At 70.0% G+C, this 46273-nt stretch carries 36 protein-coding genes and 3 pseudogenes; 8 read left to right on the top strand and 31 right to left on the bottom strand.

All coding sequences use genetic code 11. The features are described 5' to 3' along the window. Positions 1–259 precede the first annotated feature (259 nt). Together ACZ4MF_RS41790 and ACZ4MF_RS41795 are read right to left on the bottom strand one after the other, a co-directional pair. The gene (locus ACZ4MF_RS41790) at positions 260–1057 is read right to left on the bottom strand and encodes an SMI1/KNR4 family protein (protein WP_467498648.1); all 798 of its coding nucleotides are present in this window, start codon (positions 1055–1057) and stop codon (positions 260–262) included. A gap of 536 nt (positions 1058–1593) precedes the next feature. Further along, positions 1594–1908, bottom strand: coding sequence for a hypothetical protein (locus ACZ4MF_RS41795; RefSeq protein WP_467498649.1), 315 nt, complete (start codon positions 1906–1908; stop codon positions 1594–1596). 10 nt (positions 1909–1918) lie between these two features. On the opposite strand from ACZ4MF_RS41795, the pseudogene ACZ4MF_RS41800 reads away from it, so the two are divergent. Beyond that, a pseudogene (locus ACZ4MF_RS41800) lies at positions 1919–2194 on the top strand (transposase); the annotation flags it as partial. Positions 2195–2359: 165 nt separating this feature from the next. Further along, entirely contained in the window at positions 2360–3571 is a 1212-nt protein-coding gene (locus ACZ4MF_RS41805; protein ID WP_467498650.1) for a GNAT family N-acetyltransferase, read from the top strand. 64 nt (positions 3572–3635) lie between these two features. Here the strand turns inward: ACZ4MF_RS41805 and ACZ4MF_RS41810 are convergent, their stop codons facing one another. The 16 genes from ACZ4MF_RS41810 to ACZ4MF_RS41885 all read right to left on the bottom strand — a co-directional run bounded on the left by ACZ4MF_RS41810 (position 3636) and on the right by ACZ4MF_RS41885 (position 27062). After that, positions 3636–4874, bottom strand: a complete 1239-nt coding sequence (locus ACZ4MF_RS41810) for an aspartate kinase (RefSeq protein ID WP_467498652.1) — start codon at positions 4872–4874, stop codon at positions 3636–3638. Between the two features lie 4 nt (positions 4875–4878). Beyond that, the gene (locus tag ACZ4MF_RS41815) at positions 4879–6288 is read right to left on the bottom strand and encodes an aspartate aminotransferase family protein (protein ID WP_467498654.1); all 1410 of its coding nucleotides are present in this window, start codon (positions 6286–6288) and stop codon (positions 4879–4881) included. A gap of 70 nt (positions 6289–6358) precedes the next feature. Continuing rightward, positions 6359–10384, bottom strand: a complete 4026-nt coding sequence (locus tag ACZ4MF_RS41820) for a Pls/PosA family non-ribosomal peptide synthetase (protein WP_467498655.1) — start codon at positions 10382–10384, stop codon at positions 6359–6361. A 584-nt stretch (positions 10385–10968) separates the two neighbouring features. Then, positions 10969–11157 carry a hypothetical protein gene (locus ACZ4MF_RS41825; protein WP_467498657.1) on the bottom strand — a complete coding sequence of 63 codons (189 nt, stop codon included), beginning with the start codon at positions 11155–11157 and terminating at the stop codon, positions 10969–10971. Between the two features lie 20 nt (positions 11158–11177). Next, complete coding sequence (locus tag ACZ4MF_RS41830) at positions 11178–11957, bottom strand: phosphate ABC transporter ATP-binding protein (protein ID WP_467498707.1); 780 nt, start codon at positions 11955–11957, stop codon at positions 11178–11180. Between the two features lie 127 nt (positions 11958–12084). Further along, positions 12085–13044 carry a sortase domain-containing protein gene (locus tag ACZ4MF_RS41835; protein WP_467498659.1) on the bottom strand — a complete coding sequence of 320 codons (960 nt, stop codon included), beginning with the start codon at positions 13042–13044 and terminating at the stop codon, positions 12085–12087. Next, positions 13041–14339 (bottom strand): Ig-like domain-containing protein, encoded by a 1299-nt coding sequence (locus tag ACZ4MF_RS41840; protein WP_467498661.1) that lies wholly within the window; start codon positions 14337–14339, stop codon positions 13041–13043. The genes ACZ4MF_RS41835 and ACZ4MF_RS41840 overlap by 4 nt, the downstream gene beginning before the upstream one ends. A 22-nt stretch (positions 14340–14361) precedes the next feature. Continuing rightward, the gene (locus ACZ4MF_RS41845) at positions 14362–15276 is read right to left on the bottom strand and encodes a hypothetical protein (RefSeq protein ID WP_467498663.1); all 915 of its coding nucleotides are present in this window, start codon (positions 15274–15276) and stop codon (positions 14362–14364) included. Between the two features lie 45 nt (positions 15277–15321). Beyond that, a complete protein-coding gene (locus tag ACZ4MF_RS41850; RefSeq protein ID WP_467498665.1) occupies positions 15322–17184 on the bottom strand; it encodes a hypothetical protein in 1863 nt (620 codons plus the stop codon). 130 nt (positions 17185–17314) lie between these two features. Then, on the bottom strand, positions 17315–18889 hold the full coding sequence (locus tag ACZ4MF_RS41855) for an Ig-like domain repeat protein (protein ID WP_467498667.1): 1575 nt from the start codon (positions 18887–18889) through the stop codon (positions 17315–17317). A 55-nt stretch (positions 18890–18944) separates the two neighbouring features. Further along, a complete protein-coding gene (locus ACZ4MF_RS41860; RefSeq protein WP_467498669.1) occupies positions 18945–19943 on the bottom strand; it encodes a hypothetical protein in 999 nt (332 codons plus the stop codon). A gap of 101 nt (positions 19944–20044) precedes the next feature. Continuing rightward, the gene (locus ACZ4MF_RS41865) at positions 20045–22606 is read right to left on the bottom strand and encodes a hypothetical protein (RefSeq protein ID WP_467498671.1); all 2562 of its coding nucleotides are present in this window, start codon (positions 22604–22606) and stop codon (positions 20045–20047) included. Further along, positions 22603–24282, bottom strand: a complete 1680-nt coding sequence (pstS, locus tag ACZ4MF_RS41870) for a phosphate ABC transporter substrate-binding protein PstS (RefSeq protein ID WP_467498673.1) — start codon at positions 24280–24282, stop codon at positions 22603–22605. The genes ACZ4MF_RS41865 and pstS overlap by 4 nt, the downstream gene beginning before the upstream one ends. 16 nt (positions 24283–24298) lie before the next feature. Next, a complete protein-coding gene (gene pstA, locus ACZ4MF_RS41875) occupies positions 24299–25555 on the bottom strand; it encodes a phosphate ABC transporter permease PstA (RefSeq protein ID WP_467498675.1) in 1257 nt (418 codons plus the stop codon). Between the two features lie 2 nt (positions 25556–25557). Next, positions 25558–26586, bottom strand: a complete 1029-nt coding sequence (gene pstC, locus ACZ4MF_RS41880) for a phosphate ABC transporter permease subunit PstC (RefSeq protein WP_467498677.1) — start codon at positions 26584–26586, stop codon at positions 25558–25560. An 8-nt stretch (positions 26587–26594) separates the two neighbouring features. Further along, positions 26595–27062 carry a hypothetical protein gene (locus ACZ4MF_RS41885; RefSeq protein WP_467498679.1) on the bottom strand — a complete coding sequence of 156 codons (468 nt, stop codon included), beginning with the start codon at positions 27060–27062 and terminating at the stop codon, positions 26595–26597. A gap of 865 nt (positions 27063–27927) precedes the next feature. On the opposite strand from ACZ4MF_RS41885, the gene ACZ4MF_RS41890 reads away from it, so the two are divergent. Next, entirely contained in the window at positions 27928–29574 is a 1647-nt protein-coding gene (locus ACZ4MF_RS41890) for a lytic transglycosylase domain-containing protein (protein WP_467498681.1), read from the top strand. Between the two features lie 861 nt (positions 29575–30435). Here the strand turns inward: ACZ4MF_RS41890 and ACZ4MF_RS41895 are convergent. Continuing rightward, positions 30436–30996, bottom strand: a complete 561-nt coding sequence (locus ACZ4MF_RS41895) for a hypothetical protein (protein WP_467498715.1) — start codon at positions 30994–30996, stop codon at positions 30436–30438. Between ACZ4MF_RS41895 and ACZ4MF_RS41900 the strand changes: the two genes are divergently transcribed. Both ACZ4MF_RS41900 and ACZ4MF_RS41905 read left to right on the top strand, forming a co-directional pair. After that, the gene (locus tag ACZ4MF_RS41900) at positions 30877–31752 is read left to right on the top strand and encodes an alpha/beta fold hydrolase (protein ID WP_467498709.1); all 876 of its coding nucleotides are present in this window, start codon (positions 30877–30879) and stop codon (positions 31750–31752) included. The genes ACZ4MF_RS41895 and ACZ4MF_RS41900 overlap by 120 nt on opposite strands. Positions 31753–32012: 260 nt before the next feature. After that, positions 32013–33119, top strand: coding sequence for a mechanosensitive ion channel family protein (locus ACZ4MF_RS41905; RefSeq protein ID WP_467498683.1), 1107 nt, complete (start codon positions 32013–32015; stop codon positions 33117–33119). Between the two features lie 246 nt (positions 33120–33365). Here the strand turns inward: ACZ4MF_RS41905 and ACZ4MF_RS41910 are convergent. The 3 genes and pseudogenes from ACZ4MF_RS41910 to ACZ4MF_RS41920 all read right to left on the bottom strand — a co-directional run bounded on the left by ACZ4MF_RS41910 (position 33366) and on the right by ACZ4MF_RS41920 (position 36011). Further along, positions 33366–34536, bottom strand: a pseudogene (locus tag ACZ4MF_RS41910) (IS3 family transposase). 64 nt (positions 34537–34600) lie between these two features. Further along, a pseudogene (locus ACZ4MF_RS41915) lies at positions 34601–34857 on the bottom strand (ISL3 family transposase); the annotation flags it as partial. Between the two features lie 281 nt (positions 34858–35138). Continuing rightward, positions 35139–36011 (bottom strand): aldo/keto reductase family oxidoreductase, encoded by an 873-nt coding sequence (locus ACZ4MF_RS41920; protein WP_467498685.1) that lies wholly within the window; start codon positions 36009–36011, stop codon positions 35139–35141. A gap of 142 nt (positions 36012–36153) precedes the next feature. On the opposite strand from ACZ4MF_RS41920, the gene ACZ4MF_RS41925 reads away from it, so the two are divergent. Then, positions 36154–36591 (top strand): winged helix-turn-helix transcriptional regulator, encoded by a 438-nt coding sequence (locus ACZ4MF_RS41925; protein WP_467498711.1) that lies wholly within the window; start codon positions 36154–36156, stop codon positions 36589–36591. Positions 36592–36818: 227 nt separating this feature from the next. Here the strand turns inward: ACZ4MF_RS41925 and ACZ4MF_RS41930 are convergent, their stop codons facing one another. The 5 genes from ACZ4MF_RS41930 to ACZ4MF_RS41950 form a co-directional block, all read right to left on the bottom strand. Continuing rightward, entirely contained in the window at positions 36819–38099 is a 1281-nt protein-coding gene (locus tag ACZ4MF_RS41930) for a threonine/serine exporter family protein (RefSeq protein ID WP_467498687.1), read from the bottom strand. Between the two features lie 51 nt (positions 38100–38150). Further along, the gene (locus ACZ4MF_RS41935; RefSeq protein WP_467498689.1) at positions 38151–38477 is read right to left on the bottom strand and encodes a hypothetical protein; all 327 of its coding nucleotides are present in this window, start codon (positions 38475–38477) and stop codon (positions 38151–38153) included. Between the two features lie 160 nt (positions 38478–38637). Then, the gene (locus ACZ4MF_RS41940; protein ID WP_467498691.1) at positions 38638–39210 is read right to left on the bottom strand and encodes an NADPH-dependent FMN reductase; all 573 of its coding nucleotides are present in this window, start codon (positions 39208–39210) and stop codon (positions 38638–38640) included. Between the two features lie 247 nt (positions 39211–39457). Next, positions 39458–40789, bottom strand: a complete 1332-nt coding sequence (locus tag ACZ4MF_RS41945) for an amidohydrolase (protein ID WP_467498693.1) — start codon at positions 40787–40789, stop codon at positions 39458–39460. Positions 40790–40837: 48 nt separating this feature from the next. After that, positions 40838–41479, bottom strand: coding sequence for a trimeric intracellular cation channel family protein (locus ACZ4MF_RS41950; RefSeq protein WP_467498695.1), 642 nt, complete (start codon positions 41477–41479; stop codon positions 40838–40840). A gap of 1411 nt (positions 41480–42890) precedes the next feature. On the opposite strand from ACZ4MF_RS41950, the gene ACZ4MF_RS41955 reads away from it, so the two are divergent. After that, a complete protein-coding gene (locus ACZ4MF_RS41955) occupies positions 42891–43580 on the top strand; it encodes an RICIN domain-containing protein (RefSeq protein WP_467498697.1) in 690 nt (229 codons plus the stop codon). An 80-nt stretch (positions 43581–43660) separates the two neighbouring features. Here ACZ4MF_RS41955 and ACZ4MF_RS41960 read toward each other — a convergent pair whose 3' ends face one another. Then, entirely contained in the window at positions 43661–43813 is a 153-nt protein-coding gene (locus ACZ4MF_RS41960; RefSeq protein WP_467498699.1) for a hypothetical protein, read from the bottom strand. Positions 43814–44545: 732 nt separating this feature from the next. Further along, positions 44546–44761: a hypothetical protein gene (locus tag ACZ4MF_RS41965; RefSeq protein ID WP_467498701.1), complete on the bottom strand. Its 216-nt coding sequence runs from the start codon at positions 44759–44761 to the stop codon at positions 44546–44548. A 95-nt stretch (positions 44762–44856) separates the two neighbouring features. Here ACZ4MF_RS41965 and ku point away from each other — a divergent pair, with 95 nt between their 5' ends. Next, entirely contained in the window at positions 44857–45783 is a 927-nt protein-coding gene (gene ku / locus ACZ4MF_RS41970) for a non-homologous end joining protein Ku (protein ID WP_467498703.1), read from the top strand. Here ku and ACZ4MF_RS41975 read toward each other — a convergent pair. Both ACZ4MF_RS41975 and ACZ4MF_RS41980 read right to left on the bottom strand, forming a co-directional pair. Next, on the bottom strand, positions 45780–45959 hold the full coding sequence (locus tag ACZ4MF_RS41975; RefSeq protein WP_467498713.1) for a DUF6233 domain-containing protein: 180 nt from the start codon (positions 45957–45959) through the stop codon (positions 45780–45782). The genes ku and ACZ4MF_RS41975 overlap by 4 nt on opposite strands. After that, positions 45960–46115, bottom strand: coding sequence for a hypothetical protein (locus ACZ4MF_RS41980; protein ID WP_467498705.1), 156 nt, complete (start codon positions 46113–46115; stop codon positions 45960–45962). Positions 46116–46273: the final 158 nt, after the last annotated feature.

Raw genomic sequence — 46273 nt, forward strand, 5'->3', positions numbered from 1 at the left:
CGCCAAGGTCCGCAGCGAACGCCAGCAACGCTGGGGCCGCCCACGCCCCAAAGCCGCCTGATCAACCCCGGCAACGTTCGTGGTCAACGCACTAGCTGTGAGCAATCTGGACCCCACGGACTGCGAGGGTGGTTACTTTCCGTGGTGCCGCCGGCCGCGCCGAAGAGGTCATTTCATCTGGAGGGTCCGCTGTGGCCGACGAGGTTTCTGCTCTCCTCCCTGAAGACGCTGCCACCCAAGTGTCGGATGCCGGCGGGGTTCAGCCGCTTTCCCGGTGGTTCATGAACCAGTGGGTGTCGAAATAGTGGGCCATTGTGTGGGGGTGGTGCGGGTCGACGAGGATACGGCAGACGAACTCGGAGGCCTTGCAGTCGAAGAGGAGGTCCTCGCCGTCGAAGGACCGGACCACGACGGGCCAACGGTCGGGGTCGTCACCGTCGGCCCTCCAGCAGTACCGGTCCTCGTGCTCCGTGCCAGCCCAGATGAACAGCCCGTCCTCCCTGAGACCCGTCCACGGCTCCTGGTACAAGTCCAGGAAACCGTCGAAGGCGCCCTTGCCGAACGTCTCGACCATGCGCTTGTAGTCGCTCGGCACCGCGGTACCCAGGCGCGACTCCACCTCCACCCAGTCCACGTCCGGCCGCTGGGCGGGCTGCGTCCAGCCGGTGATCCGTATCAGCCGCTGCATCCAGTCGACATCCTCGTTCGGAGCAACCGCGAAGGGTTCGGGCACCTCCCTGTGAGCGACCACCAGCACCGGCCGCTCAACCCCCTCGGCGTCCCGCACCGTACCCGCGCCGACCCACTGATCCCCGTACGCCCACGCCCGTATCGTCACGCCCCGGTCCTCGAAGGGGACGAGGAGAACCGCGCCCCCGGAGTCGTCGACCGCCGGGTCGGTAAAGCCGTCGAGGACGAGGGTGCGCGGGGCGCCGTACCTGCTGGCGAGCAGGTCGGTCAGGTCCTGCGGATCCAGGTCGCTGGGCAGGTACACGTAGCCGTCCCCCGGGCCGAGTTGGGTCAGCAGATCGTTGACGGTCGCTTGCGTGAGCTCCATGGCGGACAGTGAAGCGCACCGCACTGACAATGGACGTGCTCACAGACGTATCTGACGTCAAACCGGAGGTTTGGAACCCACCCGAGGAGACCGCTACTGGACGTAGCCATTGTCAACTGGAACGCGGATTTGCTCATCCACTGCTAATGAGCCGCCTTCACTGCTAACGAAGTCGCGGATCCTAGAGCGGTGCCCAGCGCAGCGACTTCCTCGCGGCAGAGCTTGCACAGGCCGTCCTCGAGGGCGCGGCCGACCACGACGATCCGGGCGCCGCAGTCCCCGCAGGAACCGCGCGGCGGACTCTCCGGCTCGCTGGCTGCCTCACCCCGCCATCGGGAGCGATGGTTGCCCACCGGTCGCGCAGCGAGGCGCTGGCGGCCGGGAGCTCCCAGGCCCGCTCGGTGATCAGCGCGCCCGGCGCACGTACGGACGGGCCGCGGTTTCGCCTTCTGCCCGCCGCCGTTCTGGCAGGCCTTCGCCATCGCGGCCCGCAGCGCGGCCCGGGCCAGGTCCCACGCCGGACGTCTCCCCGCTGCTCATGCCTGCCCCCACGGGATGTAGCCGAGGTTCAGGTGCCCGAGGCCGGACATCTGCCGCACCTGTTCCACCAGCCGCCCGGTGAACAGCCTCCTGGCCGACGTCTCGCCGTACCGGTCGATATGGTCGAACACCAGCTGCGGGTCCTTCATCGCGCGCACCGCCACGAGCAGCCGCTCGCGCATCGTCTCCGTCAGCTGGAGCGGGTTGCCCAGCTCCAGCGGAACGACCGGACCGGCCTGCGCCGGAACCGACCGCAGCCGACGGCGCGGCGTGCCGCCGCCGGGGTACGTGAGCGCGGCCGGCGCCGCCACGGCGCTTTAGGCCTACGCGTCCCGCAAGAACCGCGCCTACCTGCGACGCCGCGGTATCCGCTGCACTATCCCGGACAAGGCCGACCAGGCTCGCAACCGCAAGAAGCTCGGCTCTCTCGGCGGCCGGCCGCCCAAGTTCGACGCTGAGGACTACAAGGCTCGGCACGCGGTCGAGTGCGGCATCAATCGCCTCAAAAGGCACCGTGCGGTGGCAACTCGCTACGACAAACTCGCGGTCCGCTACGCGGCGACCGTCCTCGTCGCAGCCATCAACGAGTGGCTGTGACCAGCACATCCGATACACGCCCTAGGACCCAGACGGCCCGGCACCCGCGCGACGCGATACGTTCCCCCGCGCCGGGCCGTCTCCTTGGCAGGGCCGGGAAACCGGGACAGTATCCGAACCGTGAACTCACCGCCTGCTCAAGGCCACGGCCCGACCGGAGCGTCCATGCGTTTCCAGGAGCTCTCCCGCAGTCACGTCGACCGGGCCCTCGACCACGCGTCCCTCGTCTTCCACGAGACCTACGAGGAGGAACTGCGGGAGCGTCATCGCCGCATCCTGCTGCGCTGCGACCGCTTCGGCGGGTACGAGGGCGACCGCCTCGTGGGCCTGCTCGCCGCCCACCGGCTCCTCCTCTCCGTGCCGGGAGGCCAACTTCCCTGCGCCGGGCTGACGTTCGTCTCCGTGGCACCGACCCATCGGCGCCGAGGTGTGCTCTCCGGCCTGATGGAGCGGCTGTGGGAGCAGTGCGCCGCGACCGGCCGTCCGCTCGCCGCCCTGTGGGCGTCCGAGAGCGCCATCTACGGCCGTTACGGGTTCGGTGCCGCGACGGCCCTGTCCTGTGTGGAGATCGACTCGCGGCGGCCGCTCGCCCTTCGTGTCGCCCCGGACCCCGGTCCGCTGCGCCTCGTCGACCCGGCCGAGGCGCCCGCGCTGCTGGCTCCCCTCCACGAGGGCGTCCGCACGCGCAGGGCCGGGGCCCTCGCCCGTGACCGGCACTGGTGGCGCGAGCAGATCCTGCCCGAGGAGGACGAGGACGACGACGAGTTGGGCCCGCCGCGCGTCGTCGTCCTGGGCGGCGGCACCCCGGCCGGCTACGCGATCTACCGGACCCGAGGGGGCGACGACGACAGATCCGGGCTCGTCCAGGTCGACGAGCTGGAGGCCCGCACCGCTCCCGCCGCCGCGGCGCTGTGGAGCTATCTCGCCTCCATCGACCTCACCGGCACGGTGCGGGGCTCGGGCCGGCCCGCGGACGACCCTTTGCTGCTGATGGCGGCGGACCGTGATCAGGTGCGCGTCACCGCGCAGTCCCCCGCTCTCTGGCTGCGCCTGATCGACGTACGGGCCGCGCTGGCCGCTCGTGCGTGGGCCGCCCCCGCCGACCTCGTTCTCGATGTGCGCGATACGCGGATCGCCGCGAACCACGGGCGTTTCCGTCTGACCGTGAGCACGGATCACTGCGGGTACGAGCCGACCACCGATCCCGCCGACCTGACGCTCGACGTCCGTGACCTGGCCGCCTGCTATCTGGGCGGCACCCCCGTCACGCACATGGTGCGCGCCGGACTCGCCACCGAACACACGCCGGACGCCGCGTCCGCGCTGGATGCCGCGCTGCGCACCGAGTATCTGCCGTTCACCAACGACGAGTTCTGAACCGGCCCGAAGCCGGCGGGAATCGATGGGGGCGGGCACGCCGCCCCCATCGGTCCCGTCTACGTCATCGCCGGAGCGCGGCTCCCGCCATCGCGCGGGTGCCGAGCCCGAGTGCGGCGTGTACGGTGCGCACCGCGTCGTCGAGCCGGTCCTGGCCGCAGAGGATCCGCACACCGTGCCGGAGCCGGGTCGCCGTCTCGATGGCGATGCCGTTCTCCATCAGGGCGGCACAGCAACGGCTCACCGACGCGGGGCCGATGACCGACACGCGGCCGAGGTCTTCGTCGTGCTGGATGACGCCCCGCGTCCCCGGGCCGATCTCCTCGACGGCGGCGGTGAGGGCGGCCGCCTGGTCGGCGTGGACCACGAACGACAGCTGTCCGGTGCCCGAGTCCGGCCGGCACAGGGCCACGTCGATCTCACGGTCCTCTCCCTCGACGGCGCGTAGGACGCGCTCTGCCACGAGGAGCCGGTCGGCGAGCGCGTCGGGGGCCGCGACCCCGACGCGGACGGCGCGGTGGTGGGCGACGCCGATAACCGTCCCGCTCCCCTCACCGGGTTCGGCCGGGTCGTCGCGGAGCAGGGTGCCCTCGCTCGTGCCGTGCGAGGAGCGCACCCGCACGGGCACCCGGTGACACTGGGCGTAGCCGACGGACGCGGTCGCCAGGACGCGGGCACCGCCGGCGGCGAGTTGGCGCATGGCCTCGTAGCCGATGCGGTCGAGCAGGCGGGCCTCGGGGACGATGCGCGGGTCGGCGGTGTAGACGCCGTCGACATCGGTGCAGATCTCGCACAGGTCGGCGTTCAGGGCCGCGGCGAGGGCGACGGCCGTGGTGTCGGAGCCGCCCCGGCCGAGGGTGGTGACTTCCAGGGTGTCGGCGGCGCGGCCCTGGAAACCGGCCACCACGGGTACGTATCCGGCGTCCAGGGTCTCCTGGATCAGGTCGGGCGTGACGTCGGCGATGCTCGCGCGGCCGTGGTCGGCGGTGGTGACGATGCCGGCCTGTTCCCCGGTGAGCGCGCGGGCCGGGACGTCCAGCGCCTCCAGTGCCATGGCGAGGAGGGCGCTGGAGATCCGTTCGCCCGCGCTGAGGAGCAGGTCGGTCTCTCGGGGCGGGAACGGCTGGACGGCCACCCGGTCGGCGAGGGCGAGGAGTTCGTCGGTGGAGGCGCCCATCGCGGACACCACTACGACGACGTCCTGACCGTTATTGCGGGTGGTGGCGACGCGTTCGGCGACGCTTCTGATCCGGTCGGGGTCGGCCACCGAACTCCCGCCGTACTTCTGGACGATGAGGGTCACGGCGTCACATCTCCCGGGTGCTGCCGGTCGGCCGGCCCGTGTCCGCGCTGCCGGTGAGGGGCGCGATGGACTTGCCGATGGCGTCGATGAGGATCGTGCAGGCGGTGTCCGCCACCTCGCGTGAGATGTTGAGCGGTGGCAGCATGCGCACGACGCAGTCGCCGCGGCCGCCGAGTTCGACGATGAGGCCGTTCTCCAGGGCGTGCCGCTGTACGGCGGTGGCGAGGTCGGTGGCCGGAGCGCCGCTCTGCGGGTCGGCGAGTTCCACGCCCCACATGAGGCCGAGGCCGCGGACCTCGCGCACCCAGGCGTTGTCGCGGAGTTCGGCGAGCCGGCGTTCGATCTGCGCGCCCCGGGCCCGGACGTTGGCGAGGACGTCCTCGTCGCGGACGATGCGTACCGCTTCGGTGCCGGCGGCGAAGGCGAGCTGGTTGCCGCGGAATGTGCCGGTGTGGGCGCCGGGGGCCCAGACGTCGAGCCGGCGGTCGTAGAAGATCACGGCGACGGGGGTGCCGATGCCGCTGAGCGCCTTGGAGGCGATGATGACGTCGGGTTCGATGTCGTACTGCTCGAAGGCGAACCAGGTGCCGGTGCGGCCGCAGCCGGTCTGTACTTCGTCCACCACCAGCGGGATGTCCATTTCGCGGGTCAGCTCCCGTACCCGGGTGACGAACTCGCGCTGTGCCGGGATGACGCCGCCCTCGCCCTGGACCAGTTCCATGACGACGGCCGCCGGGGCGGGCACGCCCCCGTTGGCGTCGCGTAAGGAACGCTCCAGCAGCGCCACGCAGTTGGTCGCGCAGCTGTGCGGGGACAGCGCGAGCGGGCAGCGCGTGCAGTAGGAGTAGGGGAAGAAGTGGGCGCCGGGCATGCCGTTGGCGACCGGCTGCTTCTGCCTGACCAGGCCGGTGAGGGCCATGGCCGCGTGACCGCTGCCGTGGAAGCCTCCCTGGAAGGAGACGATGTCGCCGCGGCCGGTGGCGGTCTTGCACAGCTTCACCGCGGCGTCGACGGCGTTGGCTCCGGTGGGCCCGCACAGGTGGACCTTCGTCCGGTCGCGCATCGCCGGGGGCAGCATCGAGATCTGGGCCTCGACGAAGGCGTCCTTGGCCGGGGTCGGGAAGTCCAGGCCGTGGGTGAGCCGGGTGACCTGTTCAGTCACCGTCCGGACGAGTTCGGGGTGGTTGTGGCCGAGGGAGAGCACCCCGGCACCGGCCAGGAAGTCGATGAAGACGTTGCCGTCGACGTCCTGGACCCAGGGACCGGATCCCTGCGCCAGCGCGATGGGCAGTCGCCGCGGGTAGGTGCGGGCGTTGGACTCGCGGTGCTGCTGGCGTGCGAGCAGGTCGGCGGAGCGGGGGCCGGGGAGTTCGCCGTGCACGTGCGGACCGTGCCAGGTGGCGGGATCCGTCATGGGGACTGTCATGTCAACTCCGGTGTATGGCGTGCGGATGCAGAGCGCGGGTGGCGTGGAGCGGTGTGGTTCAGCAGGGGCGGGCGGGGATACCCCGCCAGTCGCTGCCGGCCGGGAGCGACTCACCCTTCATGACCAGGGAGAGCGCGTCCAGAGTGGTGCCGGCGGCGACGGTGGCGTCGTAGAGCACGACACAGCGCGTGCCGATGGACGCGCCGTCGTCGACGCGGACCCGGGACATCTTCATCACCCGGTCCTCGAACAGATGGGTCTGGAGGGAGGTGGCCTCGCCGACGGCGGCGTCGTCACCGACCTCGACCAGGTCGAACTCGGTCATGAAGGTGGTGTTCAGCCAGGTCCGGCGGCCGACCTTGGCGCCGAACAGGCGCATCACGGTAGCCATCCAGGGGCTGCCGGTGAGGAAGGTGACCAGGGTGGGCACGACCAGGTTCTCGAAGAGCCCCGTGATCAGTTCGGTGCGCCGTACCCAGATGCCCCACAGCGGCTCCGTGCGGGGCCGGTAGGCGCCGATGACCAGCCACTTGAGGACGACCACGGCGAGCGTGGCGGCCACGGCCGCCCCCAGCAGCAGTGCGGGGCCGAGGGCGAGGACGGCGAGCGGTGCGGCGATCTCCGTGAGGCGCATCAGGGTGTAGCACATGCCGAGGAACGCGAGGCCGCCGATGGTGGCGGGCAGGGTGATGCGGAGGTACTCGACAGCCAGCCGGGCGGCGATGAGTCCCGGGGTGGGTGCGAAGGTGTACTTCGCGGGGAACCTCTGGCTCTCCTCGCGGCGCGGCAGGAAGAGCGCGGGCGAGCCCAGCCATGTCGTCTCCGGCTCGGTGGCGCCCTCGGGGGCCACCGAGTGCACCCCCAGCAGGCTGTTGTCCCCGATGCGTGAGGAGCCCGGCACCAGCGCGCCGTTGCCCACGAAGGCGCGGTGGCCGACGACGGCCGGGGTGAGTGCGAAGCGTCCCCGGTGGAAGACGGCCGGGCCGACGACCGAGATGTCGGCGACGAAGCTGCGCTCCCCGATCTCCAGCAGGTCGGGGTCGACGAAGCTGACGGTCGCCACCTCCGCCCAGCGGCCGGTGCGGGCGCCGAGCGCCCGCAGGAAGGGCACCAGGTAGAGGGTGGAGTAGAGGGCGTGGGTGGTGGTGAGGCTCAGGGTCATCATGGCGTCGCCGGCCCACTTGGCCACCCCGCGCAGGCTGCGCTCGCGGTGGATGCCCGGCCTGCCCCTCGGGAGCAGGACGCGCTTGACGAAAAGCACGAGCAGGCAGGTGACGACGGGCACGAGTGGTCCGGTGAGGGCGAGGGAGGCGAGCGCGGCCCAGGGGCCGGTGGTGATGACGAGGTAGCCGGTGAGGAGCGCGCCGGGGAGGAACACCGCCAGCGGAGCGAGGGTGAGCAGCAGTGCTCCGAGGGCGTAGCAGGCGAGGACGTGGGGCGGCCAGCCACGCCGGTCGGCGCCGCGTTCGAGTTCGGTGAGCAGGGCCGGCTTGCCGTCCTTCGGGGCGGCCGGGGAACCGGCCCAGAACGCTCCGTCGGGAACGGTGTGGTCGGCGGGGAGCAGGGTCTGGTCACCGAGGGCGGCGCCGTCGCCGAGTCGGGAGCCCGGCAGGAGCAGGCTGTTGGTGCCGACGTGGCTGGCGGTGCCCAGGGAGACGGGGGCGAGCCGCAGCCAGCCGTCGGCGACGGAGAAGGGCTGGATTCGGGCGCCGTAGCCGATGCTCGACTCGGCGCCGATGCTCACCAGGGACGGCAGCGCGGGCGCGGTGGCGATGTGGCAGTGCCGTCCCACCTTGGCGCCCAGCAGACGCAGATAGGGCGGCAGCAGCGGGGAGCCGGAGAGCACGGCCAGCGGCGAGGTCGCCAGCACCTTGCCGTAGAGCCAGAACCGCAGATAGGTGACGCCCCACAGCGGATACCGGCCTGGTGTGACCCCGGCCATCAGCAGCCTGCCCGCCAGGAGCGGCAGCACCAGCATCTCGGCGAACAGCCAGCCCGCGTCGACGGCGAGGAAGGCGGCGTAGTCCAGATGAGCCAGGGTGGCCAGGGGCTGGACGGTGTGGAGGCCGGGGACGGGCGCGCCGATGCTGACGGACAGCCGGTAGCCGAGCACCACCAACGGCAGGCTCATCACCAGCATCCACCCGTAGAGTCCGGCGAGTTGGGCCAGGCCGCAGGCCCACACCCGCGGCGAGGAGTGGCGCCGGGGTTCCGGGGCACCGGGGGCGGCCGACGGCTGCGGCACCGTGTCGGCGGTGCGGCTCTCCAGGCAGCCGGCCAGGGAGCGGACGGTGGGGTGGGCGTAGAGGTCGCCCATCGCCACGTCCCGCAGTTCGGGTTCGCGGCGCAGCCGGGAGATCAGCCTGGCCGCGGTCATGGAGTGGCCGCCGAGGTCGCAGAAGAAGTCGTCCTCGACGGAGATGTCCGCCGGGGAGACCCCGAGCACCTCGCTCCAGAGCGCGGCGAGTCTCCGCTCCAGGTCGGTGCCGGGAGCCGTGTGCGCGCCGGAGCCGCGGCCGAACGGCGCTGAGACAGGAGCGGGCAGCCGTCTGCGGTCGACCTTGTCGGCGGCGAGCATGGGCAGGGTGTCGAGGATCTCGACGAAGGCGGGGATCATGTAGGCGGGCAGGCGTCTTCGGAGCGAGTCGTGCAGCCGGTGGCGCAGTTCGTCCTCGTTCCGGTGGGCGCGGGGCGTACTCAGCGTGAGGTAGCCGATGAGATCCTGTGTGGTGCCGTCGACCTCCCGGGGGACAACCACCGCGTTCTCGACGGCTTCGTCGGCACGCAGGATCTCCTCGATCTCGGCGCATTCGATGCGGTAGCCGCGGATCTTGACCTGGGTGTCGACCCGGCCGAGGTACTCGATCTCCCCGGTGGGCGTGATGCGTGCCAGGTCTCCGGTGCGGTACAGGCGCGGGGCCCTGGCGCGGTCGTCCCCGACGGGGTTGGCGATGAACTTCTCGGCCGTCAGCTCGGGCCGGTTCACATAGCCGATGGCGACGCCGGGGCCGCCGACGCAGAGTTCGCCCTCGGCGCCGTCGGGCACCGGGCGCAGCCGCTCGTCGAGGACGTAGACCCGGTACGTGGGAAGCGGCCGGCCGATGGTGACCGGCTGGTCCGGCCGCAGTTCGCCACAGGTCGCCGTGACCGTCGACTCGGTGGGCCCGTACGCGTTGAGGACGCGACGCCCCTCGCGCGCCCAGCGGCGCACCAGATCCCGGGGGCATGCCTCGCCGCTCACCAACAGGATGCGCAGCTCCGGGAGTTCGTCGTCGATGGTGGTGAGCAGGGTCGGTACGCAGCACAGCACGGTGATGGCGCGTTCGGCCAGGAACGTGCTCAGCCCCTGGCCGACCCGGCGCTCGCCGCTCGGCCCCGCGTGGAGCGCGGCACCGGCGACCCAGGCCGGCCAGATCTCCTCGACCGAGAAGTCGAAGGCGAGCGAGAGTCCCTGATAGACGCGGTCGTCTTCGCGGACGCCGTAGATGGGGGTGGCCACCCGCAGGAAGTTGACGATGTTGGCGTGGCTGACCGCTACGCCCTTGGGTCTTCCCGTGGTGCCCGAGGTGTAGATCACGTAGCACAGCGCCGCGGGGTCGCGCAGGACCCCGGGGCCGGGGCGATCGTCGGGTGCGCGGTCCAGTTCGTCCCGGACCGCGTCGATGTCGAGCACGCGGCAGCTCGCGTCCGCTGTACGGTCGCGCAGGTCGGCGGTGCTGACCAGAAGGCTCAGCCCGGCGTCCTGGGCGATGAAGGCGACCCGGTCCGCGGGGAAGGAGGGGTCGAGCGGGACGTAGGCGGCGCCGGCCTTGAGCACGCCGAGCAGGGTGACATAGGTGTGCGGGGAGCGGTCGAGGAGGATCCCGACCGTGCTCCCCTCCCCCACGCCCCGCTCGCCGAGGAGGTGGGCCAGCTGGTTGGCGCGGCGGTCGAGCTGGGCGTAGGTGAGCGCGACGTCCCCGCAGACGACGGCGACCGCTTCCGGGCTGCGGTCACAGGTGCGTTCGAAGAATTCCGGAAGAAACCGGATGGTGTCGCATGAGGCTGCCGAGGAAGGCGAAGCGACAAGACTCGTATGGGTCACTGAAGTCCCCTGAATGAATTAACACCGACATTTCTTCAGAGAGGGGCGGGCCGGATTCACACACAGGTGTGACACCGATCCGGAAGACGACTTCCGGTGTCTTTGCACAAGGACCCGTACCTCGCTGAGGCGCCTGCAACTTAGGCGCCCACGGGGGCGGGGAGAAGGAGAGTTTCGGCCGTTGCGATACTTGGTACGTACCAAGCTGGCACGTCTCTCTGATCGCCACTCAAACGCAGGTCGGAGGCATCGAACGCGGAGGTCAGGTCACTGCACACCCTCCGAGAACTGCCGAACCGGCCAGGCCGTCCGAGCTCCGCCTGGCGATTATCTGCCGCTCGCCACGCCGGTCGGGCAAAAACTCTGCCCAGTTCCTGTGAATGCCTTAAACGTCGACCAAAGGAGAACCGAAGACAATCCCATGCAACCTCAAGTGCCTTCGCACGCCTGCGCAGCTGCCCCTGAGACACCAATCATCTAGGTGACTGCAGGAGTCTGACCGAATGCGACCGTGACGAAGGCAGCCCGCGGCGTTGCAGCCGGAATCCAGGCGTTCATCGAAGTGCTACTGCCGCTGTGCCCTCTCAGCCGTTCTGGCGCTTCATCCACGGCTGTCGGGCAACGTTGTGCGCCTTCATCTGCGCCACCACCTTGTCATGCAGTTCACGCAACGGCTCCAGCTCGGCCGGCAGCGTCAGCGTCACCGCGGTGCAGCCCTTGCGGCGGGTGGGAGCGGCAGCCAGTTCACCGCTGCGTTTCTCCCAAATCCGCACGCACAGAGGGCCGAGGCCGGTCAGCCGAAGCGGCCCTCCACATAGTCGGCGGTCCGGGGGTCCGACGGGGTGGAGAACATCGCCGGGGTTGGGCCGTACTCGACGATGGCGCCAGGGGTATTCTGTTCGGCCAGGAAAAAGGCGCACTGGTCGGAGACACGGGCGGCCTGCTGCATGTTGTGGGTCACGATCACGATGGTGACCTCGTGGGCCAGTTCGCGGATGGTGTCCTCGATGCGGCGGGTGGAGGTGGGGTCCAGGGCCGAGCAGGGTTCGTCCATCAGCAGGACCTCGGGGCGTACGGCGAGGGAGCGGGCGATGCACAGCCGCTGCTGCTGGCCGCCGGAGAGTGCGCCGCCGGGCTGGCGGAGCCGGTCCCTGACCTCTCGCCACAGACCCGCTTTGGCCAGGCACTCCTCCACCAGGTCGTCCTTGGCCCCGCCGTTCATCCGGATGCCGGTCAGTTTCAGGCCGGACGTGACGTTGTCGTAGATCGACATCGCGGGGAACGGGTTCGGTTTCTGGAAGACCATGCCGACCTTTCGCCGTGCCTCAGTCAGCCGCTGCCCGGGGGCGTAGATGTCCTGGCCGTCGACCAGGACCTCGCCGGCCAGCGAGGCGGACGGGACGAGTTCGTGCATGCGGTTGAGAATGCGCAGGAACGTCGACTTGCCGCAGCCGGAGGGGCCGATGAGGGCCGTGACCAGGCCCGCCGGCATGGTCAGTGACACGCGGTCGAGGACTTTGCGGTCGCCGAACCAGGCCGAGATCCGGCGGGCTTCGAGAGACGCACCGGTCACCGCGGTCGCCACGACCGGGGGGAGGGGCAGCGTGGTCTCGGTCTGGGTTGTCTGGTCGCTCACGGCTTGTCCTTCATCAGCATCAGCGGTGGGGAACGCGGTCACGGCAGGAGGTCATAGCGGGGGGTCACAGCAGGTTCGGCAGGAGCAGCAGCGCCTGGTCGGCGACCGCCAGGCCCAGCGCGCCCAGGAGCGGGACGCCGACCACCCAGGTGTGGCGACGGCCCCAGCGGGCGTGCGCCCAGACGAGTGCCGCGGCGGCCAGGACGAGGCCCTGACCCCACAGCACGAGCGGTAGCCAGGCCGTCTGCTCCGTGGTCATCGGCTTCTCGTCGTCCGGCAGTGCGGCGGGTGCGACGGCGGGCGACGGAGTGGACTGGGCCTGCGAGACCAGGTCCGCGTCCACCCGCAGGATGCCCCGGGGCATGAAGGGGGTGCCGTCGGCCGTGACGAGGGTGAGGCGGCCGCGGCCCGCGGCGAGCGCGGGCGGCTGGGGGTCGCCGGCGTGGCGCGGCCCGAGCACTCGGTACGTGTGCCTGCCCTGCCCCGTCGTCACGGTGAACGTGTCGCCCGTACCGAGCTCGCCCAGCCTCCGGAAGGGGCCGCCGTACGTCGCCTGCCGGCCCATGAGGACGCTGACCCCGGACTGGCCCGGCAGGGGCGTGTCGCGGCGGTGGCCCGGCCCGCGCGACAGGTCCTCCGCCGTGGTGCCCTCGCGGACCACCTCCCGCAGGTGGAGCTTGGGGATCTCCAGGAGCGCCACGGGCTCACCCGGCCGCGGCGCCCGGCCGCCACCCGTGGACTGGCCCACCGGGGCGACCCCGTTGGCCAGGGCGGAGCGGAAGGCGGCGTAGTCGACCTGCCGGTCGCGGGCGTGCCGGAGGTCGCTGACGAGGCTGGCGTCGGCGACGAAGCCGAGCAGCAGCGCGGCCAGGATGCTCAAGGCGGCGCTGACGATGCGGAGCCCGGGCCCGGCGGCCGGGCGCGCCGGACGTGCCGGGCGCGTGGGCCGGGCCCCGCCGGGCCCGGCGGCCGACTTGGCGTCGGCTGCCAGGGGCCCGGCCGGGGAGGCGGTCGGTGCTGTCATCCGATCCTCACCGACGCGGAGGTGGCGGTGCCCCTGGCGTATCCGGCGCGGATCGCCGTGACCGTCACGGTGAGGTAGTGGCCGCGGTCCGCCCGGGTGGGGACGTACGTCGAGTGGGTCGCGCCGGTGATCACCCGGCCGTCGCGCTTCCAGACGTAGCTGTACGAGGTGGCGGCGGGGTTCCAGGTCCCGGTGCGGGCGGTCTGCCGGTAACCGACGCGGTGGGTGCCGGCGATCGACGGCTTGGTCAGGTTCTTCAGGGCGGGGCCCAGGGCGACGGTCACGGCGGGGCTGGTCGAGGTCGTGCGGCCCGTGCTGTTGGCCGCGGTTGCCCGGCAGGCGATCTTGTGCGGGTAGTCGGCCGCGACCAGTGCTCGGGTGCGCCCGGTCGCGCCGCTGATCGCCGTGCCGCCGCGCAGCCATGCGTACGACACGGAGGTCGCACCGCTGAACGCCACCGAGCAGGTCACCGTGGAATCGACCCGCACCGTGCCGGTCACCTTCGCGGCCGTGACGACCGCCGGCGGCTTGATCTTGACCGTGTACGAGAGGGGCGCGGAGGCCGAGGCGCCGTACGCCGCCGGGTCGGCCGGCGTGAACTCGGCCTTCAGCGCGTGGGTGCCGACGGCCAGGGCGCTGGTGGTCAGCGTGGCCGTTCCGCCGGACACGGCAACCGGGGTGCCGAGCTGGGTCGTCCCGTCGAGGAACTGCACCGTGCCGGCCGCGGCGGCCGGGGCGACGGTCGCCGTCAGCTTCACGGACGTGCCCTGGACGACCGGGATCGCCGGGCTCGCCGCGAGCGTGGTGGTCGTGGCGGTGACGGGCGCGGCGTTCTGGTACGCGGTGTTCGAGGTGAACCAGATCGGCGCCGCGAAGTCGCCGTACGTCGCCGAGCCGAACGCGGCCCTGCAGGTCAGCGTGAAGTCGTAGCGGCCCTGGAGGGTGGTGAAACCGGCGGTGCTGGCGTAGTCCCGCATGGTCTGTGTCAGCGGCACCACGATGCCGCCGCTCGGTGCGGTGGAGTATGTGCTGATCGGCGAGTTGCTGACCACGATCTGGCCGTCGGCCGGGAAGCCGGAGCCCTTCACGGCGACGATGAGATTGGTCGCGGGATCCGGGCACGGCCCGGCCGTGGTCAGCGTGATGCCGCTGGTGTCCGTGCCGGTCGCCGGGGACACCTCCATCGAACCGAGGACATCGGCCTCGGCACCTGACGCGCCCAGTACGAACGCCCCGGCGGCGAGCACGGACACGAGCGCGGCCGCCAACGGGCGGTGTACAGCCTTGACATGCATGGTGTGTCGTTTCTCCCGCGGCTCAGGCGTTCGGGGTGTCGGTGTCGGTGTCGGGGAAGTCCTCACGCGACCGGGCGCGGCGGATGATGACGACACCCGCGAGGACCAGCGCGGCCGACAGGGCGCCGAGCGCGCCCCCGTTGACGCCCGTGGCCGCCAGGGAGCCGCCCTTGCCCGAACTGCCGCCGGACGCACCGCCGTTGACACTCGTCGAGATGTCCTGGGAGCCACCACCCGTCGAGGTGTCCGTCGGGGTGGTGGTGTTGGCGGGCTGGGTCGTGTCGGTCGCGGACGCCGTGTCCGTGGGCAGGCCGGTGTCCGTCGACGTGGCCGTGGCCGTCGGCGTGGCGGTGTCCGTGGGGGTCGCGGACGTGGTGGACGTGGCGGTCGGCGTGGTCGTCGGCGTCGAGGTCGGGCCCGCCGGGTCGGTGTTCCGGTAGGCGGTGTTGGAGGTGAACCAGATCGGCGCGGTGAAGTCGCCGAGGCTGGTGCCGTTGAAGGCCGTGCGGCAGGTCAGCGTGAACTCGTAGCGGCCCTGGAGCTTGGAGAAGCCGGCCGTGTTGGCGTAGTCCCGCATGGTCTGCGTCAGCGGCACCACGATGCCGCCGCTCGGCGTGGTCCCGTACGTGCTGATCGGCGAGTTGCCCACCACGTTCTGGCCCGCGGCCGGGAAGCCGGAACCCTTGACCGAGATGATGAGGTTGGTCGCGGCGGCCGGGCAGGCCGCCGAGGTGGTGAGGGTGAGTCCGCTGGTGTCGGTGCCGGTGGCGGGGGCCACCTGCATCGAACCGGCCGTCTCTTCGGCCGACGCCTGGGCGGCGGTCACCGCGGTGACGAGCAGTCCCGCCGTGCCGCAGGCCGCGAGAAGCGAACCGACGCGGACGGCTGCCGCACGGGACATCCGGGGTGTGCAGGCTGTCTGGGGTGTGATGGACACGGTGGTTCTCTCCTTGGCAGTGGATCAGGACGGCGGTGGCAGCGTTCACGTGCCGGTGCGGGTGTTCGGGCGCCGGGTCCGGGCTTGGCGGCCGCGCAACCAGAGGGCGAAGCCCGTGAGGAGCGCCAGCAGGAAGGCGGTGAACCCGCCCACCGCCGCTGCGGTGAGCGCGGTGTGGGAGTCCTGGGCGGAGCTCGCCCGTCCTCCGTTCCGGGGCGCGGCGCCCGGCGTCCCGGAACCGTCCGACCGCCCCGACGCCGAGGGCGGTCCCGACGGCTGTCCGGGCCGCCCAGCCGCCTGAGACCCCGGCGCCGCCCGGGACGTCGGTGCCGTCCCGCCCGGAGCCGGTGTCCCGGTGGCCGGGATCTGCGGGATCCTTGCCTTGGGGAGGGCGACCTCGGTGCCGTCCTTGTAGGCGTTCTTCGCGGCGAACCGCAGCGATCCCGTGAAGTCGTGCAGGCTCGTCAGGCCGAAGGGACCCTTGAGGCAGCTGACGGTGAAGTTGTAGGTGCCGCGCAGGGTGGTGAACCCGGCCGTGGTGGCGTAGTCCCGCATCGTGTACGTCAGCGGGATCGCGAGGCCGCCGCCCGCCGCCCTCGGATACGTGGTGAGCGGTGCGTTGCCGACGACGATCTGTCCGCCGTGCGGGAAGCCCGCTCCGGTGACACGGGCGATGACGTTGGTGGTCTTCGCGGGGCAGGGCGCGTCGGCGGTGAGGGTGATGGGCTGGGTGTCGCTGCCCGTCGCCGGGGCGACCGCGAGCTGCCCGGCGTCCGCGGCTCGCGCGTCGGACGGCGTGCCCCCCACGAACGCACCTGCGGCCAGCAGCATCACCGCCGCCAGGCCCATCGCCTGCTTCGCTACGGGCGTCTTACGCGTGGACTTGGCGGGCCCGGTCGCGGCGTTCCGGCGCCGTCGTATCAGCAACAGCCCGGTGGCGCAGGCGAGCACGAGCAGCACGGCCAGCAGCGCCCACGGCACGGCGGAGAAGGCCTCGGTGCGGGTGACGCGGGGCAGGATGCGGAGCTGGACGTCGCCGCGCACCGGCTTCGGGTCGACCGTGACGGTCGTCGTGTCCCGGAACGCCGGGAAAACGCCGGTGGCCGATGTCGTGATCTTCAAGGCGTCGCCCGGCAGCAGCTCGGGGAGGTCACGGAGCTTCGCCGCCTTCGCTGTGCCGCCGAACGCGTCGTGGACGTCGAGCGTCTGACGGGCCGCCAGCCGCACGTTGCCGGTGTTGCGGAGGGTGTACGTCACGGTCGCCGAGCCGGTGCCGAAGGGGTTGGCGGTGCCGTGGTAGACCGTGTGCAGGTCCTCGACGGCGAGCCGGGGCGTGAGCGCGCCGCTCACCCGGATGTAGACCCGCGCGCCGACGCGCTGGTCCACGGCGACCTTGTTGCCCTTCTTGTCGGGGGTCGAGGCCGCCAGCGAAGCGACGATGCCGCCGGTGTGGTCCCCGGGGGTCGCCTTCGGCGGGACGGCCAGGGTGAAGGGCACGATGACCCGGGAGCGGGCGGGGACGGTCACCCGGTCCTTGCCGACCGTGAGCCAGGCGCCGGCGTCGGCCGGCCTGTGCTTGGCCGGGTACAGGTCGAAGCCGCCGTCGGCGGTGGTGAAGGCGTCCTGCGCGTACACCCTCAACGTCAGCGGTCGTGTGCCGTAGTTGAAGACGGCGATGTGGTCCTTGACGACGGCGCCCGGGGTGGCGCCGTAGGAGAAATTGGGCCGTGCGTCGGGGTTCTTCGCGGCCGAGGGCTGGACACCGAACGTCGTACGCCCCGCACTCCCCTGTCCCCCGTCGCCCCGTGCGGTGGCCGGTGCGGTGGCCGACGCGGTCGCGACCGGGAGTACGGCGAGGAGGCAGGCGGCCAGGACGGCGGCGATGCGGCGGGCTGAGGTGGTGATCATGTCGGGTCGTCCGTTCGGGCGCGGGCGGGGCCGGTGCGCGGTGTTGGCCGGGACGGGCAGCAGCGCCCGTCCCGGCCGGGGCGGATCCCGGCGGGGGCTGAGGTTCCGCCCCGTCAGCCATCTGTCAGGATCAGATGGCCGTCAGGGTGAGCGTGGCGGTATAGGTGTCGGCCACGGTCGAGGTCGGCACGTTGAAGGCCAGGTCGGCGCCGAGGTGGGCGGTGCCCAGACCGTTGCCGGTGGCCAGGGAGCGGGACGACTTGAGGCCGGCGTTGCCCGCGTCGGACGGCGCGACACCGTTCGCCGCGGTGACAGCGCCACCGGCCGTGACGGTCTGGGCCGCGGACTTGTCGACCACGTTCGGGGTCCAGCCGAGGTTCTGGCCGTTGATGCTGTGCGTGCCGCCGCCGGAGAAGTCCGACACCTGGCCGCTCACCGACCAGCCGGGGTTACCGGCACGGGTGTCGGTCAGGGTGACCGGGTTGATCTTGCCGACGGTGGTCATCAGGTCGCCGTTGCTGTTCAGCGCCGGGGACGGCAGCGTGACGTTCGGGTTGTCCACGCTGATGACCAGCGCACCCGAGTTGACGGTGGTGGTGATGGTCTCCGAGGCGGTGACGCCGGCGAACGCACCGGTCACGAAGGAGACCGGGGCCGAGGACGACCCGGTGTACGCGGTGGTGTCCGTCGGGACGAAGACGGCGGTGAAGGAGTGGTTACCGGTGGCCAGGCTGGTGGTGCTGTAGGTGGCCTGCCCGCCCGAGACCGGCACGGTGGCCAGCGTGGTCGTGGTGGTCCCCACGGTGTCCTGGAACTCCACGGAACCGGCGGCGCCCGCGGGCGTGACGGTGGCCGTGAAGTTGACCGGGCTGTACTGGGCCGCCGTACCCGCCGGCGAGACGGCGAGCGCGGTGGTCGTCTGCGTCGCCGGAGCCTGGTTGACGGTGTAGGAGACCGGGCTGGAGGAGGACGCGGCGGACGTGGTGTCCGTCGGCGTGAAGTCCGCGGTCAGCGAGTGGCTGCCCACGGACAGGCTGTTCGTGCTGAACGTGGCCGTGCCGTTGTTCACGATCACCGGGGCGCCCAGGGCCGCCCCACCGTCGCGGAACTGCACGGTGCCCGCGGCGGAGGCCGGGCCCACGGTCGCGGTCAGTGTGACGTTCGTGCCCGCCGTGACGGGGCTCGCCGGGGACACCGCCAGGGACGTGGTGGTGGGGGTCTTCGCGGCCGGGTCGGTGTTCTGGTACGCCGTGTTCGACGTGAACCAGATCGAGGCCGGGAAGTCACCGAGGCTGGTGGCGTTGAACGCCGTGCGGCAGGTGACGGTGAAGGTGTACTTGCCGGTCAGGTTGGTGAAACCGGCCGTGTTGGCGTAGTCCCGCATCGTCTGGGACAGCGGGATGATCAGTCCGCCGTTCGCGGTCGTGCCGTAGGTGCTGATCGACGAGTTGCCGACCACGTTCTGGCCGGCGGCCGGGAAGCCGGAACCGGTCACCGAGACGATGACGTTGGTGGCGTTGCTTGGGCAGGGGTCCGAGGTGGTCAGCGTCATGCTGGAGGTGTCGGCGCCGGTCGCCGGGGTGACCGAGGCCGTGCCGATGCTTGCGGCCGCCGCGGAGGGCGCCGCGATCAGGCCGCCCGCCAGCAGGGCGACCAGGCCCGCGAGGCCGCCCGCAAGGGCCCGCGAGAGAGTCTTCTTCAGCACTGCCGTGCTCTCCTTCTAAGAGGATCGAGGATCACTACGAAGACCTGAGGAAGCGTCAGGGGGTCTGCTTGCTGGTGTCGCCGCAGCTGGGGTTGGCCGCGAAGCCGTACGTGTTGATCACCGTCGTCTGCTGGCAGATCAGGGAGCCGGAGCCCACGAAGACGGTGCTCCACGGCGCCGTACCGATCTTGCTGGTCGGAATGACGTTGTAGACGTCGCGCTTCACACCGAAGGTGCTGTTGAGGACGTTCGGCGCGGTACCGTCGATCGTGCCGAGGATGGCCCGTCCGCGCAGGTCGGCGATGGTCTGCGAGGCCTGCGCGTTGTACTGCGCGATGGAGAACGGGGCGATCGAGTTGTCGTCGAGGACGCGGCCGTCGTGCTCCTCGACCGGGGCGCCGTTCTTAGTGTCCTTGATGCAGGGGTAGACACCCGCGACCACGTCGGCCTCGGTGATGCCCACCGTGGACTCCCAGAACTTGCGCGTTCCGGAGCCCGCCTGCGGCAGGTAGACGGTGAGGCTGTAGTTCGGCCCGGTCCCCACGTAGTTGGGGTCGCAGTGGTAGATCGCCTTGAGGTCGGTCAGGGCGAGCTTGCGCGGGACGGTGCTGGTCGGCGTGATCGCGTAGCTGACCGCGTCCACGGCGAACGGGACGTAGGTGAGGCCGGGGGTCGCCGCCGACAGGTCCAGGCTGGAGGACCGGGAGAAGTCCAGGCAGTTGTTGTTCGCCTGCAGCGAGTTCGACAGGGCGGTACGACCGGCACCCGAGCCGTTGGGCCGGCTGATGGTGCAACCCGAAGTGGTGGCAGGGTCCTTGGTGGTGATCTGGGCCGAGCCGGTGGCGTCGTAGGAGCCGATGACCTTGGTGCCGTTGATGGTGATGGCGTTGGCGAGGCCGTTCATCACGCCCTGCGTGGTGTCGGAACCGACACCGGCGAGCTGGCGGTAGGTGGGCGTGCCGGAGGGGTCGGCGGCTGCCTGCTGGGCGCTGATGGCACCGGTCAGCAGACCGGCGATACCCACAGCGGCGACGGCTGCCATTCTCTTGTTCACGTGCGGTACCTCTCGGGTTAGGCTTTCGCCGGGTGGTGGTGCCCGGCGCGGTGTTTCGGACAGTTCGTTGGCGCGGACCTGTCGATGGTTCGGTTCGGGCATCACCTCCCTGGCCCGGCGGACGGTTTGTCCCTGGCGCGCCAGGCCTCGACGGCGGCCACGAGTCGTGGCACGGCCCTCGGCAGGAGGGGCCCGCAGATCGCGGCGGTGAGGCCGATGACCAGGGCGATCAGCAGGGCGTAGCGCACGGCGCCGAGCGCCCAGGCCGGAGTGCGCAGCAGCGGGCTGCCCGAGGCGGCGGCGGGTGCGGTGGACGGGGAGCCGGAGGGGTTGCGGGAAGCGGACGGGGAGGCCCCGCCGCTCGCCGCGCTCGCAGGGGCGGCCTGCCCGCCGGACACTCCGGCGCCTGTGCCCGCCGCACCGCCGGAGCCCGCGAGCCCGCCGCCGCTGGTTCCGCCCGTTCCGCCCGAGAGCCCCGTGCCGGAACCGCCGTTCGTCGTGCCCGACGGCGAGGTGCCCGCGCGGGAGGCGATGGCGTCGGCGGCCGCGCGGGCCTGGGCACGGGCCGATGCGGGCAGCGGGGCGTAGCCCTCGGGCAGGGTTCCCGTCGCCGTACCGGGCCGTTGTCCGTCGCCCGCCGCGTACCGCAGCAGAGCCGCGTAGTCCGTGCCCTCCTGCTTGGTGAGCTTCTCGGGCACGGTCGCGGCATAGGTGAGGAGGGTGAGCGGATAGGCCGCTGTGCGCTTCGTGGTCGGGTCGGGGCTCTCCACCCCGCCGACCCCGCTCGGCTTGTTCGCCGCCTGCCCGGCGAGCAGTCCACCGGTGTCGGGGGCCACGAAGCGGCCGGCGGCGTTCTGGAGCTTCGCCGTCACCAGGCCGTAGCGCGCCGCGGTCGCCGAGTCGGTGAGGGCGAGGACGGCCCGCTGGCCTGCGGGCTGCGGCGGGTTCTTCTTGTAGCCGGGGGGCGTCGCCGTGTTGTCCCAGTTGGTCCGGGCCAGCGTGTCACCGCGGGCGGCGGCGCGGGCGGCGGCGTGCAGGTCGGTGGCGTACGGGTGCTTGTCCTGGATGCACAGCGGGTTGTCGGGGTGGTCGTCGAAGTGCTGGCAGAACGGGTCGCTCTTCGGGAACTCCTCCCTCGGCAGCGCCATGTTCCGGTAGTTCGGGTTGACCTTCATGCCGGAGAAGGCGGCGTCGCCGTACCGTCCCTTGTTGTCGGGGGTGCCGCTGAGGAACTCCCGGGCCGCGGGGTCGTGGCCCACCCAGTTCCACAGCTGCCACGCAGCGTCGGACACGGCCTCGGGCACGAGGGCATCGCCGAAGCTGCCGCCGAAGTCGAGATCCTTGTAGTCGGGGTTGTACTTGAGGAACTCCGGGTCGCGACCCAGGTTGAAGGGGTTGTCCTCGGTGCTCTTCGCGAAGCGTGAGTTGCCGTCGGGGTACGACTCGGTGAGCAGCTTGGCGACCAGGCGCGGGGTGAGGTTGAGCGAGGTCAGCCGGGCTCCGTTACGTGCTCTGACCGCGTTGGGCGCGTTGAATCCGGCCTGGCTCTCGATGAAGAAGCCGATCGTCAGACCCGACAGGGCCACGGGCGCGTAGACCGGGTGCTGGTCGGGCGGGACCTGATCGCCGGTGGCCGGGCGGCCGAGGAAGACCATGCCGGGCGTGCCGGAGAGCAGCTTGGCGCGGGCGGTGTCGTCGGTGACCTGGGCGTAGCCGTAGATCGTTTTACGCGCGGACTGGCACAGGGCTGGCTGCCAGCGGGTGATGGCCTCGGCGGCCATCTCGTTGCCGAGGGTGCTGCGCTCGTCGGCGCCGATCGGGCAGAAGTTTCCCATCGGTTCGAAGCTCAGCGGTACCACGAGACGGTGCTGCCAGTTGCTCGCGCTCAGGGGCGACGACTGGAGCATGCCGCTGGACTGGGAGGTGTACGAGGTGCCGTCCACCTCGCTCTCCCCACGCGGCACGACGACCAGCCAGCATTTCCGTCCGGTCGTCGCTCCGGAGGCCTTGGCGGGTACGTCGCCGCAGCCGAGGCCGGGTGCCTCGAGTCCCGTCTGGGCCTCGAAGTAGACCTGGCCGGTGCCGCCCGGGCCGGTGCGGGCGTAGGGGACCTCGTTGGTGGTGTTCACATCGTAGAACTCGTTCCAGTTCCCCTTCGTGATCAGATCACCGGTCACGGAGTGGAACGGCACGTAGGAGATGCCGGTGCCGGTGGGCGGCGGCAGTTTCTGGGCCGGGTCCTTCAGGCCCGCGTAGGTCAGCTGCCGGGTGTTGGTGTACGCGCCCGCGCCCTGGCTGCCGGCGCCCGCGCCCAGCGCGGAGGAGCCGCCGAACTGGCACTGCTCGGGGTCGGGGCCGCCGCCGGCGTCGCCCCAGCACTGCATGATCTGCAGGTAGTCCGCGGCGTAGGTGGTGTCCGAGACCGTGTGGGCGGCGCCCTTCCAGGAGATCTTGAGGACCTGGTTGACCAGGTTGCGCGTCTGGCTGACCGTCACCTTCAGGTTCGCGTACGGTCCCGTGCCGGAGACGGTCACGGCGGATCCGGCGTCGGTGGCCTCGGCGGGCCCGGGCGCCGAGACGAGCACGGCGGTGCCGATCACGGAGAGCAGTACGAGCGCGGCGGTGGCGGACGTGGTGACGAACCGGCGCAGCGCGGCGTTCATGACCTGCCCCGCTTCAGCCGCCGGGTGAGCAGCGGAGGCCCGACCGTGATCCCCAGCAGCAGCACACAGGCCACCCCCATCAGCGCGATCCGCGAGCCGCTGCTGATGCTGCTGGAGGTGCTGACGGGCACGGCGAACGCGCCGGCCCCGGTGCCGTCGGCCGCGGCGCCGTTCGCCCCGATGACCTGGCCGGTGTCCGGGTCGATCTTGGTGCCGCCGGTCGCGGCGCTGCTTCCGGCGCCCCCGGCGCCCTTGCCCGTGGGTGGCCCGCCCGTGCCCGACGCGCCGCCGGCGCCGGACCCCGCACCGGCGCCGCCCGCACCGCCCGAGGAGCCCGCGCCACCCGATCCGGCCCCGACCTGGGTCGGGGTCTTGGCCCCGCCCGTGCCCGTGGCGCACTGGGTCGCGCCCTGCTTGTCGCAGGCGGACGGGTAAGGCGCCGTCTTGGCCAGGGTGTTGCTGCCGTCGGAGGAGAAGGTGGGGTTGTGGCAGTTCTGGATGTTGATGCTCTGAACGTCTACGCCGGGAATCCTGCGGACCTGGTTCAGACCCGCCTGCACGAGGTTGATGGGCAACGGCGAGTACCCGAGGTCGTCCACGTGCTGCTGCCCCTCGCAGAGGAAGTAGTACGCGAAGGCGCCGAGGGTCTTGCCCTTCTGGTCGTTGAAGTTCGACTCCAGCTTGGTGGGGATGATCATGTAGCTGTAGCTGGAGAGCGGGTAGGCGCGCGGGTCGTTGTCGTTGTAGACGTCGTCGAGGATCTGCGTCAGATACTGGGGCGAGGAACTGTCGTTGTTGATCCGCGCCTTCAGCAGCGACACCGCGACGTTCTTCGCGGTGGGCTCGACGTAGTAGCCGCCCTTGTTGAGCACCTTGGCGACTGGGAACCCGGTCGTGTACACCGCGTACGAGTACTCGACGTACGTGATGGTGCCCACGTTGCCGCCCTGTGCCACATAGCCGGAGACACCGTTCGAGCCCGACTGGCTGACGAAGCCGCTGCCCGGCACGACCGGGTAGTTCGAGGTCGTCCCGCAGGGGGTGCTGCGGCCCGCGCGGCGGCAGTAGGCGTCCCACAGCGACGGGTACTGCTTGCTCATCCAGGTGGTGAGCTGCGCCGTGGTGCCGGAGCCGTCGGAGCGCACCACGGGAACGACTCGGCGGGCGGGCAGCGCGGAGGCGATCGCCGGGTTGTCGGCCTTGATGGCGGGGTCGTTCCAGGTCGTGATCTGCCCGGTGAAGATCTTGGCGATGACCTCGCCGGACAGCCGCAGGTTGGTCACCCGCTGGTTGCCGATGAGGAGGTTGTACATGAACGATGTACCACCGGCCACGATCGGCATGTAGGCGTAACCGCGGGACGGCGGCGGGTCGGCGACACCCGAGTCCTTGATCCCGTAAGGGATTTCGGACACGCCGTAGTCCACCGTGCCGTTGCGGAACTGGTTGCGGCCGTCGGAGGAACCGGTGCCGCTGTAGTTCACGGTCATGCCGTACTGCTTGACGTTGGCCCGCCACTGGTCGAGCGCGTTCTGGCTCCAGGTGGACCCGGCACCCGAGATCGGCACGTACGTCGCGGCGGTGGCAGGGGCGGCGCCGAACAGGAGGGCGGCCAAGAGGACGAGAGCGGTGACGGCTCTCAGGCGTGCGAGGGGTGCCGGAGGGGATCCGGGCATGGCTGATGACTCCTGGTCAGTGTGGTGGGGTGCGGGCCGTGGTGATCGGAAGGGGTCGGTCGGAGCCTGGGGTGGTGGCGGACCTGAGCTGTGCGCGCCTGCTCATGCGTTCGGTGTCGCGCCGCGAGGCCTGCACGCGCCGGTGCCGCTGGTTGCGGGTCAGCTCCCCGGGGCCGCGTCCGCCAATGACGCGGGCCAGCAGGAACAGCAGCAGTACGAGGGCCATCAGCAGGGCGGCGGAGCCGAACCCGCGGGCGATGAAGGCGGGTTGAGGGGAGCGCACCAGATCGAAGGTGGCGAGCGGGAGTGAGATCTGCGGACTGTGGAGCGGGTCGGCGTTCAGTCCGGAGTTGATCCCGGAGGTGAGCAGTACGGGCGAGGTCTCGCCGATGCCGCGCGCGGTGCCCAGGATCACGGCGGTGGTCAGGCCGGAGCGCGCGGTGGGCAGCACCACCGTCCGCACCGTGCGCCACTTGCTCGAACCCAGGGCGTACGACGCTTCGCGCAGCGAGCCCGGCACCAGCCGGATGACCACGTCGGAGGCGCGGATGATGATGGGCAGCATCATCACGCTGAGTGCCAGCGCGGCGGCGAATCCTGACTTGTCGACGCCGAGGATGAGGATCACGGTGGCGTAGATGAACAGGCCGGCCACGATCGACGGGAGCGCCGTCATCGCCTCGACGATGGTCCGGACGAACCGCGCGTAGCGGCCCGGCACCTCGTTGAGGAACACCGCGCAAGCCAGCCCGAGCGGGACGGTGATCGTCAGCGAAATGGTGATCTGCTCCAGGGTGCCGACGACCGCGTGCACCACGCCTCCGTCGCTGAGGGGCTGGAGCGGGCCGGTGCTCGACATGTCCTCGGTGAAGAAGTTGAGGTGCACGAGGGCCGACTTGCCGCGCCACAGGGTGTACGCCACCACCAGGACCAGCGCGCCCAGCAGGAGCACGGCCAGGCTCTGCCACAGGACGGCGGCGACCTTGTCCCGTACCGCCACGCCGCTCTCGTCGAAGGAGATCAGCACGGCGTACAGCCCGAGGAAGAGCAGGTATGCGACGACGACGAAGCCCAGGACCCCGTCGAACGGGGCGATCCAGACGAACAGCAGCGCGGTCAGCGACAGCGAGCCCACCGCCGCGCCCGCGAGGGCGAGCAGGTCCGAGGCGTGGACGGACGAGGTGTTCCGGCGGACCTCGGGCGCGGCGTCGCGGCCGTCGGCGACCGGCCGCACGGTTCGTCCCGCCGGCTCCTTGAGGAGGTCGGTGGTCATACTCAGGCCTCCGTTCCCGCACCCGAACGGCTGCGGGCCGCGATCGAGGACGCGATGAAGTTCACGACGAGGGTCATGAGGAAGAGCGCGAGCCCCGCGGCCATCAGGGCCGACATGCCGAAGTTGCTCGCGGAGCCGTAGCGCAGGGCGATCAGCGCGGAGACGGAGTTGGCGCCGTTCTCCAGGATGTGCGGCTGCACGGCGAAGACGGGAGAGATGATCATGTAGACGGCGATGGTCTCGCCCAGGGCCCGGCCGAGGCCCAGCATGGTGCCGCCGATCATGCCGCCCCGGCCGTAGGGCAGGACGACCGCGCGGATCATCCCCCACCGGGTCGCGCCCAGCGCCAGGGCGCCCTCGCGCTCTCCGGCCGGCGCCTGCGAGAAGGTCTCCCGCATCACCGAGCAGGCGATCGGCGTGACCATGAGCGCCACGACGATTCCGGCGATGAAGGTCGAGGAGGTGTAGACCGTCGTTGCCTGCAACGGGTCGCTCGGGGCGGCCCCGTCGACCTTGAAGAGCGGGATCCAGGAGAAGTACGTGGAGATCCAGCGGGAGAGCCCGGCCACATGCCCCTGGAGGAAGAAGAAGCCCCACAGTCCGAACACCACGCTCGGCACCGCGGCCATCAGGTCCATCAGGCTGACCAGTGTCCGCTTCAGCTTCCGCGGCGCGTACTCCGAGATGTAGAGCGCGGTGCCCAGCGCCAGCGGTACGGCGATGCTGATCGCCGTCAGGCCGATGAGCACCGTGCCGGTGAGGACGGCGGCGATGCCGAAGTGGTGGGAGTCCGGCTCCCAGGTGGAGGTGGTGAGGAACGAACCCTTGGCGACGCCCAGCGCCTGGGACGCGCGGTAGGTGAGGAAGACACCCACCAGCAGCATGATCGCCAATACGACGGCGCCGCTGCCGCGAAGCGTCCCGCGGAAGAGGCGGTCCACCGGTTCGGGCCTGCCGCGCGGCACACGCCTCGCCTCGTCCAGGGACTCGAAATCCGGTTCGGGTTCGGGGGGTTGCCCGAGTGCAGGCATGACAACACTCATCTCGCAGCCGTCTCTGCCTGGTCACTGACACCGGCGCCGTCATCAGCGGACCGGGCATGGCCTGTGCCATCCGGTTCTGCCCGGGGAATGCCGGGCAGAGCCAGGCCGGGCGCGGTACCGCGCACAGCGTCGGCGGCCCGACCGGACGTGTGCAGCCGAGGCCCGGCCGCTCCCCGCGGCCAGTGAGGAGCCGGCTCTGTCAGCTCGGCCACCGGAACCGCGCTCAGGAACTGACCGACGTTGTACTGGCAGTCCCGCTGGCGCTGATACAGCCGCCCCGCGACCGCGACCGCCCGACCGTCGATCTCCAAGCGCCAGCTCCAGCCGCCCGCCTGCTCCACCGTGGTCAGCAGCACCCTGGCATCCGCGATCCGCTCCCGAAGCCGCAGCACCGCAGCCCGGCACTCCGCGAGACCAGAGAGCGACTCGGCGCTGCGCCCCAGTTCACGGTGGTTGGGTCCCATGAGTCGCCAGCCGACCCACTGGTCGCCCTCCGCGGGTCTCTCCCGGGTCCCTCGCACCACGTACAAGAACCGTGAGGGAACCATGAAACCCACCCCCCTCCCCTTGTCACTTATCGGCCGCTTTTCATCAATGGCGAAAAATCACCGTCGAAAGTGAACCGAGATTCGCGGCCCTGTGTACGCGCTGTGGCAGCGCGCGAGTGAAGGACGAACGCAGAAGAGATGAACGAAGGGGTTCGTATCGGCCGGCACACGCGAACGGTTGTGCGCCGACACCACTGCGCCGCCCGCGTCGGTCCCGGCCTTCGCGGCCCGCGCAAGCACCGCCCGCATCCCTGCCGACCTCACGGTCGCCCTGCGCGGCGCGGCGGCGCACCTCCGGCGCAGACTGCGGCGCACTCCCGGGGAGATACCCGTCTGGCGCCTCTGGGCCGATCTGGGCCGCAGCCACTTGAGCCGCCGGCTGTCGGGCTCCTCGCCGGCCTCCGACGCTGCCGCCCCGCACGCACCGTCGCCTTCTTCATCGTGCCCGTCGGCACCCCCGCCGACCGCTCGGACGGCCCGGCTCCGCGCTGACCCACCCCAGTTCGGAGCGAACCCCGAGCGAGCACCCTCCGGCGAACATCGGCCGTACCGTCGATCTCCGTGCGAAACGGCCACCAGCACATGTGCCGAGGCTCTACGGCCACGGAACCAACGACACATGGCCAACCAGTGAAAATCGGGTGCGAACAGGTGCCCGCAAAGGAAGTTGCCGTACGGTCGCCTGGGTCCCCGCGCCGGTGGAGCGCGTCAGGACCGTCGAACGCAACACCCGAAAAGCACCATGACGGGCACTCGGGCGTCCACGGGAGGGGTTCACCCTATGGCGGCGCAGTTCGGCAGGCGGCTGTACAAGGGCGCGGCGGCCACGGCCGTGGCCGCCGCGGCGATCGCGGCGCTCTCCGCGTCCCAGGCTCCAGGGGCCACCGTCGACGACACCGGCAGACGGACCACCGCCGGCGCCTCGCCCACGCCGGAAGCGAGCTCCAACGGCAGTGCGACCGGCAACTCGCCGTACTACACGGACCTGCCGCCGCTGAACAGCCCCAACCCGAGCCCCTCGGCCTCGCCGGCCACCAGTACCCCTGCCTCCCATGGCGAGGCCGAGACAGGCATACCCGCCACCGCGCTCGACGCCTACAAGAAGGCCGAGGCCGAGCTGCGCTCGTCCAAGCCCGGCTGCAACCTGCCCTGGCAACTGCTGGCCGCCATCGGCAAGGTCGAGTCCGGTCAGGCCGACGGCGGCAACGTCGACGCCACCGGCACCACGCTGTCGCCGATCCTCGGCCCCGCCCTCGACGGCGCCAACGGCTTCGCGCGCATCCTCAACGCCGACGGCTCCTACGCCCGCGCCATCGGCCCCATGCAGTTCCTGTCGACCACCTGGGCCTGGGCCGGCCAGGACGGCAACAGCGACGGCAAGAAGGACCCCAACAACATCTACGACGCCGCGCTCGCGGCTGGCCACTACCTGTGCCGCAACGGCTGGGACCTGTCCGTCCAGGCAGATATGAACAGCGCGATCCTCAGCTACAACAACTCGCAGGACTACCTCAACACCGTTCTGTCCTGGTACGAGTACTACCGCAAGGGCACCCACTCGGTCCCCGACGGCACCGGCACCCTGCCGTCCCGGCGCAGCGACGACTCGAAGGGGGCCAGCCCCTCACCGTCGCCCCCGGCGCCGAAGGCCAGCCCGAGTCCTTCCATGCCGAGCACGCCGGCACCGAGCCCCACCCCCACCGACGCGGTGGACCACCTGGCGGACGCCAGCACAGCGAAGCTCACCGCGATGGCGGGCCACACGTTCACCCAGCAGATCAGCACCAGCGCCCAAACCAAGGCCGGCAAGGCCGTCGCCAAGGTCAGGATCGGATTCGCCATCCTCGGTGACACCGACGCGACCTTCACCGGAGGCGAGAAGGTCGCCACGGTGGTCACCGACAGCGAGGGCGTCGCCAAGGCGCCCGCGCTCCGGGCCGGCGAGAAGACCGGCGACTTCATCGTCCGCGCCCTCGTCGTGGGCCGCACGGTCACCGGCCTCGACTACATGGCTGCTGTCTCCCCGCGCGCCGCCGACACCCTCACCCGCACCACCAACACCCCGCTGGACTGCACCCCGGGCGACGAGTTCGCCAACCAGGCCGAGGTGAAGGCCACCTACAAGGGCGTCGTCGCCGACGAGGTCGCGGCCACCGCCACCCTCATCAAGTCGGCTGACGACCCCACCCAGAACGACAAAGGCCCCTACTTCAAGGATGCGAACGGCAAGACCGTACGCACCCTGACCGATCTGGTGACGGACACCAGCGGCCTGCTCATGCTGCCGAAGCTGTACGCGGACGACACCACCGGCACGTTCCTGCTCCGTATCGCCACCACCGGCGGCACGACGCTCGACCTCGAACTCGAGGTCGCGGCGGCCGGCTCCTCGGCGAGCCCCAGCCCGTCGCCGAGCCCCACCGCATAAGCGGCCATCGCACGAGGGGGTCCTCCGGCTTCGGCGGCACGACCAGCTCGTCCCCGCTGCGCCCCGTCCCCGCCAAACGGCACGGATGCAGGACGCGATCGAGGCAGCTCTCGCGCGTCGCCCCCGGCCGGCGGCTCCGGCGCCGGCGGCGGCAGGAGCGTAATCGCGGTTGAGGTCACGGCCTTGCTGGCATCGGGGCGACCGTCGCTCTGCCGCTGGAGCGGACGATGCGTGCTCTGATCACCTGTGGACCCAGGTTGTACGTCAGGCTGTTTGCTCCAGGTTCTGCGGCTCCGCCTGACGCCTGTCCTTCTCCAGGCGAGCCCTACGTAGGGCGGCGGCCTCGGTCGCCGCGGCCTGGCGGCGACGCTGTGCGCGGGCTGCCTCGATCGGGGTCTTCGCACCATCTGGGTGGACAGAGGCCAGCGACTCGGAACCGACCGCAGCCGCCCGACGACGGAGTTGTCGATGACCTCCGAGACGGGGTGCACGAGCGGGCGGTCGATACCGCTACCGTGCTCGCCAGGGCACCCCCCAAAGCGATGCTCTTGTAGGTTCCTACCGGAAATTCAACTCTCCAAGAGTTCCTTCCCGGGCGGGTACGAGGTCCACCGACAAGGCACCGGGGTCAAACGACTCCGAGCCTGTATGGAGTCTCTGTTCGCCCTCGAGCGAGCTCTGAAGCTCGTCATACTGCTGTGGCCCTGAAAGATGTGCTTAAAACAGGCAGACCCTGCGGGACAGTGCCGACGGCTCACCCCGGCGCATGCCGACGAATCAGGGACCTTGCCAGACTGTCCGGAACTGCTTCGTGCCCGGCAGCCGTAATGCCGAGCACGTGGTCATCCATGGCCACTCGGTTCAAGCCTGTGTGGCAGCGGCCTTGGGCGGCCGGGCGCGGCGGCTGTCGGGCTTCCGTCCGATCTGGAGCGCGACTGCTTCGAGTTCGGTGTCCTTGTAGGCGGTACGGATGCCGGAGAGGGACATGCCGCTGGCTTCGGCGAGTGGTTCAAGCTTGTAAGGGCGGTCCCCGTTGAACTCGCGTGCGTAGGCGAGGAATTGGCGGATCTCGATCTCGTCCGCCTCTTTGCGGGCGCGGGCATTGCCGAGGGCCACCAACAGGGAGTCTTCTTCCAGGTCGCCACAGAGGTCCTGGAGACTCTCGGCGTACTCATCGCGGTGCTTGAGTGCTTCTTCGAGAGCGTCGGGGAAGCAGTCCTCGGGGGTCACGGCTCCGGGCGTGGGCAGGGGGATGTGGATGGCTGCGATGTCTCCGAAAGCAATCCCATCCGCGAACTGCCCCTGCAGCATTTGGCCGGATTCACTCACCGATGGGTCGATGCGGACGGCGTCCGCCTGCATGCCGTCGAAGGTGGACGGCCGAGCGGCCCGGTTGTCGTTCTGCTTGCCGGATTCCCGCAAACCTGGTGGGCCTGGCGAGAGGTGATGCCCGGCCTCACCCACCGGTTCCACGTCATCGCGATCGACCTGCCGGGCCAAGGGCACTCCGAGCGTCCGGAGCGCAGCTACGACACGCACGCGGTCGCCGCGCACGTCCACGCCGCCGTGAAGGCTCTCGGAGTGTCGACCTACTTCCTGGTCGCCCACGACATCGGCGCCTGGGTCGCTTTCTCCCTCGCCCTCAACTTCGAGAGCCACCTGCGCGGGGTCGCTCTGCTCGACGCCGGAATCCCCGGTATCACTCTCCCGGAGGCGATTCCCACCGGCCCGGGTCTAGCGTGGGAGACCTGGCATTTCGCGTTCCACATCGTGCCCGACCTGTCCGAGACGCTGCTTGTCGGCCGCGAACGCGAGTACGTCGGCTGGTTCCTGAAGGTGAAGGCCCTGTCTCCCGACACGTTCGACGACGCCGAGCTCGACCACTATGCGGCGGCCGTCGCCATCGACGGCGGCCTGCGCGCTTCCCTCGCGTACCACCGGGACGCCGCGGAGTCAGCCCGCAAGAACCGCGAGGCGCTCAAGCGGCGGCACCTGACCGTGCCCGTCCTCGGAATCTCCAGCAGCCACGGCTCCGTTCCGGACATGGCCGCCTCCGTCAGCCCATGGGCCGACAACACCACCCGGATCGTCGTGCCCGACGCTGGACACTTCATCCCCGACGAGCAGCCCGAAGCTGTCGTTGCCGCGATAACAGACTTCATCGCCGACGACGTCTGACACCCGTCGAACCAACCCGACCGCCCCGCCCAAGGCCGGTGCCCGGCTTGGTTCGGTGTCGGGTGTGTTGCTCGGCGGCGTCGAACGCGGGCGCGAGCGGGCCGGCGCCGTGCGGAGCTGGTCGGGCAGTGAGCCGGAGGGCACGACCCGTCCTCCGGCGGTGAAATTCCAGCCGGTGCGGGGCCGTCCGAGACGCCCTACCCAGGAACACGCGGAACTCACATGTTCATGCCCGCGGAGCGCCGGTTAGGAGCTCAGGCATGGAGAACGTACTCCGGCCCCTGGTCGTGATCGGCGGCTCGGTGCTGCTCACCCTGGCCATTGGCTGGGCCGGCGACCGGCTGCTGCGCAAGGCCGACGAACGCCGCCACGACACACCGCTGTGGGGACTGCTGCGCCGCGCCCGCGTCCCGTACCAGCTCGTGCTGTGCGCCGCCCTGCTGCGAGGGTCGTACGACCAGGCGAAGCTGCTGGAACGGCACCAGGCCGGCGTCGGCCGGACCCTGACGCTGGTGCTGATCGGCGCCGCCGCCTGGCTGGTGATCCGGATCGCCGGTGCGGTCGTCGAGACCGGCTACTCCCGCTACGCCCGGGCGCACCGGGACGCGGCCCGGGTGCGCAGAGTGCGCACCCAGGTCGAACTGATCAAGCGGGTGGTCTCCGCGATCGTCATGGTCGTGGCGATCGCCGCGATGCTGCTGACCTTCCCGGCGATGCGTGCGGCCGGCGCCTCGCTGCTGGCATCGGCGGGCATCCTCGGGATCGTGGCCGGCGTCGCCGCCCAGTCGACCCTGTCGAACCTGTTCGCCGGGCTGCAGATCGCCTTCGGTGACATGGTGCGCATCGGCGACACGGTCGTCGTGGACGGCGAATGGGGCGCGGTCGAGGAGATCACCCTGACCTTTCTGACGGTGCGGACCTGGGACGAGCGCCGGATCATCATGCCGGTGTCATACTTCACCTCCAAACCCTTCCAGAACTGGTCGCGGGGCACGCCGCAGATGACCGGGACCGTCTACTGGCACCTCGACCACGGCGCACCCGTCGAGGCGATGCGCGAGAAGTTGCGCGACATCCTGCGCGAGAGCCCGGCCTGGGACGGCCGCGCCTACAGCCTGGTGGTGACGGACACCACGCCGAACACCATCCAGGTGCGGGCCCTGATGACCGCGAAGGACTCCGACGACATCTGGGCGGTACGGGTCGAGGTCCGCGAGCGGATGCTCACCTGGCTGGTAGCGCAGCACCCCTACGCACTGCCCCGCGTCAACACCTCGGAGGCGGCGCTCCCGCCGCGACACCTCCCGTCTCCCGACGGAGCTCGCCTCCACGAGGACCACGAATTCCCGCGCACCGGCCGGAGCTGACCGCAAAGCCCTCAATGGCCGTGCTCGGCACCGCCGTTGACCTGGATCATCGGTGAGGTGACATGCCCGGCGCCGGGCGAGGCCGGCCAGTGCGGGTCGCGGCCAGGCCGCCCGGTATCCCGGGCCTGTCGGTCGGCCATCCACCGGCCCCGGCGTCCGAGATCGGTTCGGAACAGGCCGATGTCGAGCGCGGTCTGCCGGTGGAAGAGCAGATGGGGCTTCCGCCTTGGTCGTGGACACCGGTTGTCATGCAGCGATGGCCGGCGTAGTTGATCTCTGTTCGAAGGCGACCGGCGCGAGGTAGCCGATCGTGGAGTGCCTGCGCCGGTGGTTGCAGAAGCCGAGCCAGCGGAAGACTGCGAGCCGGGCGGCTCGTGCGGTCGGCCAGCCGCGCCGGCCGGGCAGGATCTCCCGCTTCAGCGAGGCGAAGAACGACTCCGCGGCGGCGTCGTCCGCCGAGGTGCCGACCGCTCCCATAGACCGGCGGATCCCGGCCCGGTGGCAGACGTCGGCGAACGCCTTCGAACCGTACTGAGCCCCGTGATCGCTGTCGAAAATGACGCCCTCCACCCGGCCGCCACGAGTGCGGACGGCAGCGTGGAGCGATTCGGTGACGAGTTCGGCCCGCAGGTGATCGGCCATCGACCAGCCCAGCAGGCGACGGGAGAACACGTCGATGACGGTGGCCAGATACAGGAATTTCCCGCCGTCGATGGGCAGGTAGGTGATGTCACCGACCCAGGCCCGGCCGGCGGCGGACGCGGTGAAGTTCCGCCGCAGCAGATCGGGCACCGCCTGGGCGGCGGGAACCGGGACCGTGGTGCGGCGTCGCCGCTGCAACCTCCGCCCCTGGATACCGTGTTGGTGCATGAGCCGCTCGACGCGCTTGCGGTTCACCATCACACCGCCCGCGCGGAGCTCGGCAGTGATCCGCTTGGCCCGTACGTCCTCCCCGACTCTGCGTGGACCTTGCGTATCCGCCGGGTGAGCACGGCGTCGGGAGCCTTCTTCGCGGCCCGCCCCGGTGCGGCTTTCAACCAGCGGTAGAACCCGGACCTCGACAGGCTCAGTACGGTGCACAGCCGCTTCACGCCGAAGGCGTCGCGGTGGTCGGCAACGAACTCGAAGCGGCTCACCAGTTCGTCTCGCCCGCAAAATACTTGGCCGCCCGGCGCAGGATGTCGCGTTCCATCTCCAGTTCGCGGACCTGCTTGCGCAAAGCCACGATCTCCGCGTCCTTCGCGGACTCCGCGACCGCCTCGGGCCTCTCGGCCTTCCCCGCGGCCTTGATCCACTGCTGCAGGGTCTCGTGGTTCACGCCGATCTCGGCGACGATGCGTGAGACAGGCCGGCCCGACGAACGAGCCAGCGCCACCGCGTCGGCCCGGAACTCCGCCGAGTACTTGTAGGTCCCCACCTGAGACTCCTCTCCCTGGACTCAAGATCCAGTGTCGAGGTGTCCACGATCAAGGTGGAGGGCCCGTGTCTTGCCGCCACACGTGACCACACTCGATGCAGCGGTAGCGTCGGATCGTGACGTGAAGGATCGTGGGCCGCCAGCCGAGTGACTCGTGCGCCAGTCGCCGGGTCACGGTGTCACGCGGTGTGCCTTCGCATCCGCAGCGGCGGCACCACTGTCGGACTCGACGACCCGGTACGCGAGAACCGCACGATCCGGGGCGAGTCGCTGACCGGTGACGTCGAGCCCGAGCTCGTCAAGGCGGCAGAAGGCATTCATGTCAGCGGAGGCGAAGTCCGCCTCGGAAGCAGCGTCGTGCAACGTCGAGGTCTTCCGGATGGGCTTGGTGCAGGAACCCCTTCCTCGGAAGACCTCAACACCTGCCCGGCCACCGACGCGGGGTGAGCTACCACCGCCGGTCCCTGACGGTTGAGTGATCTGAAGTCATCCAGGTGAGGGTGAGTTGTCCTGCTTTGGCCCCGGTCGCGGGAAGGTGACCGGGGCCGGAACGTGAACGGTGGCTTCGGTCGTGGCTTGTGAGGCGTTCAGCTCTGGGGCATTCAGCGGCCGATGTCGTCCAGCTCGGTCAAGTCCTCGTGGGAGAGGGAGAGTCCTGCGCCGGCGATGTTCTCGCGCAGGTGTGCCGTCGATGACGTGCCGGGGATGAGCAGGATGTTCGGTGATCGCTGCAGCAGCCAGGCCAGTGCGACGGACATCGGGGTCGCCTCCAGCCGAGCGGCGACCGCCGAGAGCGCCGAGGACTGAAGCGGGGTAAAGCCCCCGAGGGGGAAGAAGGGCACGTAGGCGACGCCGTCGGGGGCGAGCCGGTCGATGAGCTTGTCGTCGTGGCGGTGGGCGAGGTTGTACATGTTCTGCACGCACACGATCGGCGCGATGCTCTGTGCCTCGGTGACCTGCTCCTCGGTGGCGTTGCTGACCCCGAGATGGCGGATCAGGCCCTGCTGCTGGAGTTCGACGAGCGTCTCGAACGCCTCGGCGAGCGAGCCGGGCTGGGGGCCTTCGGCGTTGCCGAGTCGGAGGTTGACCAGGTCGAGTACGTCGAGCTGGAGGGACGTGAGGTTCTCGTGGACCTGGCGGCGCAGATCTTCGGGTCGCCGGGCCGTGGGCCAGCCACCCTGTTCGTCGCGGGTCGCGCCCACCTTGGTCACGATGTGCAGCGACTCGGGATAGGGGTGCAGCGCCTCGCGGATCAACTCGTTGGTGACCCGCGGCCCGTAGGCGTCGCTGGTGTCGATATGGGTGATACCGCGGTCGACCGCTTCACGCAGAACGGCCAGGGCACCCTCGCGGTCGGCGGGCGGCCCCATGACCCACGGGCCGGCCAGTTGCATGGCGCCGTAGCCGAACCGGGTGACGGTCAGGTCACCCAGAGGCCAGGTGCCGCCGGGAAGGGAGAGGGAGGGTGTGCTCATCTTGTCGCCTTTCGTCGTGCACTTGGGGGGGGTGGCGCCTGCTGCCGCCCTGCATCAGCATTGGAGAGAAACTTCCTGTCGGGAAGTAGGCACTTTGGAGTGCGTAACCACCCATCGGTGAGAGGTGTGATCAGTGACGACGATGAAGGCGGCCCAGAAGAGGGCCCAGGCCAAGGTGGAGTACAACGCGTTCCTGGCAGGGTGCCCCAGCCGGCAACTGCTCGACCGAATCTCGGACAAGTGGGTCGTCCTGATCCTGTGTGCGCTGGGCAGCGACGACAGCCCTGGCCAGCCCGGTGCAGCACACGCAGACGCTCCGAAGGCGATGCGTTACTCCGAGATCTCTCGTCTTCTGGCCGGGGTCAGCCAGAAGATGCTGACCCAGACGCTACGGTCGCTGGAACGCGATGGCCTGCTCACCCGTACCGCGACGCCAACCGTCCCTGTCACCGTCTCCTACGAGCTGACCGACCTCGGCCTCTCGCTCCACCACATGACGCGCGGGCTCAGGAACTGGGCGCAGACACACATGGCCGAGGTCCTCGCAAACCGCGACCACTACGATGCTCGCACCTCCTGACGATTCGCATCCAACCGTCCAACAGCTCTACATTCTCGGCGCTACACCCTCAACTGCGAAGAGCCCCATCAGCGATAAGCAGTTGATCTTGGAGGGCTCCGGGGATCAACGGAACCGCGGCTGACGCTGAGATTGATCATGACCGTCGCCGGTCCTTGGTGCGGGTGTGAGTAGTTGAGGTGCAGGAAATCCCGGTGAGATCCGCGGGCGGTGCGGCGAAGACATGGTCAGGGCGGTCGATGGGACGTCGAGGGGGCATGGGGAGAGGCGGGCCGCGTTGTGGTGCGGGCATGCGTGAGTGCCATGCCGACGACCAGTCCGATGGCGATGGCGGTGACGATCGTGATGAGTTTCTGCAGGTCTTGAAATCCTTCGATGACGTAGCCCCCGGCCAGGGTGGTAAGGCCGCGCAATCCCAGCGAGCCGACCGTGAGGGTGAAGAAGCCAGGAAGGATGAGGATCAATCGAGGCGGGAAAGCGGGGTTGCGGTCCAGCAGATTGGCTGCGGCGGCCAGCACCACGGCAGCGACGAATGTGCCCCCGGTCTCCCGGATCAGCTTGGTGAACAGTGACTGCACGCCGACGGTGGCGTAGACCAGCACGAGGAGAGTCCCGAAGAAGCGGTGGGGAATGGCGAAGGCCAGGACTGCGCCGGCGGTGAAGGCGATCCCGCCCAGGATCAGTGCCCACTTGGGTAGGTCGGCTTTGGCGGCGGTGTCGAAGAGGGCGTTGAGGGGGGTGCCGGTGACGAATATGCCCATCAGAACGCCGAGGTAGAGCTGGACGAGCAGGAACATGGAGTAGACGAGCCGGATCGCGCCGGTGGTGATAAGGCCGACGGCCAGCTCGGTTGTCGATGCGCTCAGGAAGTCACCGGGAACGAAGTAGAACAGCGCCGGGAGCATCAACAGGACCGGACCGCCGTGTGCCGGATCGCCCGTGAACACTTCGATGGTCACGACGGAGACGACGGCCGAGACCATCAGGGGGAGAATTTTGGACAGTCGCGGCGCATGAACGGCGGCGACCACGAGTGCCGCGGCGATCGCGCCCAGGACGGCTGTGGTGGTGATCTCGTACCAGGTGGGCTGGACCAGCGGGGCGAAGCCCAGGGAGAACAGCAGGACGCCGAGGAACTTGAGCCACCAGGGGTACGGCGGCGGTGCGGCTTCGATGCGGGCCAGCCTGCGGTCGGCCTCGGCTACCCCGAGCCGGCCCGTCTTTACGTCGGCCAGGAAGGGCTTGAGTGCCGCGACTTGATCGAGCCGGAACACCTCCGGGAAGCCGTGCACGCAGACGGTGCGCACCCGGCCGTCGGCCGCGGTGATCGAGAGCACGGCCGCTTCGGGCACGAGGACTACGGACGCCTGGCCTCCGAAGGCCTGAGCGCTCGCGCCCACAGCTCGCTCGATGGAGTAGGCGCCCTCACCGGAAGAACGCAGCAGCAAGGCGGTGAGGCGGGCCAGGAAGGCGGTCAGATCGTCCAGGCCGGCGGCCGCATGCCCCATGTCCGCCTCCTTTGCCGCCAGGGTGCAGGGCGCGAAAGACGTCGTAGTCCCTTACGGCTTCAATCGATAGTTCGGGGGAAAGAATTGCACTGCCCATCGGCGGAAGTGGAAAATTTCGCTGCCTCCGTGTGATCGGAGGATGGCGACCGTCCGCCTGGCCTCGTTCTTGCCCCGCACCGGAACGAAGATCAGCCATTTACCCTGACTTAAGGCGGCAGAGTGGGCCGCGAGCGTTTTGCTTTCGTAGCCCCCGCGCTGCAGCCAACGCATGAAGCGGCCGAGAAGCCCGTGAGAGGTTCCCTTGCTGTCCAGAAGTCGCAGCCCTTCCGGCCCCTTCAGCACGTTAACATGAGACAGGTTGATCCCGGCTCTTTCCAAGTAATGACAGTATCTGCATACCGTTCTTCGTTATCCAGAACGGCAGCTACACTTTTCATCGGATACAGGTAGAAACGCTCTTCGTTCATCCGTGACTTACGCACATAAAGCCCCTTCGTGATTCCTCTCATCGAGCGTAACGAACCCGAATCCGCACGCTTCAAGATTTTCGCGGGAGCACCGTGAGAACCCGGACAACATGGTCCCTGAATTCCTCCATGAAGTCTCGAAGGAAACGTTCCGTATGCTCGTCGACGACTTCTCCATTGCTGGTGAAAACATCGGGTTTGAATCTGACATAGGCCTCCGGTGCATTCATTTGCGGCGAGTCGCAGAAGGTTAGAACACCGCGCAGACTCTGCTGGGCGAGGGCAGTGCCGAGGGCGCCGGGGGACGCTCCGATCACAGCGGAGGGTTTGTGCGCGAATGAGTTGCTCCCCCAGGGGCGGCTGGCCCAGTCAATGGCGTTTTTGAGAGCGCCCGGAATGGATCGGTTGTACTCCGGGGTCACAAATAGGAGGGCGTCGGCGGAGGCGATGGAATCCTTGAGCGCCTTGCCCTCGGCAGGATAGTCGCTGTCGTAGTCGTAACTGTAGAGGGGCAGATCCTTGATCGGAATCTCGAAGAATTCCAAATCAGATGGGGCCAGCCGGATCAGAGCCTTCGAGAGCGTCCGATTGATGGAGTGAGTCGCCAGACTTCCCACGAAGTAGCCGACCCTGTACGTAGTCATCGGTTCCTCGATTCAATCAGGGAGTTATGCAAGGAACGAAACCACGGCCGGGAGCGGGGCGCGTGCCGGCAGATCCGTCCAGGTGACCGCGTGGATCCACCTCGGGCCGCCCGCATTCCTCGACGGAGGTGTGAAGCACCGGTGCAGTGGGCGTCGAGAACCGCAGCCGCGCAAGCTGTGCGGGCACCGCCGAGGCGGTCGATTGCTGCTGTGCCGCGGCCTCAGAGGTGAACCAGCCGGAAGCTCATCAGCTTGTACGAGTCGGTTTCCCGAGGTGGGTGAGTGCGGCTGTGACCAGGGCCTGGACGCCGGTGTCCAGGGTGGGCTGCAGGACCGGTGCGAAGCGGGGGCTGTGGTTGACCGGGATGTCCTGGGCCACGGTGCCGCGTTGCCGGGCGGCCTCGTAGGCGTGCGGATCCACACAGCCCAGGGCCCAGTAGGTGTACGGGGTGCCGAAGGCGTCCGGGATCCGGCTGAAGTCCTCGCTGGCGCTCTGCAGCTCGACAGTGACCGCGCGCTCTCCGAACATCGCGGCGAAAGCGGCGGAGACCTCGCGGGTCACCACGTCGTCGTTGACAGTCGGCGGAAAGCGGGTGCCCTCCTCGATCTGCGGCGCGCGAGTCGCCCCGGAGGCGTCACACTCGGCATGGACGATGCGCCGCACGGCTGCCAGGACGGCCCGCCGGGTCTCGTCGTCGTACGTGCGCACGTTCACCAGCAGTTCGGCCGACTCCGGAATCACGTTGCCGCTCGAACCCGCCTGGACGGAGCCCACCGTGACCACGACCGGCTGGGTGGCGGCCAGCTCGCGCGAGACAATGGTCTGGAGCCGGACGACGATCATCGAGGCGATCACCACGGGGTCGATGGCGGCCTGTGGTGCCGAGCCGTGAGCGCCCCGGCCATGGACAGTGATCTTCACATTGTCCGCCGCGGAGAGAAAGGACCCGGCACGCGTGCCGACCTGCCCAGCCGGATAGGGAAGCACATGCTGGGCGAAGGCGACGTCCGGGCGAGGAATACGGTCGGTCAGCCCGTCGGCGAGCATCCGGTCAGCACCGTCCCCCGGCTCCTCGGCAGGCTGGAACAAGGCCACCAACGTGCCCTGCCACGCCCCCGGCGCGGCGGCCATGAGTCGCGCAGCCCCCAACAGGCAGGTGACGTGCATGTCGTGACCGCAGGCATGCGCCACGGGCACCCGGCGGCCGGAAGCATCCGTGGCTTCGGCCGTGCTGGCGTAGGTCAGACCGGTCTCCTCAAGGACCGGCAGAGCGTCCATGTCGGCCCGCAGCAAAACGGTCGGACCCTCGCCGTTGGCCAGCACACCGACCACACCGGTGCCGCCGATCCCCTCGTGCACCTGGTAGCCGCCGATCCCCTCGTGCACCTGGTAGCCGCCGATCCCCTCGTGCACCTGGTAGCCGCAGTTTCTCAGTCGTTCCGCCACCCGGGTCGCGGTGCGGTGCTCCTGGTGTCCCAGCTCGGGGTGGGCGTGCAGGTCCTTGTAGACCTCTTCGAGCTCGGAGCGGATGTCACCGAGCCCGGCCAGGACAGCATCCGCAGTGGTCTTGGGCGTCATGGCTGTGCACTCCTCCCTCTCGGTGGATGATCGCAGCGCCCGTTCAGGTCAGGGATCCCGGTCCTTGGGCGACCCCGGCCGCCAGTCGCGGCTGCCCGGCAGCTTCCAGCCCCAGTGGAACGCGGCCAGCCGCAGCGAGATCCCGACCGTGATTCCGGCCAGGACACCTACGGTGGGTGCGCCGAACCGGCTGCAGACCACCATCACCGCGCTCACCACGATCGCGACGGTCGCGTACAACGGCGTGCCGCCGAAGACGGAAGGGGTCCGCGCGAGCAGCAGGTCCCGGATCGCCCCGCCGCCGACCGCTGTGATGGTGCCCAGGAGCACGGCCGGCAGCCAGCCCAGGCCGACAGCGAGCGTCTTCTGCGCCCCGGCGACCGCCCAGACGCTCAGCGCCGAGGCATCCAGGAGGTTGAAGGCCCAACCGGATGTGTGGCGGCTCAGATCGGCTACGAAAGCCAGCAGGGTGCCGGCAGTGGCGACCGTGAGATAGGTGTAGTCGGTCAAGGCCACGGGCGTGCCGTGCTGCAGCAGGGTGTCGCGGAGGATTCCACCGCCAAGGCCGGAGACGATGCCGATGACCAGGAAGCCGAACAGATCCAGACGACTGGCCCGGGCCAGCACCCCGCCGAGCGTGCCGTTGGCGAACACCCCGCTCAGGTCCAGCGCCCGGGTCAGCTCGGTCACGCTCTCAGGCGACAACGACCGGGCCACAGACACCAGCGTCTCCCTTCACACTTCCGCTATCGAAGCAGCCGAAGGCGCTACGTGCCCGCCGGGCATGGCATGCGAGGCGGCTTGTCCAGTCACGGGCCAGCCGGACTGCGACTCGTAGCCGCGGATCTCGCCCAAGGTGAGTGACCCGGCCACGCGGAGCATGTCGCCCCAGCGGGCGCGTATCCGGTCAGCAGGCCGCTCCGGTCCGGGCAGCGGAGCCGCCACTTCGTAGTCCCCGCAGCTGGGTCGACGGGTCGCGGGGACGTCGAGGCGCCCGGCGAGGCTCACCCCCCGTCGTCCTCCTCGATGTCCGCGGCGCCCGCAAGGACGGCGCATCGCGCTCCTCGGTGTCGGGCACGGCTGCCCGGCCTGCACGGGTACAACGAATGGCCCGCGGGACGGGTACGCGCGGGAGTCACCCCTCGTCCAGGTCCTCGTCGTCCGCGTGGACCTCGTCCGGGTCGCGCAGGGGCCGCAGGCCCTGGGCGGGGCGTGGTGCCGAGCACCACGGCCGCGCTCGCGTGACGCCAGGCGAGCAGCCCGACGCCGCGCTCGTAGCGGTCGGCCAGGATGCCGAGCTGGTGCAGGGCGTCCGGGTGGTGGGTCAGGGCCCGTTCCGAGCCCGGGGACACGGCCGTGCTGCCGGACAACTGGCGGGAACCGGCTCGAACGACCAGAGACCATGGCGGCGTGAACTCTGGGCTGAGCCGATGAGCTCAGGTCACGGACGGCCATCTCTTCCTGGACCGGCCGGAACCGGTCCGTGGCCGCGACGATGGCGTCGATCGTGGCGTCCCCCGACAGCCCGTGCCCCTCGTCGCCGATCAGCACAAGCTCCGCGTCCGGCCACACCTGGGCCAGGTGCCATGCGATGTCCGGGGGGTCGCTGCGTAGCGGCGGGCGGCGAAGCCGTGCTCCAGGGGCAGGCCGATCTCCTCGCACAGCAGCGCCAGGACATCGGCCGCGTCGGCGTCGGACAGGTAGGCCGGCGCCCCTCCTCCGGCTCGTCATCGAGGCCGGGCAGGGGCGCAGGATCAGTCACGGTCCGGGCGCTTGCTGAAACAGGCCCCACCTGCGCTTTTCCAGCTCGCTGTGCACTGCGGCACCGGAACCCCCTCGTCACCGTGCAACTGGGCACCCCACACGATGCGTTGCCGGTCCTAGATTGGCGTCCGACACGCAGCTCCGAGGGTGGGTGTGTGGGGTCGTGTGGAAAAAAGGACTCCACCCCGCAGCCCAGGGCAGCCTGGTCATGTTGCTTAGCGCCAGACCGGGCCAAGCGGCACAACGGGAACGCTGCCACGTCTTTTCAGCGCGGCGGGCCCTGACGCATCCATAGCCGCCGCTCATGCTGCGGCCACACCAGTTGGGGGAGAGAGTCTTGTACAGAAAGAAGGCAACCACGATGCGCCGCACCGTCGCCACGGCGGCCGCCGCGCTCGCGCTCGTCGCCGGCTCGGCCTTGGGCGCCGCGAACACGGCGACCGCCACCACCTTCCATGCCGCCCCGGCCCACACCGCCTCGGCGCAGGCGTCCATACCCGCGGGCGCGCTCACCCTGGGGCAGGTGGCCGCTGGCGCCCACACCAAGGTCCACCACCACGCGGCCAGCGGTGTGACGCCCGCCGCAGTGTACGAGACCACCGTCGTGATCGACAGCCTCTACACCGTGACGCCCGGGCAGTGCCTCGACGCCGATGCCAACAACGGCGCCAGCGGCACCAAAGTGCAGGTCTGGCGGTGCAACGGGTCCGCGCAGCAGGAGTGGAACTCGTACAGCGACGGCCACCTCGAAAACGTCCGCTTCCCGGGGATGTGTCTTGACGCGGACACCGGCGGCGCCGGCAACAACGGAACCAGGGTCCAGCTGTGGCAGTGCAACGGCTCCACCCAGCAGGACTGGTTCCAGCGCCCCAACGACGCCGCCATCTACAACACGCGGTTCAACAACAACCTGAACACCGTGCTCGACCGGAACGCGACCATCACTGGTGACGGAGCCCCGGCCCAGCTGTGGCAGAAGAACTGGCAGTCCCAGCAGTGGTGGCACGCCGTCAGCGTCATCAACTAACCCACCCCGGCGGCCGCGCCGACGCGAGGGGGTTGTGGGCCTCACGGGCCCCCACACACTTCGCCGGGCGAGGCGGCTTCTCAGCGGCGGCGGCGCTGCGTTGCGAGCTGCTCCCTCAGTTCCCACATCTCCCGGCGTGTGAAGCGGAATGCGAGTGTGGAGCCGAGCAGCATGCCGAGGATCAGCAGGAACGCGCCGGGGAGGATGAGCAGTCGTATGTCTTCGGTCGTCATCGGCTGCGCCTCCTCAACTCGCCGCTCGTGCCGCACCGGTCGTCGACGGGGGAATCAAACGGCCGGTGCGACAGAGCGCACCCTCCTGCGCGCGGCAGGAGGAGTGATGGGATGATCACAATGCGCCACCCCGAACCCGCGTTTCACACTCGCGGCCCTCTTGCCGATCAAGTAGCGAGGCAAGCTCCTCTGCAGTGAGGGGCCCGCTGTCGCGAACGGGCTGGCCGATGTCGGCCGGCCGACTGGGTCTGACCGAGGGTCGGACCGCCGAGGCGCAGCACACCGTCTGCCGGGATCAGGCCGGAACCGGGCAACCGGATCCACCCCGCACCCATGCCTCGCCCGCGGGGATGCCGCAGCGGGGTAGAGGCCCCGGAGACGACGACGCCCCGTCGACAACCGGCGGGGCTTCAATCACCTGTGGGCCGAGCGCCCAGTTCCGGGGAAGCTGTGGTCGCAGTCCGGACCACACAGGGCGTAAGTGCCCGGCTTGCCGCATACGTGGTGAGCGAAGCCGGTGCGCCGAAGTAGCCGCCTGGCTCCCACGACTCAGTGTGCCCGCACTTCTCACACTCCAAGATGTTCACGCCGGGGGCTACTGCGCTGCCAGGATATGGCGCGGCCCGCCGGCCGGGATCCCCACCAGCCAGCGGGCCACTATGCACCTATGAGGGCGCCCCCTTCGCGGGGAGCACGACGGTACGCCCGGGATGGCCGAAACGGAATCGTCCGTCAGCGCTCCCACAGGTCCGGGCTGGTACCCCGCCACTCGATCCAGTCCGCTGCCGCCACGTCCTCTGGCTCGACGCCGTCCATGCCCGCCTCCTCCAGGAACTCGGCCACGTCGAGCAGCGAGTACGCCATCCCGACAAACCGAGCGCCGACGCGGACCCGTCGGCCGCCGTCCTCGGCCGGCGGGTATACGACGACCTGCGGCGTCTCGGTCACTTCTTCAGGGTGCGGCGTGGGCCGGGAGCGCGCATGCGGGACGACGGAGCCGTCCGTAGTCTGATGGTGCTCGGGGCAATCACGGAGGTCTACCGATGCCCCGAACCATATGGTCAGGCGCGATCAGCTTTGGGCTCGTGACGGTGCCCTGCAACGTGGTGAGCGCCACCGAAGACCACTCGATCCACTTCCACCAGTACCACCTGGAGGACATGGGGCGCGTGCGCTACCGAAAGGTGTGCGAGCTGGAGGACCGCGAGGTCGACCAGGTGGAGATCGGCAAGGGCTACGAACTGACCCGGGACACGGTCATCCCGATCACGGACGAGGAACTGGGCAACCTCCCGCTTCCGACGGCGAAGGCGATAGAAATCGACGCGTTCGTCCCACTGGAAGACATTGACCCCCTGAAGATCGGCGAGGGCTACTACCTCCAGCCGGCCGGTCAGGTCGCCGCCAAGCCGTACAAGCTCCTCGTCCAGGCCCTCGGCCGCTCCAGCAAGGTCGCCATTGCCAAATACGCATGGTCCGGGCGCGAGCGGCTCGGCATGCTCCGCGTCCGCGACGACGTGCTCGTGCTCCATGCCATGCGCTGGCCGGACGAGATCCGCGACCCCGCCGAACTGCTCCCCGCGCCGGTCGAGGTGTCCGAGGAGGAGATCGACGGCGCGCTGGCGCTCATGGACAGCATGTCGGTTGACGAGTTGGTGGGCCCGGAGTTCCAGGACCACTACACCGAGGCGCTCGGCCAGATCATCGAGGCCAAGCGCGGGCAGAAGCCGCTGCCCGCGGCGCCGGAGCTGGAGCAGCCGACCCAGGTCCTGGACCTAATGACCGCGCTGAATGCCTCCGTTCAGCAGGCCAAGGCCTCCCGTGGCGAGGAGGGCGGCCCGGCCGAGGTGCACGAGCTACCGAAGCCGAAGAAGAAGGCGGCCGTGAAAAAGCAGCCGGCAAAGAAAGCCGCGGCGAAGAAGGCCGCCGCCAAGAAGACGACGGGCGGCCGCCGGCCACGTAGCGCCTAGTCCAGGACACCCAGCTCTGTATCCGGCCGGCAGAAGCTGCAAGGCTTCACGCCGGCCGCGAGGGCGCGCCGGATTGTGTCCGAGTCCGTGGGCTTCGATCGCTTGCCTGCCATCGTGCACTCGCCTGTGTGCACTGCGGTCGGCAGAGAGTCCCGGTTGAGCCCGTACTCGATGATTCAATCCGGGGGCTCCGGTCGGGCCTGCTCGCTCTGCTGACGCTCGGCCTCGCGGCGTTCCTCGTCATCGATCCAGCGGCGGGTGCGGGCGAGGTCCTGCTCCTGGACGCGTTCGAGGAAGCGAAGAAGAGCGAGGCGAGAGGATTGATCGTGCACATGTTCGATATTAGCGCGCGGTACAAGACCGCTCACCCGCTCACCGCGCATGACCTCTCGCAGCGATTCCTAATGTCGTTTGTCAAGCCGCGAGGGCTGCGGGCGGCACGAGCTCGTAGGTCCGTCCGTCGCGCAGGAGGGCCCAGAGGACGTTCACG

This window comes from Streptomyces sp. NPDC025793 (assembly GCF_055558375.1).

Bases quoted from the DNA above. Each gene is read 5' to 3' on its own strand.
- ACZ4MF_RS41790 (WP_467498648.1), bottom strand. From the start codon at position 1,057: ATGGAGCTCACGCAAGCGACCGTCAACGATCTGCTGACCCAACTCGGC.
- ACZ4MF_RS41805 (WP_467498650.1), top strand. From the start codon at position 2,360: ATGCGTTTCCAGGAGCTCTCCCGCAGTCACGTCGACCGGGCCCTCGAC.
- ACZ4MF_RS41815 (WP_467498654.1), bottom strand. From the start codon at position 6,288: ATGACGGATCCCGCCACCTGGCACGGTCCGCACGTGCACGGCGAACTC.
- ACZ4MF_RS41835 (WP_467498659.1), bottom strand. From the start codon at position 13,044: ATGACAGCACCGACCGCCTCCCCGGCCGGGCCCCTGGCAGCCGACGCC.
- ACZ4MF_RS41840 (WP_467498661.1), bottom strand. From the start codon at position 14,339: ATGCATGTCAAGGCTGTACACCGCCCGTTGGCGGCCGCGCTCGTGTCC.
- ACZ4MF_RS41850 (WP_467498665.1), bottom strand. From the start codon at position 17,184: ATGATCACCACCTCAGCCCGCCGCATCGCCGCCGTCCTGGCCGCCTGC.
- ACZ4MF_RS41865 (WP_467498671.1), bottom strand. From the start codon at position 22,606: ATGAACGCCGCGCTGCGCCGGTTCGTCACCACGTCCGCCACCGCCGCG.
- pstS (WP_467498673.1), bottom strand. From the start codon at position 24,282: ATGCCCGGATCCCCTCCGGCACCCCTCGCACGCCTGAGAGCCGTCACC.
- pstA (WP_467498675.1), bottom strand. From the start codon at position 25,555: ATGACCACCGACCTCCTCAAGGAGCCGGCGGGACGAACCGTGCGGCCG.
- pstC (WP_467498677.1), bottom strand. From the start codon at position 26,586: ATGCCTGCACTCGGGCAACCCCCCGAACCCGAACCGGATTTCGAGTCC.
- ACZ4MF_RS41885 (WP_467498679.1), bottom strand. From the start codon at position 27,062: ATGGGACCCAACCACCGTGAACTGGGGCGCAGCGCCGAGTCGCTCTCT.
- ACZ4MF_RS41890 (WP_467498681.1), top strand. From the start codon at position 27,928: ATGGCGGCGCAGTTCGGCAGGCGGCTGTACAAGGGCGCGGCGGCCACG.
- ACZ4MF_RS41905 (WP_467498683.1), top strand. From the start codon at position 32,013: ATGGAGAACGTACTCCGGCCCCTGGTCGTGATCGGCGGCTCGGTGCTG.
- ACZ4MF_RS41920 (WP_467498685.1), bottom strand. From the start codon at position 36,011: ATGAGCACACCCTCCCTCTCCCTTCCCGGCGGCACCTGGCCTCTGGGT.
- ACZ4MF_RS41925 (WP_467498711.1), top strand. From the start codon at position 36,154: ATGAAGGCGGCCCAGAAGAGGGCCCAGGCCAAGGTGGAGTACAACGCG.
- ACZ4MF_RS41930 (WP_467498687.1), bottom strand. From the start codon at position 38,099: ATGGGGCATGCGGCCGCCGGCCTGGACGATCTGACCGCCTTCCTGGCC.
- ACZ4MF_RS41940 (WP_467498691.1), bottom strand. From the start codon at position 39,210: ATGACTACGTACAGGGTCGGCTACTTCGTGGGAAGTCTGGCGACTCAC.
- ACZ4MF_RS41945 (WP_467498693.1), bottom strand. From the start codon at position 40,789: ATGACGCCCAAGACCACTGCGGATGCTGTCCTGGCCGGGCTCGGTGAC.
- ACZ4MF_RS41960 (WP_467498699.1), bottom strand. From the start codon at position 43,813: ATGACGACCGAAGACATACGACTGCTCATCCTCCCCGGCGCGTTCCTG.
- ku (WP_467498703.1), top strand. From the start codon at position 44,857: ATGCCCCGAACCATATGGTCAGGCGCGATCAGCTTTGGGCTCGTGACG.